The following is a 57,671-nucleotide window of genomic DNA, read 5'->3' on the forward strand; positions in this document are numbered from 1 at the left end:
CACGTGGAATTCCACTCTTCTCTTCTGCACTCAAGTTCCCCAGTTTCCAATGACCCTCCCCGGTTGAGCCGGGGGCTTTCACATCAGACTTAAGGAACCGCCTGCGCGCGCTTTACGCCCAATAATTCCGGACAACGCTTGCCACCTACGTATTACCGCGGCTGCTGGCACGTAGTTAGCCGTGGCTTTCTGGTTAGGTACCGTCAAGGTACCGGCAGTTACTCCGGTACTTGTTCTTCCCTAACAACAGAGTTTTACGATCCGAAAACCTTCATCACTCACGCGGCGTTGCTCCGTCAGACTTTCGTCCATTGCGGAAGATTCCCTACTGCTGCCTCCCGTAGGAGTCTGGGCCGTGTCTCAGTCCCAGTGTGGCCGATCACCCTCTCAGGTCGGCTACGCATCGTTGCCTTGGTGAGCCGTTACCTCACCAACTAGCTAATGCGCCGCGGGTCCATCTGTAAGTGATAGCCGAAACCATCTTTCAGCTTTCCCTCATGTGAGGGAAAGAATTATCCGGTATTAGCCCCGGTTTCCCGGAGTTATCCCAGTCTTACAGGCAGGTTGCCCACGTGTTACTCACCCGTCCGCCGCTGACTTCAGGGAGCAAGCTCCCATCTGTCCGCTCGACTTGCATGTATTAGGCACGCCGCCAGCGTTCGTCCTGAGCCAGGATCAAACTCTCCATATAAGAGTTGATTAAGCTCATAAGTTGTCTTTTCAAAAAAGACTAAAGAATTAACGTTGACGTTTTTGTTCGTTCAGTTTTCAAAGATCAATCCGCCGCTCAAAGGCGACTTTATTATCTTATCAGATTCGATCACCTGAGTCAATAACTTTTTTTAAAAATCTTTTTTGTAAGTCGCTGTCTCGCAGCAACGAATATAAATATATCACCTTGCAGGACAACATGCAATATGTTTTTTCTTTTTTATCCGCAAAAAAGAAAGAAAAAATATTCCCATTATTCTGCTCGGGAAAAAGTATCATTTATGCAGATTTTACGTCCCCAAATCCTTTATATAAAACAAAAAAAGACAGAGTACGTACTGTACTCTGCCTGATTTTATTAATTTTAACGATGGCGCATTAACGGGAATAACAGAACATCCCTAATAGAAGGAGAGTTTGTCAGCAGCATAACAAGGCGGTCGATTCCGATGCCAAGTCCTCCAGTTGGCGGCATGCCGTATTCAAGAGCTTCAATGAAGTCGTCATCCATCATATGAGCTTCATCATTGCCCTCTTCACGTTCTTTAAGCTGTGCTTCAAAACGCTCGCGCTGGTCAATCGGATCATTCAGCTCAGTGAAAGCATTCGCATGCTCTCGGGCTACAATGAATAATTCAAATCGATCAGTAAAGCGTGGATCTTCTTCATTTTTCTTCGCAAGCGGTGAAATCTCGACAGGATGGCCATAGATGAATGTAGGCTGAATTAATTTCTCTTCAACCTTCTGCTCGAAGAATTCGTTAACAATATGTCCATACTCCATATTGTCTTTGATTTCAACACCGTGTTCTTTGGCTAGCTGCTGTGCTTCTTCCTTGCTTGTTTCTTTCCAAAAGTCTACCCCTGTATATTCCTTAATTGCATCTACCATATGGAGCCTTTTCCATTCAGGCTTAAGATCCACTTCATACTCACCGTATTGCACAGAAGTTGTTCCGAGAACTTCTTGGGCAATGTGGGCAATAAGGTTTTCTGTCAGGCTCATGATATCTCTATAGTCAGCATAAGCCTCGTACAATTCAATCATAGTGAATTCAGGATTGTGCCGTGTAGATACACCTTCATTACGGAATACCCGGCCAATTTCATACACTTTTTCAAGGCCGCCCACAATCAGGCGCTTCAGGTGAAGCTCAATCGCGATACGCATATAAAGTTCCATATCCAGCGCATTATGATGAGTGATAAATGGTCGTGCAGATGCCCCCTGCAATGGAATGCATCATAGGTGTTTCAACTTCAAGGTAGCCATGACTGTCAAGGTAGCGGCGCATGGATTGGATAATGCGGCTTCTCGTGATGAAAGTCTGTTTGCTTTCCTCACTCATAATTAGATCCAGGTAACGCTGGCGGTAACGCTGCTCAACGTCTTTAAGACCGTGGAACTTATCCGGAAGAGGACGCAGGGATTTTGTCAGAAGGTCAAATTCCTGCGCTTTAACAGACAATTCGCCTACCTTTGTTTTAAAGAGCGTACCGCTGACCCCAATGATATCTCCCAGGTCGGCAGATTCGAAGATTGCATAGTTCTCTTCCCCAACTGCATCTTTGCGGATGTAGATTTGAATTTGTCCTGATAGATCTTGTATATGAGCGAATCCAGCTTTCCCTTTTCCGCGCTTTGTCATAATACGGCCTGCCAGAGTGACAGAAACATTCTTTTCTTCAATTTCTTCTTTTTCAAGCTCACCGTACTGCTCTATTAATTCTTTGCTTTGGTGTGAACGGTCGAAACGTTTCCCGAAAGGATCCATTCCCTGTTCGCGCAAGCTGTTCATTTTCTCGCGTCTTACTTTTAACTGGTCATTTAATTCTTCATGACTCTGGCTCACTGAAATCATCTCCATTTTGTAAATCTTTTTATGTACGCACAATTCTGCGATCCTTCAAAAATGTATATCTCTATTATTTTACACAAAGTGAGTAAATCAGACATCCTAAATATTTAAATAGAATAAAAACTGCCAGTTCATGCACTGGCAGTTTCCTTTTATCAAAAGTATTATAGGCAAAGAAAGACTGCCTGTCAAACTTTACGCAGCTTATCCTGCCTGTATCTGGCTTCTTTCCTTTTCTTCTGCATCGATCACTAAAGCGTTCAGCAATGTAACAAGATCTTCTCTCGTATCACATTCGTTGACCGCATTGCGGACTTTCGCATTGCCGCGGATACCTTTAAGGTACCACGCTGTATGCTTTCTCATTTCACGGACAGCGATAAATTCACCTTTTAATGAAATCAGGCGGTCGAGGTGAAGAATGCACACATCAATCTTCTCGCGTATAGAAGGCTCACCCATTAATTCACCTGTCTCAAGGTATTTGACTGTGCGGTAAATCATCCATGGGTTTCCTAGTGCAGCACGCCCGATCATGACACCGTCACAGCCTGTTTCGTCCAGCATGCGCTTGGCATCCTCCGGTGTCTGCACATCACCATTTCCGATAAGCGGAATGTTAATGCTCTGCTTCACTTCGCGGATGATATCCCAGTTTGCTTTCCCTTCATACATTTGGACACGCGTACGTCCATGAAGGGCTACAGCTTTACCGCCTGCGCGTTCAACAGCTTGAGCGTTTCTTACAGCATAAATGTGATCTTCATCCCAGCCCATGCGCATTTTCACAGTAACAGGCTTTTCAACAGCGTCCGTTACAACCGAAACCATTTCATAAATTTTATCCGGGTCAAGGAGCCACTTGGCACCTGCATCACATTTGGTGATTTTAGGGACAGGGCATCCCATGTTAATGTCGATGATATCTGCATTTGTATTTTTATCTACAAATTTCGCCGCTTCTACAAGCGTTTCTTTTTCGCCTCCGAAAATTTGCAGGCTTAGCGGCTTTTCTCTTTCATCAATATAGAGCATGTTCATGGTTTTTTCGTTTTTAGTGACAATCCCTTTGTCGCTGACCATCTCAGCACATACGAGACCGGCACCGAATTCTTTTACAGTCAGACGGAAAGCCGAGTTGCACACTCCGGCCATCGGAGCCAGTACAACACGGTTTTTCAGATCGATATCTCCAATTTTGAACATGATTGCACCTCCTTTTAAATCATTCAAACGTATATATTATTCGTGCTCCTGCCTGGGAGCCAATTCTTCCTGTGTTATGTTAAGCGCCAGTGCAATCTGCTCAATTAAAGCCGGTGCAGGCATGCGGTTTCCTCTTTCAATTTCACCTAATATCGAAACCGATACACCGAGCTCTCTCGCAAATCCTTCTTGCGTAAATCCTTTTAACTTTCGAAAAGCGCGAATACGTCTTCCCCATTTTTCTGCTTCCATATCCGTACTCCCTCTCTGTCAGGTATATCTTCCAGTATTGAAATTAAGGGCCTCTCCATCTTCGGAAGCCTGATGCTGGAATCAACCTCTAAAAGAGGAACAAGGACAAATGCTCTTTCATGCATCCGAGGATGAGGAACAATAAGCTTCTCTGTTTCAATATTTTCGTGATTATACAGCAAAATGTCAAGGTCTATTGTCCGGGGGCCCCAATGGATTTCCCTTTTTCTCCCAAGTTTTAATTCTATATCAAGGCATGCATCCAGCAATTTAAAGGGATTTAATCCTGTAGAAATTTGGATCGCCATATTTAAGAATTGTTCTTGATCTTCATACCCAACCGGGTCGGTTTCGTAAATAGATGAAGTATTTACCACTTGGGTATCCGGAAGCTGATCAATCAGCTCAATGGCTTCCTTCAAGTGTTCAAACCGGCTGCCGATGTTTGAGCCGAGTGCAATAAAAGCGGTATTCTTCATGATCTGCCTCTCGTAATTTCAACAGCAACTGATTGATAGTGGCCAGGAATGGGCGGATCAGGCTTGATTACTTTGACAGTCAGCTGCAGAATCAGCGGAAAACGCGAAAGAAGTTCTGCCGCCAGCTTTTCTGCTACAGCTTCAACCAGCTTATAAGGCTTTCCTTCCACAACCTCTTTGCAGACTGCATACAGCTCGCCATAGTTAATGGAGTCATCAAGATTATCTGTCTCCCCGGCTTTTTCAGATCTGCTTCCACGGTAAGGTCCACAGCAAAGCGCTGGCCAAGCCTCGTTTCTTCCTGAAAAACACCGTGGTAGCCATAAAACTCCATTCGGTTTACATAGATTTTATCCATTGTATTCACCTTTTCCCATTAAAGCGTCCATCATTTTAGCCATTCGGCTCATTTCCTTTACATCATGGATGCGGATCATCTGACATCCTTTTTGGATGCCGTAGCAAACTGTGGCCCCTGTTCCTTCCGTTCTTTCTTCTACCGGAAGGTCCAGGATGGTTCCGATCATCCGCTTTTTCGATGTTCCAAGCAGCACGGGATACCCAACGGCAACAAGCTTGTCCAAATCTCTCATCATTTGCAGGTTATAATTTAAGTCTTTGGCAAAACCGATGCCCGGGTCAAGGATAATCTTCTCGTCCTTAACACCGGCTGACTTTACAAGCGTGATGCTTTCATACAGATCATTCAGGACATCACGGAAAAATGAAGTGTATTCCATATCTTTGCGGTTATGCATTAAGATAATCGGCGCTTCCGTTTCCGCCGCGACGGAAGCCATCTGAGGATCCGCTTTGGCACCCCAGACATCATTGATAATATGAGCCCCGGCTCCAATGGCCTGCCTGGCGACTTCAGCTTTATAGGTATCAATTGATATTGGAACATCTACTTCCTTTGATATCGCCTCAATGACAGGAAGAACACGCTTCAGCTCTTCGTCTTCAGGCACCGGATCAAATCCCGGACGGGTTGATTCTCCCCCGACATCAATAATATCCGCTCCATTTTCAACCATTGCCAGAGCATGCTTGACTGCCAGATCCTGATGACTGTATTTGCCTCCATCCGAGAAGGAGTCTGGCGTTGCATTCAAAATCCCCATTACAATGGTTTTCTTTCCGTAATCCAACGTATACGGTCCACACTGAATTGTTGTTTTAGACATTATGAATCCTCCTACAGTTCATTCCTGCTCCATAAGTATTCACAGTGGTATTCATAGTGAATCTGGAGCTCTCTTGTTTTCTTGCCGGAAAGCCCTGGCATGGGATGGCCATCAAACATGCAAATCGGTACAATTTCCTGAATGGAGTTCGTTATAAAAACTTCATCTGCCCCAACTATAGCTTCCGGCCTATACATGCCTTCCTGGACATTCATCCCCAGTTTCTCTGCAAGCCTCATCACAAATCTTCGGGTAATGCCGTTAAGTATGCCAGTATCAAGCGAGGGCGTAAATAAATGGCCTCCATTAATCCAGAATAGATTCGAAGTGACCCCTTCGGCCAAAAAGCCTTCCTTTGTCAAAAATAACCCTTCTATGCCAGGGTCGTTTCCCGCTTCTTTTTTAGCCAGAATGTTATTTAAATAATGATGGGACTTCAGGCGTTCTGCCCCTTCGGGTGTATTGCGGGGAATCTTCAGCAGCACTGCCTGCTTTTCTGCGCCCGTATTCCTTGAAGAAAGCGGTTTGCAGAAAAGAATCGTATTCGGGTTTGTGTACGGAGCTGCCTGAAGGCCAATCTCCCCGTTTCCCGCTGACACATTCATCCGGATATAGGCATTCTTATAACCGTTTCTTTCAAGCAGCATCTCCAGCGCTCCAAGCACTTGTTCTCTTTTATAACTCGCATTGATATTCAGAACTTCCAGACTCCAATTCAGCCGTTCCAGATGATCATCCAGCAAAAAGGGATGACCATTATAGACACGGAATGTTTCGAACAGCCCCATACCATATAAAAAACCATGATCAAAAGGAGAAACCCTGGCCTCCTCTTTTCTGATAACTTCACCATTCATGTATATAAACAAGGTTAAATCCCCTCTGTCTGCAGTAAAGCTTTGTAATGCTGAATAAAATTCTGAAGGAGTTCCTTTCCGGCCGTCGTCATAATCGATTCCGGATGGAATTGGACACCTTCCAAAGGGAGCTCCTTATGGCGAATGGCCATAATTTCCCCTTCAGCTGTCCAGGCCGAGACCTCAAGGCAAGCTGGCAGAGTCTCCTTTTTTACAATCAGCGAATGGTAGCGGGTGGCAGGAAACGGATTGGGCAAGCCCTTAAAAATTGTTTTCCCATCATGAAAAATTTCGGAGGTTTTTCCATGCATGAGCCGCTCGGCCTGCACAACATCACCACCGAATACTTGAGCAATCGATTGATGTCCCAGACAAACGCCAAAAACAGGGATTTTGCCTGCAAAAGCTTCAATAGCTTTCAGACTGATGCCGGCTTCATTCGGGCTGCACGGCCCCGGAGAGATCATTAGGAACTTCGGCTGCAAACTGCCTATTTCAGAAATAGAGGTTTCATCGTTTCTTTTTACAACCAGCTCTTCGCCTAATTCACCGAGATACTGTACGAGATTATACGTAAAAGAGTCGTAATTATCGATCATATAAATCATAGCTGATCCCCTTTTGCCTGTTCTGCAAGTTCTTTTGCTTTCCAAAGAGCAATTGCTTTTTTCAGCGACTCTTTGTATTCATTTTTAGGATTGGAATCAATAACAATGCCGGCACCAGCCTGCACATGGGCCTGTCCTTCTTTAACAAGCATGGTCCGGATGATAATATTCAGTTCCAGGTCGCCGCTGAAATTGATCCAGCCAAGAGAGCCGGTGTATGGGCCCCTTGTGACCGGTTCAAGTTCTTCAATGATTTCCATGGTCCTTACCTTTGGCGCTCCTGTAATGGTCCCTCCCGGAAATACAGCGTCGATGATATCAACAGCATTCTTCCCGTCTGCCAGCTCTCCTTTTACATTGGAGACAATATGCATCACATGTGAGTATTTTTCAATGACCATGAACTCATCCACTGTAACGGTACCATATTTGCAGACTCTTCCAAGGTCATTTCGCTCCAGATCGACCAGCATCACGTGCTCTGCGCGCTCTTTCTCATTTTCAATCAGTTCACTGGCGAGTTTGAGGTCCTCCTCATGGTCCTTCCCGCGGGATCTTGTCCCGGCAATCGGCCGCGTGCTGACGGTGTTTCCTTTTTCTTAATCAGCAGTTCCGGGGATCCGCTTACAAGCTGGTATCCCGGAGTGTGAAAATACCCCATGTACGGAGAAGGGTTTAACACTCTCAGCTGCTCGTATACCTCCATTGCCTGAATATGAATTGGGCGGCTTTGGCGTACCGAGAGATTTACCTGAAAGACATCTCCCTGTGAAATATACTCCTGAATACTCCTGACGGCAGCCATGAATTCTTCTTCATTCATGGATACACCCAGTGTATTTTCAGCCTGATTGTATTCCGCTTTCGCAGAAGGCTCCTCACTTTCATTCTTCCATCTCTGCTCCCAATTCTCTGCCCATTCCCCAATCGAGTGCTCTTCCCCTTTTTCGTATAAGAAAATCAGCCAGAGCTCTTTGGTTTCATGGTCAAAGACAAAGCATTCTTTATAAATAAAAAAATGAATATCAGGTATCTGCAGATCATCTTGAGCCTCATTTGGAAGCTTTTCGATATAACGCGCGTAATCATAGCTGATAAACCCTATTGCTCCTCCCTGAAAGTCAGGAAGTTCATCGAGCTTATCTGCTTTATATTGATTAAGCCATTCCTGCATCAAATGAAGGGGGTTGCCTTCCAGCACCTGTTTTTCGCCGTCTCTCAAAATTTCAAGTTCTGAATTTTTGCCTGTTAAAATAGCTTCCGGCTCAAAGGCTGCGATACTGTACCTGCCGCCACGTCCGCTTTCGAGCAGAACATGATGCGCCAATCCCTCCGACAGCGAGCGGTATTGGCGGAAAAACCGATTATATGTATAAGGTATTTTTTTGGCATGGATGTGAAGCTGCTTCAATGATTGTCACCCCTATATATTTCTCTTTTTTCATCATACATGATGTAGGGCATGCTTTCATAATTTTTATTATACGAAACAAAAGCGGAAGCGCCTTGCCCGCGAAAGATGGCAGACTAAGAACGCCCACGTCCTGTGGCAACGTCTGCATAACCCGCATCCTCCAAAAAGCTGTCGATGTTTATGCTGACGAAGCCTTCCTTGTCCTGCGGGCCTCAGGCATAAGACGATTCCTGTAAGAAGGTTCTTTTTTCTGAAAGGAAATGGTTTAGACCTGAGAGTCCCCAGGAGCCGAAACTAGACAAGCTTGTGACCTCGAGGGGGTAGGCGCTGGAGCTAGATGCAGACACTCTTCCACAGAGTTATTTACATCGTTCAATTTTGCAGTCGCCCCATACAAAAAAACAGCGGTCATTGGAGACCGCTGTCATATCATTATTCAGCTTCAAATTGGTATAAAGGAGTACTTAAATAACGCTCGCCGTTACTTGGGATAATCGCCAGAACTTTTTTCCCTTTTCCAAGCTCTTTGGCAACTTTTAGGGCCGCACTGATCGCCGCACCAGAGGAAATGCCTCCTAGGATTCCTTCTTCCTTGGCCGCGCGGCGGGCATATTCAAATGCCTCATCGTTTGTAATTTGAATCACTTCATCATAAATCTTTGTATCCAGGGTATCCGGTACAAATCCTGCTCCAATGCCCTGGATTTTATGAGGACCCGGCTTTCCGCCTGATAGTACAGGAGAATCGGTTGGTTCAACTGCGTAAATTTTGATGTTTTTATATTTTTCTTTAAGCACTTGGCCGGCACCTGTAATCGTTCCGCCTGTACCGATTCCGGATATGAATGCATCAAGCTGGTCGCCCATCTGCTCTGTAATTTCAGGTCCTGTTGTTAAACGGTGAATTTCAGGGTTCGCAGGGTTTTCAAACTGCTGAGGCACGAAATAGCCATTTTCCTTTGCCAGTTCCTGCGCCTTGCGGATCGCACCGCCCATTCCTTCCGGTCCAGGTGTGAGTACAAGGTCGGCCCCGTAAGCACGAAGTAAATTTCGGCGCTCCATACTCATCGTCTCCGGCATGACAAGAACCGCTTTATAGCCTTTTGCTGCTGCAATCATCGCTAATCCGATTCCTGTATTTCCACTTGTCGGTTCAATAATGGTATCACCTGGTTTAAGGCTTCCATCTTTCTCTGCGGCAGTGATCATTGCCAGGGCAATACGGTCTTTTACGCTGCTTCCAGGATTCATGTACTCCAATTTCAGATAAACATCTGCACTATTATCATCAACTAAACGGTTTAGTTTCACAATTGGCGTCTGGCCAACAAGGTCTGCAATCGAATTTGCTACACGTACCATTTCCCCACTCCTCATTTCCGACTATTTTTATTGGTTTAATACAAATTTACCAATTCCCAATGGGAATGTCAATGAATTTGATTGCTATTTAAAAGAAAATTCATACTTTTGTCATTATATTTAAACTACCCACTTTTATACATGATACTCAATGTATACAGAAAAAAACACGGAAATCACTCCGTGCTTTTTATTTACTGCTCACCGTAAAACCACTCGACCTCTGCTTCTTTCCAAAAGGGCTTTGCAGAGACAGGAACATCCATCTGCTCAAGAGCGATCTGGCGGCGAATCATGCTCTTCACTTCTTTAAAGGAATAATTTTCTCCCTTTAAATGCTCATGGAGCATTACAACGGCATATCCATTTTCCGTTTTAATCGGCTTGGTCCACTTGCCGGGCTTAAGGGTTTTAACCTGTTCAAAGACTTCTGCCGGTATATGTTCATCATCTTCACTGACATACCCTGCATTCCCCCCAGGCTGGCGGTAAATTCATCGATCGACCGTTCCATCGCAAGCACAGAGAAGCTCGAGCCTTCATCCAGCTCCTTCAATGTCTGTTCCGCTTCTTCTTTTGTTTTAACGATAATCTGAGAGATGTGATAAGTGTCCGGAACTTGGAACTGACTGCTGTTTTGCTCATAGTAGCTTTTCATTTCTTCTTCAGAGACGGAGACATCGGCAGTCAGCAGTTCTTCAAGAATAAGGTTATTTTTGATTTGCCTGCGCCACTTGTCTTCGCTCATCTCATCGGTGAAATTGCCGCCGTACATGGTCTTGACCATTTTCAGTTCAAGATCTACAGCCTTTTCAGAGACCTTCACCCCGTATTTTTCCCCTGCTTCTTCAATGACCTTCTGATCAATTAATTCACTTAATGTGCTTTTTCCGTATTTTGTTTCCATCTCACTCATCCATTCCTGGCGAGTGATTTTATCTCCCCGACTTTTGCTACTGCTTCCCCGCTGCCATCGCCTTTAAATAGCAAAAAGGCCAATGTGATTAGGTTCAGCAGCACCAAACCGGCAATAATCATAAAAAGCTGTCTCTTTTCCAAGTGCTCCTCCCCTAAGAAAAGCGCAAGCGCCTTGCACATCACCCGACACCTCGAGGGGGCAGGCGCTGGAGCTAGACAATTCTCGAAGTTCAAAGATATGAATTTTAATAATACAATTAGCCCAAGAGCCGCGCTATCCGAACCTCAGCGGCCTTACTTTCAGGAGCCTAAAAGATGCAGGCAGACAGACGCTTTAGCAATTTCAATTATTACTTTACTTCGTTCTTTAATTCTTCGAGTTCTTCTTTAGTGTAGTGGTATTTCTCGTTGCAGAAATGGCAGGATGCTTCTGCCTGGCCATCTTCATCGATCATCTGCTGAATTTCCTCTTCACCCAGACTTATAATCGCATTGGCAAAACGCTCTTTTGAACATGTACAAGTAAAGGAGACAGGAAGCTTTTCAAGGAACTTCACATTGTCTTTGCCAAGGATTGTTTCCAGTAGCTCTTCAGGCGTTAATCCCTGCTGAATTAATTTGGATACAGGCGGAATTTCTTTCAGTCTGTTCTCAATTAATGTAATCGTCTCTTCATCAGTTCCCGGCATAAGCTGCAGAATGAATCCCCCAGCAGCAAGAATGGAATTGTCAGGATTAACAAGAACACCCACTCCGACGGAAGAAGGCACTTGTTCAGAAGTAACAAAGTAATATGTGAAATCATCTCCAAGTTCTCCAGAAATCAGCGGAACCTGTCCTGTGAAGTGCTCTCTCATTCCAATATCCTTCACGACAGTCAGCGTCCCTTCAGTGCCGACCGCGCGGCGCACGTCAAGCTTGCCCTGCTCATTAAGATCGAAGTGCGTCTGCGGGTTTGTTACATAGCCGCGCACCTCTCCCTTAGCATTGCTGTCTACAAGGATGGCGCCAATTGGGCCGCCGCCTTCGATTTTGATAGTCAGCTTGTTATCGCCCTTCAGCATGGCGCCCATCATGACGCCCGCCGTCATGGATCTTCCTAATGCGGCTGAAGCGGTTGGCCATGTATAATGCCTGCGCTGGCCCTCTCCAACTGTTTCGGTAGTGCGAGATGCATAGGCACGGACTTGTCCATCATATGCAAGTGCTTTTACTAAATAATCGCTCATTTTTTTCTCCTTTCTACGAAAAGCGGAAGCGCCTTGCCCACCCCCGACAAGCACAAGCCGAGCCTCGCCGAAAGACGTTCTTAGCCTTTGGGGAGGATTGGCTAGTGACCTAGAGGGGGTAGGCGCTGGAGCTAGACAATTTTCGAGTTCAAAAAGTTTACATTTACTTATCTTCCAGAAAACCGCTTATAATGTCAGCGGCTTTTTAAGCTACGTCCTATTTTTTTATGGTTTCCATATTTCGTTTATAAATAATCTGCAAACCCTTTAAAGTTAAAAATGGATCCACGACATCAATGATATCCGATTCCTGCGCAATTAAACCTGCGAGACCCCCAGTGGCAATGACAGTAGGTTTTTGCGATGCCTGATCTTTCATTCTTTTTACTATACCTTCAACCTGGCCAACATAACCGTATAAAATCCCAGCCTGCATGGCAGATACAGTATTCTTCCCGACAATATGATCAGGACGGGCAATTTCTATTCTTGGAAGCTTGGCGGCACGTGAGTAAAGAGCCTCGGTCGAGATTCCAATTCCCGGGGCAATTGCGCCACCCATATATTGCTTATTTTCATTGATATAGCAATAGGTAGTGGCTGTTCCAAAATCGACAATGACTAACGGGCTTCCATATTCATGAATGGCTGCTATTGCATTGACGATGCGGTCTGCACCTACTTCTCTCGGATTTTCATATTTGATGTTTAAGCCTGTTTTGATTCCAGGACCCACGACAAGGGGCTTAACATGGAAGTATTTCTGGCACATTCTTTCAAGCGAAAACATGATTGGAGGCACTACAGAGGAAATGATAATGCCATCTATATCTGAAAAGGAAAGATTCACATGCTCAAACAGAGACTTCACAATCATTCCGTATTCATCTTCTGTTTTATTCCGGTTGGTTTCAATTCGCCAATGATGCTTTAATTCATCTTGATCATAGACACCCAGAACGATATTCGTATTTCCTACGTCGAAAACAAAGATCAACATTCTCACCACTTTATGATTATTGACTTTTTATCATAAATTGTTGTTACTTATATTTTGCCCGTTGAATTCAGCACGGGGCACTTGCTTTTCGCGGGGAAAAATGAAGCCTTCGGGGTCTTCCACTTCTCTCCCGCAGGACATTGAGTAAGACTCCTTGAATTAGCACCGCACAAAGAAAATACGGAAGCATTTTCGAGGATCAAGCACCCTCCGCTGCAATCAACTCAGCAAATTAAAATAAGTTTGCAGTTGAGAGCAACAACCTTTACGAAAATAGCCTTATCTGATATTTTTTTTACACTGAAAACATCATATCACAACTGTTATTGTTTCGTGTAATCGGAAATTCCAACCGGTCTGGCAATTGATATTTTTCCCGCAAAAAAAGCGCCCCTAGAGGCGCTTTTGGTTATTTGTCTTTGCGTTCTTCGTCGATAGCAGGAGGCACGTCAGCTTCTGCAGGGCTTGAGCCTTCCCTTGTTTCAGGAATTTCGCCTGTTTCAGCAGGATCTTCTTTCTTGATGCTGATGTTCACTTTCACATCTTCATCAGTTGAAATAGAAGTCACTGAACGGTCAGGCAGTCTGCCATGATCTGATAAATGCTTGATTTGTTCCGCATCAAGCGTTTCGACTTCAAGCAATGTATTTGCAATCAGATTTAGCTTATCTCGGTTTTCTGTGAGGAGCTTTCTTGCTCTTTCATAAGATTCCTTGATAATGCGCTGGATTTCAAGATCAATTTCATAGGCGATTGCATCTGAATAGTTTTGTTCATTATGGAAGTCACGTCCAAGGAAGACCTGGCCGCCCTGAGACTGTCCAAATTGCAATGGTCCAAGCTTATCGCTCATTCCAAATTCGGTTACCATGCGGCGGGCAATGCCTGTCGCACGCTGGAAGTCATTATGGGCACCTGTACTCACTTCGCCGAACACGATTTCCTCTGCAACACGTCCGCCAAGCAAGCCGACAATTTTGTCGAGAAGCTCTGGTTTCGTCTGGAAGTAGCGGTCTTCTTTCGGAAGCATCACTGCGTATCCGCCAGCCTGGCCGCGCGGCACGATTGTCACTTTATGAACCATTTCAGCTTCATCAAGCACTAAACCGATGACTGTATGACCGGCTTCATGGAAAGCAACGATGTTTCTTTCCTTTTGGGAAATAACACGGCTTTTCTTAGCTGGTCCTGCAATAACGCGGTCTGTTGCTTCATCGATATCTTCCATATCGACTTTTTCTTATTGCGGCGGGCCGCTACAAGCGCTGCTTCATTCAATAGATTTTCAAGGTCTGCACCTGAAAATCCAGGTGTACGCATCGCGATGCTCTTTAAGTTAACCGACTCATCTAAAGGCTTGTTGCGGGCATGTACCTTAAGCACTGCTTCACGGCCTTTGACATCTGGGCGGTCAACTGTAATCTGTCGGTCAAAACGTCCCGGACGCAATAATGCCGGGTCAAGGATATCCGGACGGTTTGTGGCAGCAATGATGATAATTCCTTCATTTGCTCCAAATCCATCCATTTCAACTAGAAGCTGGTTAAGGGTCTGCTCGCGTTCATCGTGTCCGCCGCCTAGGCCGGCACCACGCTGGCGCCCTACAGCATCAATTTCATCGATAAATATAATACATGGCGCGTTCTTTTTCGCATTTTCGAATAAGTCACGGACACGGGAAGCACCCACACCTACGAACATTTCAACGAAATCAGAACCGCTTATGGAGAAGAACGGAACGCCCGCTTCACCGGCTGCCGCCCGTGCAAGCAAGGTTTTACCTGTTCCTGGAGGTCCTACAAGAAGAACCCCTTTGGGAATTCTTGCTCCCAATTCAGCAAATTTGCGCGGGTCTTTAAGGAACTCAACGACCTCAACTAGCTCCTGCTTTTCTTCATCGGCGCCTGCAACATCTTTAAAGCGCACTTTCTTTTTGCTTTCATCATAAAGCTTGGCTTTGCTTTTGCCGAAGTTCATCACACGGCTTCCTCCGCCCTGCGCCTGGTTCAGCAGGAAGAAGAATAGTATGAAGATGATGATGAAAGGAATGATTGACGTAAAGAATGTCACCCATCCGCTTGTTTCCTTAGCCGGCATGACTTCTACATCTGAAGACTGGGCTAATTGATCCACACGGTCAAGGATATTATCATTGTTCATGATATAAGTCAGGAAGTATTTGCCCTCCTCATATCCTTCAAGCTGACCCCGTACTTCAAATACACCTCTCTCAGGCTGAAGGGAAATGGACGTAATGTCGCCGCTTTCCAAGTGATCAACAAATTTATTATAAGAGATGTGCTCCGTTGGTTCATTGTTGCCGTTAAAGAAGCTGACAACTCCAATAATGACTAAAAATATTAATAAATAAAAGATGGTATTCCGGAAGATCCGATTCATCCCTTACCTCCTCCCACGGTAAACAAACTATAGTGTATAGTATCATAGAAAATCGTGCCAATACAAGGAATTAGACTTCTTAAAACCGGGTGATTCTTGTTTCAGTAAAGGGCTTTAATGCAAGATCAATGCTTAGGATTTCCTTAATCGTTGTTGCTGTATACTTCCGGCTTCAGGACTCCAATATATGGAAGATTGCGGTATTTTTCCGCGTAATCCAGGCCGTAGCCGACTACGAATTCATCAGGAACAATAAATCCTACATAATCAGCTTTGATATCAGCCTTTCTTCCTGTTGGCTTGTCAAGCAGTGTTACAATCTTAATGCTTTTCGCTTTTCTGTAGCGGAACAGCTCAACAAGATAGCTGAGTGTCAAGCCGCTGTCGATGATATCCTCAATGATCAGAATATCTCTGCCTTCCACAGAAGTATCAAGATCTTTCAGAATTTTCACTTCTCCTGAAGAAACCATTGAATTCCCATAGCTTGAAACATCCATGAAGTCCATCTCAAGATATGTATCCACACGCTTTAAAAGGTCGCTCATAAAAGGCATTGCTCCTTTTAACACCCCAATGGCAAGCGGGAATCGGTCCTGGTATTCTTCAGTGAGTTCAGCAGCAAGGGATTTAATCTTATCCTGCAGCTCCTCTTCCGAAATCAGTACTTTTTCAATATCATTTTTCATCATTTATTGTGCCCCCTAGAAGATCATTGCTTTATGTATTTTAAAATAATATAGCTGGTACAAGATTGCTGCTGCCTATCATCATGTGATTTCTTCAAACCAGGCACCCACAGGATCCTGCCTTGTGCATCTGTCACAATTGGCCATGTTTTCCGATCATGCAGCGGTACTTTATGATCGATGAAAATGTCCTTTATCTTTCGGGACCCTTGCATTCCTTTAAGCGTCATGCGGTCTCCCTTTTCCCTAGTCCTGATAATGATTGGAAAAGAAACACTCTCCCTGTCTAATACCAGGGTATCATTGTTTAGAATTCCATCAGAACAGTCAGCATATTCAAGGATAATCGATCCGCTGTTTGGGAGTTTAATGCATGCAGGTTCGAAGATTTCATATCGATAGGATTGTACAGGTTCCTTCGGGAATAAGAAGTGGCATTGCCGGTAGGAGCGTACAATATGTAAACCGCCTGGAAAATCTAGATTTCCCGATGGATGAGGACTTTTCATTAAGGAAAAAATGCTCTCAATATGAGATGCCGATAACGATGCCGGCCTTTCCTTATAAAGATAGTTTAATATTAGTTGAATCCCTCTCCTTTGTAAAGGCATTGGCATTGCCTCGAAAGCATCGATATCCATACTAATTTCCTCATTGGCCTTCTTTTTCATTACTGTATTCATTTTGTGGACCGTTAATTCCTGCAGATATGCTTCATCACTTTGCAAATCTTCACTGAATCTTTGAAAATGCTCATGCACCTGAGGGTTTTCTTTTCTCAGGAATGGGAGCACTTCCTGTCTGAATCGGTTGCGGCTGTATATGCCTTTTTCATTGCTTGGATCCCGCCGGGGGTTCAGGCGTTCCTTCAGGCAGTAGTCTTCGATTTCGGCTCTATTCAAGCACAGGAAAGGGCGGATGATAAAATAATCGCCAAATGGACGCTTGAAAGGAATTCCTGCTCTTGCGCTGCCGGTGCTTCCCCTTGTGAGCCGCATTAATATGGTTTCAACCTGGTCATCGCCATGATGTCCCAGCGCTATGTACTCTGCCCCATATTTCTTGGCGGTTCTTTGAAAGAAGCTGTAGCGGCAATCCCTTGCAGCTGTCTGGGAACTCTTCCCGGACTTCTCCATATACTCCGGTACATCCGCTCTTTCCATTTCAAATGGAATGGCTTTCTTTCTGCAGTAATCCTTCACAAACATGGCGTCCTGAAAAGATTCCTCGCCTCTGAACATATGATCGACATGAGCGGCGATTAGTTCTATTTGAAGCTGCTGTCTCTGGTTCCAAAAATAATGAAGCAGGGCGATTGAATCCGGTCCTCCCGATACACCGACTACTATTTTCTTATTATTTAAATCCAATCCCTTTTTCTTAAGGAAAGCACTCACTTTCTCTTGGAGCATAGGCTTCTTCCTTATCCGATAGAAATATATTTATCGCTGACAATCAGAGAAAAAATCATCCTCTATTATTGAAGTTTCACTTTATACTACCCCTGCAAAGGGCAGCGTAATCCTTCATATAGAAAAGCATATCATTTTTAAAGGGTAAATATCAAAAGGGATTAAGCTTACTATACGAATCAGGGAGAAGAAAGTTTCATTTTTCTCAAATTTAAAGCAGCTGCCCATAAATATATAAGAAATAAAGAAGCGTCACGATAAGGGTAATCAGCAGAGTTTCAAAGATGCTCCCTTTCTGTTTTTTCTGCCTGTACACTTGCCTGCTGGCAGGCTGAGGACGGGCTTTTTGTCCGGCGTTCCTGTTTCCCGTGCTCCTTTGCACAGGATTTGAACGAGTGAGCTGGAGCATATCATTTCTCATTTCACCAGCCGAGCTATAGTGGCCTTGCAGGGCATTTAGAATAACATCTTCGTATTTCAGCAGCTCTTTCTTTTGGCGGACCATCATTTTGAGCTGTTTGAAGTCACCGGTTGTCTTGGCAAACCTTTTTGGGTATGCCGTATTGATTATAATCATGGCTGCAGCAAAGAGATCGTAGGCCGGGTCAGCCTTTCTGGTCCCCAATCCCCAATAGCCGCGATCATAAAACTCGGTAAATTCTTTTATCGCCCTGCCTTGAATGGTGGTTCCACCCACATCTATGGTGCGTATTTTTGAAGGAGGGCCTGTTACGATCAAATTATCCGGCTTTAAATCACCGAAAACCCAGCCCGCTTTATGCAAGGAATCAAGATCGTTCAGCAGCTGTACGATTAAAACACCGGTCCAGGATGATCCTTTTTGCTGGATAAATGTCAGTAAATCAGGGCCCTGTATATATTCCATTACATAGAACGAAACCTTTCCGCTTCTCCTATCCCAATCATCCACATCAAGCAAAGAAGGCCCGAGGGCAGAGCCTTGGACCTTTGCAAAGGATTTAAGGACGTTCACTTCAGACGTGATGGACATCCCGTTATCACTCATTTTCAAAGCAACCTGCTGATTTTGGTTTTTAGCGAGATAAACAATCCCATTCGCACCATACCCTAATTCCTTTATAATGGTATATCGGTTTCGGTGCCACTTTCCTTCAATTACAGTACCAGGGTTTACTTTACACTGACTCTTCAAAGAATGATTCATCATCACGGGAAAGCAAACTCCTTAATGAACGTTTTTTCTTGAAATGGTTTAAGGCCTCTTGAATAGCCGGACCTGTAGGCGTAATCCCTCCTGTTGTCAATTTCGAGAAAATGCTGGTCAGCGATTCAAGATTCGGCGTCCAATCCAGCAGTTTTTCGACATCTTTCTTTTTCCCGGGAAATACGAATACGGAAAATCGGTTATCACCAGATCGTGCATTAAGGCTTAGAGAAAGATCCAGCAAGGCTTCCTTAACGGTTGGAAGCTTATGTTTCATACTTGCACTGGTATCCACGAGAACCAGCACTTCAAGTTCGACTGTCTCACCCAGTTCATCCACAACCTCCATCACCTCGCCGCGCTGATCAGGCGGAAGGTCCTCCATTGTTTTGGAACCGCCGAGGATCTGCTGAAGCTCCTTGTTCACAACTCCCTGAAGGGTCTGGGTCATGGCTTTTCTCGTCACCATCTGTACCGTCTGGGACAGCTGCTGAGAGTAGACAACCTGACTGACACCGCCTCCTGACATCGCGATTCCTTCAATTTCATTCATTCCCTGCTCATCAATGACATCCTGCTCCATGACTCCGATGACATTCACAGTTATTCCCTGCTCCTTGGCCAAGGCCGCCATGGCAACGGGATCTTCACCCTGATTTGAACAGCCATCCGTTATCAGTAAAATTTGCTTCAATGTTCCTGTTTTCATTTGAATCTCCCCTCCACATTTGAGTTGTTAGCATTTTCGACTGAAAGGAGGGATTTATACCTAAGAAATGCGGAAGCACCTTGTTCACCCCCGCTAAGCATAAGACGAACCCTGCAAGAAGGTGTTCTTCCCTTCTGGAAGGGATTGGCAAGCCTTTCGTCCCTGGGAGCCGCAGCTTGATAAGCTTATGACCTCGAGGGGGCAGGTGCTGAGCTGGACAATTATCTAATTTAGAGACTTTATTGAGTTATTTAGCAATGAGCAAATTAATCAGTTGGCCTTTTGGCGCATGGCATGTACGGGAATGCTGGTCCATTTCGGAGTATTGTGTTTGACCTTTGACACAACCACCGTCATATCATCTTCAATATTCCCGGATCTTGACCTGATGACCTCTTCCATAATTAAATCGGCCACTTCTTGAGGGTCGTCCGTCTTCAACTCGGATACCTTGCGCTTCATCCACAAATCAAAGTTCTCGACATGCTTCGGCCCTTCAAAAACGCCATCACTCATCATGATCAGCAAATCTCCGGCTTTAAGCTGCTCACTGACCACATCTACATCAAATTCCTGAATGATTCCCATCGGGAGATTGCTGGCCTGAATTTTTATTACCTTATGGCCTCTCTTTACAAAGCTTGGAGTTGATCCAATTTTCAAAAATTTCGCGTCGGCATTCTGCAGATCAATCATTGCCAAATCCAAGGTGGAGAAAATTTCGTCTGTTGTCCTTAAAGAAAGAACGGAATTGACTGATTTAATGGCGACCTGCTCTTCAATGCCCGATTGAAGAATTTTCTGCAGGAGCTGAAGTGTTTCCTGGCTTTCCGCATGAGCCCGTTCCCCATTGCCCATTCCATCACTGATGGCAATCGCAAACTTTCCGCAGCCCAGTTCGATAGTGGAATAGCTGTCCCCTGATACTAAACCGCCGTCCTTCGCAGCATGTGCAACGCCAGTTTCAACCACGAATGCCTTGGCTGACCGGAATGTGACATGGCAGTATCCATTTGGGAACGCGGCGCATTCCTCTGAATTTACTAATATCGTTTCTCCCAAAATATCAGATAGCATTGGTGCAATTAGCTTTTCGCATTCCCCATGCCCCTGGCAATATGGGATGGTCATATCAATGTCGACATTTCCCTGCTCCAGGCTGTAAATTTCCACCTGCTCGATATGAATGCCAAACTCCTGAAGTGCTTCAAGAATCTGTTCTTCCTGCTTATGATGATTTTCCCGCTCTCGCTGGATTTCTTTCGCAAAATCCCCCATTACCTCCGAAACACCCATCAGTTGATCAGCTACCAGCCTTCTGCTTTCCTGAACCTGCTTCTTCAGCTTTTGGTTCGCCTTAAAATAAGTCAGCTCCTGCTGTACAGCTTCAGTCACTTTTTTCGATCTTGTGCAGTACTTTTCCCAATCCCTCGCAAGCTTTGGAGAAAGAGCACCTTCATTGTTGTCCACATCGTGCATAATATCCATCATATAGTCATAGGTTGTATTAAAGTTCTTTGACCAGCAATGATCTTTCTTAAAGCAGGTCTGGCATGTTTTTTCCGTTACATTGCTTAAGAAATAATCCACTTCCCTATCACCGTCTTCCTCCCATTCAGATGGCTCATTATGAGAGGAGAAGCTTTTGGAAAGGGCTTGGAAGACGCTTGAGAACTGGGCAACACGCTGTGCTGTCACATCGCGCATTTTTCTCATATAATGCTGCTGCTCAGCGGCATATTCAGGCGTCCCCGGGATGTGCTTGGCCAATTTCATCGTTAAAGCCTGCGGAGTTAATAAAAATAAGAGAATCGCTGCGCCTGTTTCATACAGAGTTTTCATGAGATTTCCGCTTCCTTCTCCATACATGCCCATCAGGAGTGTTGCAATCAGAAGGCCGAATGCCACACCGAACTTCCTGCCTTCTTTTAAAAGACCGCCTAATAGACCCGCGAAGGCCAGCAGACTCATATGATAAAAGCTCGATATATTCGCAAGGGAGAAGATCAGACCGGTTACCACCCCTACTGTAGAACCGACGGTGGCTCCTGCTACAAAAGCAAAGAGCAGGACAAGATAGCGAGACATAATATGCTCGACCGAAAGATCATAGACCGTCCAGCCGATCGTTCCCGTCATGACAGATGCCAGCATAATGATCAGGCAGACAATTTCTTCGGTTTTCAGTGATTGTCTGCGTTTATTTATCGAAAGCAGCGGCAGACCCTGCAGGAAAATCAGCGTTAGAATGAAACCAAGGCCTGATTCAATACCGGCCATCATTCCATCATATAAAGTCAGCTGGCCCTTCGTAATGAAAGCCTCCAGGAGCTTGCCTCCTAAAAGAGTGAAGAACACGAAAAAAGGCAGTGCCCTGATTTCATTATGCAGCCATTTTTTCGAGACCCGGAAGGCAAATAAAAAGATGAAGGTTATTCCAAAAGCAGATACAGCATTGGAGATGGACAATGTGGCAGCGCCTGCCATTAATCCCACTAGGGCCAGGGGCGCCTTATCCCTTCGTATGAAATAAACCGCTGCAAAAAACGGAAGGCTAAATGGGGTAAGCTTCGCCAATATCAAGGCTCTTCCAAGCAAAAAGCCAATGATCAGCAGAACATAGCCTTTTTTCAGAAAGAAATTCTCCAACCCCGAGTGGAGTTTTTTAAGCCTTTGGCAAAATCCAGTTTCGGTTTGTTGAAGGGCACTTCCCCGATCGGCTCCATTACATTCCTTTCTACCTTTTCCATTAAACTACACTCCCCATATTTTTATCGTTGCTGACAATTATAAAATCCAGCGCTCCAGAAGTTTGTCAAAATAGCGGACAAGCCCCGGCTTTTCGTTCGACGGTTTTCCACTATATATGGGGATAGATAACAAGATTTAAAATTGGTCTTTCTGAAGTTCCGCTTGGTTCTGACAAAAAAAGTAAACAAACCCTTGGAACGACAGCTTTCCGCGGAAAGAGAAGCTTGGAAGAAATTGACGAAGAGGCAAGGGAAATTTACGACATATTTCTTTAAATATCTTATTGACTTCCTTTTTAAAAATTTGTATTATAAATCTTGTGCTTCAGAGCACATCTATAAATCTATAAAAATATGGCGGTGTAGCTCAGCTGGCTAGAGCGTACGGTTCATACCCGTGAGGTCGGGGGTTCGATCCCCTCCGCCGCTATCTGAAATATTCGAGGTTTGAGCTTAAACCACTCAAGCTCCTCAAAATTCAATATTATCCTGGCCCGTTGGTCAAGCGGTTAAGACACCGCCCTTTCACGGCGGTAACACGGGTTCGAATCCCGTACGGGTCATTTCAAAAGAGCGTCAGCCTTAGGCTGGCGTTTTTTTGATGGTTTTGGATGAATTTTTCTTCTTTCAGAACAGCAGTTACCTAGTAATTGATGAACCTTTTTTAATTGCTTTCCAGTTATCGGTCACTTTGTCATGTTTAGCGGTCAGATTTTCAATAAATCGGTTACTTTTCCGGATTATCGGTCACTTCGCGCTGCATTAAGATTTCACTATTAATAAGTTTCCATCAGAAATTACTTCATTAAACAGCACAAAAAAACAAGCCCAATCGGACTTGTTTTCCATCCTGCTATATAGATCAATCAGCAGCAAGTTATCCTCGTTTAGCGCCTCTTCCTCCGCGTTTGGATTCAGTATGGCGTTTTAGCGATGACAGACGATCTTCGCTGTCCTTTAGGAAACGAGCCATTTTGGCTTCAAAGTTTTCTTTAGGGCGATGGTCGTTTGATCGGTTTTGGCGAGGTCGGCCAGAGTTTGAATTAGGTCTGAATTCTTTTCTGTCGCCTCTTTCAGGTCTTTCAGAACGCTCAGGCCGGTCTTTTGCCTTTTTGATGGATAATCCAATCTTGCCGTCCTTTTCGACATTAATGACTTTCACTTCAACCATATCACCCACTTTGAGGTGCTCATTAATATCTTTTACATACTTGTCAGCGACTTCACTTATGTGCACCAGACCCGTTGAGCCTTCCGGCAGCTCCACAAATGCTCCGAATTTTGTAATGCCTGTGACCTTTCCTTTTAACTTGCTGCCTACTTCGATTGACATTAAAAAAATTGCCTCCTTGAAAGATATAAAGTGAAACTTCCATCAGGTGCTGCAAAATACATCCTCAGCTCAGTCCAGCTGTACAGAATTATATTTTCATACATATTCACTGATGGGGAGTTGAACTTACCGGACCTTTACAGACAGTTCCCTTTTTACTAACTTCATTAGGTTTAACTTACTTTAAACGAAGGGGTACTGCCTGTTAATCTGCGATAAATCAAACTTACTATATATTATACAGAAACCAAAAAAAGAGTGTCAATATAGCGTCAATCGGCCTTTTTTCCTTTTTCTTTTCTTTTTCCGTCTCTTCTTCAGGGAGGTTAAAAATGATTTCGTTATTGTCGGATAGGAAGTAATCTTTGCGGGCAAGCTTCGCGATATACTCATCATCATTCAGCTTAACAATTTCTTCTTCGAGCATGACTTCCTTTTTCTTAAGGTCAGAAAGCTCCTGGTCAAGCCGGGTTTTCTCTTCCACTTTTTCTTCCAGAGCAGCAGACTGCGAAACGAGTGTGGAAATCATAAAAAATGAAACGACGGCTGCCAGTGTGAAAAATGCCGCTAATCTGCGAAATAATAGCTTTTTCTTACGGCCCGCACTGATCTCTGCTGCTTCCTGCTGTTTAACATAGCTGGTTTCCATTTTGGCTACATTTTTCTTCTTGGTGGCACTCACTTCCGCACTCCCTCCTTACTCTTTAGGTTTCTTCCACTTTGCAATCCATTTTAAAACATAATTCTTTATCAGCTGTAAATATCCTGCCAATTTATTATATAACTTCTCGACTGTTTTTTTAATCTTTTTCGGCAATAACTTCCACAAAAGTGACAAAATCCATTTGACAGGCAGAAAAACCACTTTCAAGATGAACCAAAAGACTCGAAGTATGACTTTTAAAAGGGAATAAAGTCCTTTTCCAAGCATAACGGCTATCGCAATTAACGCCATAATAAGACCCTGGATGGGCTTATAGATGAGCAAAGTAATGGTCTTCACGAAAAAGCGGTATATGGAGATCGCCATCCGGATGGATATCTCCAATACCCGCAGATACATTTTCTTAAATAAACTTTGATAAGCGGCAAAACCGCACAGCAAAGCAATGAAAATATAAAACCTTAACTCGCCTTGATTCACCAGAAATAAAATATAGAAGATTGCCAGGCCCTGGACGAGCCAAAAAAGAATATCATTAATAAATACAAGCCAGCTTTTCCGCCTGGTTCTTTGCAGGAAACGATTATACGTATCAAGGGCAGCCCCAAATACACTTCCCATGCCGATCATTGCCAGCATGGTCACAAATTGAGTGGTCAGTGTCATCGGAACAACTTGCTAAAGAAGCCTTTAGCTTTATCTCCATTCTGATCGTCAATATAAACAAGGTCAAATACCTTCCCCTTGATGGAAACAATTCCCTTGTCCACATCCAGATTCTTCATCTGCAGGTTCTGCCCTCTAATCGCCAGGAAACCCATCACCGTCTCCAGCAAAAATTCTTCATTATCAAAGCTTTCGACCTGTTTAACGCCAGTAATATCGAGCAGTCTTCTGCCTCTCATAATGACATCGTGTTCCTGAGTATTGGTTTTGTTTGAACTTGACTCATAATATTGACTCATTATTCATCCCCCGCAATCAGCATAGTACAACCTTTTTGTACATGTTTATGAAAAGGGGAATTAAAATAGAACAAGCCAATAGGAAAAGCGGAGGCGCTGCTGAATTTGAAAAATGATACGGATGAAATTACGCTAAATTAAGATTTAACGGCCAATATGAAGATTTTATCGGCCTAAAACGGGAATTTAACGGCCAGCAACGCTCTTTTATCGGCCGAAACCGATAGTTTAACGGCCAATCTCCATAGGAGCAGGCCTTATGCTTCCGATTCAACCTTCTCTTCTTTAACAATCGAGTACATTTCCGCCGCTTCTTCCTTGCGGGTCGTTTCCTGCAGGCGCTCCACTTTGACCGTTACCAGCTTCTGCCCGAAGCGGATTTGAAGTTCATCGCCCACTTTAACGGTTGAGCTCGCTTTGGCCTGCTGTCCATTTATGGAGATCCTTCCCTGATCGGAGACTTCTTTTGCCAGTGTTCTTCTTTTTATAAGCCTTGATACTTTTAAGAATTTATCTAATCTCATCTATTGCCACTCCTCTATTAGTAACCTTTGGATTTTGCCTCATTCCAGAATTCATCGAGCTGCTCGAGTGTAAAGTCTTCAAATTTACTGCCGCTCATCATTACCCGTTCTTCCACAAAAGTAAAACGGCGGATGAATTTTTCATTGGTTTTTCTCGCAGCTTCTTCGGCATCAATTTTATAGAAACGCGCAATATTTACAAGCGCAAACAGGATATCGCCAAATTCCGCCTCCATCTCGGGGCTTAAGTTCACGGCTTCCTTCTCGAATTCAGCAATCTCTTCTTTTACCTTCTCCCAGGCAGGCTCAACTTCCTTCCAGTCAAAACCGACTTTTGCTGCTTTTTTCTGAATTTCAGCCGCTCTCATTAAGTTCGGGAATGATTTCGGGACAGAATCCATCATGGATTCCTGCTTTTCACCCTTTTCTTCCTGCTTAATGCTCTGCCAATTTTTAAGCACCTCTTCTTCATTTTCTGCCTGTATATCACCAAAGACATGAGGATGACGGCGGACCATTTTTTCAGAAAGTCCTTCGATCACATCATCGATGGTAAAATAACCTTCGTCTTCGCCAATCTGTGCATGCAGCATCACCTGGAGAAGGACATCTCCCAGTTCTTCTGTCATATGCTCGCTATCTTCATTATCGATTGCTTCAATCAGCTCATAGGCTTCTTCAATTAAATATTTCTTCAATGATTCATGAGTTTGCTTTTTATCCCATGGGCATCCGTTTGGCCCCCGCAGTTCCGCAATAATGCTCCGCAGTTTTGAAAAATCTTTATAGAGGACTGCATCATTTTTTACAGGAGGCACATATACAGAAGTTAAGTTATTCAGTTCCATATTATGATCCAGTTCATGCAGCTGTACTTGTTTAATAACCTCATCCTTGCTGCCGGCAGCTGTTACAATATAAACCGCGTAATCGTAAGGCAGCTTTTCCATCAGTGTCAGCTTGACGTCGCTCGCAACAAACTGGTCATAAACCTGTCCAATGATGACGTGCTGGGCCACCTGGATCTCATCTCTGTTTAAATCGGTTCCATCCAGAAGCTGAAATCCTTCGATCGGATCAATTTTCAAAGCCTGAAATAAAGGATCAAGGAAGCTTTGTCCTCCTTCGATCATAATCTCAATGCCTCTCTGCGGAGCACGCTCTATGAGAAGCTGCACCGTACGTTCCGCAACAAGCGGATGTCCTGGAACTCCATATGTAATCTCTTTGGCAAGGGCTTCTTCCAGGAGGAATTCACAAATTTCCTCATACACTTCTTCGAATTTCTCATGTTTTTCGTAGATATGATCAAAAGACTGATATGTCAGCCCTTCTTGTTCGAGATCCCGCAGAACCGGATGCTCCTTTGTCCGCAGGTACAAGACCTTTGCCTGTTTAAGTTTTCGATATACGCCAAAAGGAAGCTGATCCAAGTCTCCTGCTCCAAGCCCGAGAATGGTTATTTTTTTCATAAAGCGATTCATCTCCTAGTCTTTTTGGGAAGCAAGAACATGAGTTTGCTTCCAAGCGGAAGCAGAGCAAGCTCTTCCTCTTTAAAAGTATTGCCTTTAAATATGATATACAAATACGTTAAGGCCCCCAGCGCTACGCCGCTTAATGCCTGGAATCCGGCAAACATTCTGCCCGGATCCGGTATTGGCAGCATGGCTGTGGCCTGAAGATACAGCTGCAAAACAACCGACATCATCAAAGCAGCAAATCCGGCCACCAATAAAAAGCGCAGAGAAATCAATGATATCTTCAAATATAAACGAAGCTTTGCAATAAGAAAAATTAAGACGGCAGCAAGCGCCAGGCACGATGCGGCCGCTGCACCTGCTGTGCCGTAAGAAGGAACCAATAGGATGTTCAGGCCAAGTTTCACGGCAAATCCCATCAAAATAGCCGCTGCCGGGAAAAAGATAAATCCCAGTCCCTGCAGGATGCCTGTGATTGTGATGATCAGGCTGCTCAGCAAGATCAGCAGACTAAGAATCGCCAGGACATCCGATCCTGACGAGTTTTCAAACAGCATAATATTTGCAGGCGTTATGATATTCCATAGGCCAGCCGTTGCTGCAGCACCAACAAGAATGCCGATTTGAAGGGCAAGTCTGATTTTATTATGAAGAAATGCAGGCTGATTTCTCATTTTTTCTTTGGAAATGAGCGGCACCAGCGACAGGGACATGGATGTTGCCACAACAATGCCCAGCTGGATAATCGGCTGTCCGCGGTCATACACACCTTTCAGCGCCTTCGCTTCCTCTCCTTCAATTCCGGATGTTAATAAAAGCGAGTATAAATTGAACGAATCTGCCAGCTGAATGAAAATAAGCACGAGACTGCTGATGCAGATGGCAAATCCCTGTATGATAATCGTTTTGGCCAGCTTGCCGCTTTGTCTAAAATCGATGGCAATGGCGGACGGCAGGTTTTTTCTTTCTTTTATATAAAAGAAGGTGATTAAAATCAGGATGGCAATAAGTCCGCCGGTTATGGCACCAAAAAGGGCCCCGCTTCCCACCATGTATAGAGAATTTCCTCCCTTAACAAGCAAATAAGCAGCGAGCAGGATGGTAATGACTCTGACAAGCTGTTCTCCTACCTGGGAGACTGCGGTTGGAACCATATCTCCTGTGCCTTGAAAATATCCCCGGAAAAGGGACAGAATCGGGAAAAGGAGAAACATGGCTGCCACCACTCTGAGTAAGATCGCCAGCTTCGGATCGCCCATCCTGACAGCCAGCCAGTCCGAACCCCAATACAGAATGGAGAACCCGATAAAACCTATTATGGACAGAACAAAGGCAGAAACGGCAAATAAGTTCTGAATATCCTTCTCTTTCTTTAGAGCGGCCTGCTCGGCATAAAGCTTTGAAATAATGACAGGAAATCCATATGTAGATAACACGATAATGATTCCATAGAACGGATAAACCTGCTGATATATATAAAACCCTACATCCCCAACGATATTTTGAAAAGGGACCCGGTAAACAGCACTCAAAATTTTTGTAATCAGGGCAGCGATCGTAAGGATAAACGCTCCTTTAAACAAATCGCCAGATGTCTGAACGGGCTTCAATTGCCCATCTCCTTCCAATTGAATTCGAAAGTATTATAGCACATTGGGGCTTTATGCGCGGATTTACCAGGATTGCACGCGTTGTTTTTCGGTTCTGCGCGGGTTTCGTATTTTTTCGGGCGGATATCCTTGGGTTGCGCGCGCTCACTATCCTTGTGCGCGGGAAATCTTTGTTTTCGCGCGTCAATTTTTCGGTTACGCGCGGGTTCGGGGTTCTTGTGCGCGAATTCCTCTGAATTGCGCGCGCGATCTGCTTTATGCGCGGAAGTACCTGTTTTATGCGCGCTCCTCGATTACGCGCCGGTCCAGGGCTTTTGTGTGTTGGCGCAACTCACTTACTTTCTGTGCTGAATACCCGGTTTACGTGCCCGCCATCCCCGAGCCCAAAGAAAAAGGCAGCATTCCGCTACCCCTTTCATTAAGTATCCATTTTTATGATTCCATTTGTCTGGCCAGGAAGCCTGCTGCTGTTTCAACTGCTTTTTGTTCCACGTCGCCCAGTGAATCTTCTTTTGCAAAAATGATAACTGCTCCAATTGGGTCGCCGTTTGCAATGATTGGGCCGATTGTATAAGCGGAGGAAGATTCTGTGTTCCCGTCTACAAGCGAGATGTCGCCTGACTGGTTAACCAGGACTGAACTGCGCTCTTCCATTGTTTTTTCAACAAGATCGCTTATGTTTTTGTTTAAGTAATCCTTTTTAGAACCTCCTGCAACAGCAATGTAAGTATCTCTGTCACAGATTAACACTGGATTTCCCAGGCTGTCATATAATGCTTCTGCATATTCTTTTGCAAAATCGCTCAGTTCACTGATTGGTGAATATTTCTTTAAGATGACTTCTCCATCACGATCTACGAAAATCTCCAGCGGGTCCCCCTCACGAATACGCAGTGTTCTGCGGATTTCTTTAGGAATGACTACACGACCCAAATCATCGATTCGACGAACTATACCTGTTGCTTTCATCCAACGTTGCCTCACTTTCATCTGATGATTTAATAGAAAAGCGGAAGTGCCTTGCTCACTCCTGACAAGCATAAGAAGAATCACACAGGAAATCCCGATTTCTAAAGTGATTTGACTTATGACTCAAGGGGCTAGGCGCTGGAGCTAGACAACTCTAACACCAGCTCAGCACTTACTCTTTCCTCTTTTGGCTATGATCCATAATTGGGAGAAAATGAATGCATCGCCATGTTTGAACTTAGTATCTTTCATATGGAAAGTTATATACGTGCACAAAAACTTTTTCTCATAGATGTTATTCATTCCAAAACCGGATAAACATTCCAAATGATCCTTCAACTTAAAATTACCCTCGTCAGAAAGAGATAAACATTTCTATTGTTTCATTTTATTGACAGTGATATTTCCATAAATTTACGCAGTTGGATGTTCCTGCTCTTTTTTCGCTTCCTGCATTCCTTTGATCACTTCGTATGCAATGTTAAGCCATTCATTTGTTTTTATGCCTTTAATATGGAGGACAGCTTTCAGTTTCTTTCCTTCCATGCCCAGGCCGATCATTCTGCCGTATTTGCTTGTGATCTGGAAAATCTTCTGGCCATCTATATGCTCGCTGGCCTTTTCCGATAATAGAATCAGTACTTCCTGTTTGGATTGTTTAACTGTCTCGACTCCGGCAAGTTCACCGTATGCCTTCATTTCGGCAATCTGGAATAAATATCCCACTTCATCCGGATACTCGCCAAAACGGTCAATCATCTCATCCTGGAGCTCTTCCACATCCTCAAGCGAAGAAATGCCGCGGAAGCGCTTATACATTTCTATTTTCTGATGGCCATCAGACAAGTAAAAATCAGGAATATAGGCATCAACATCCAAGTCGATCTCGATCTTAGCCGGTTTTGCCTCGACGCCATCCAGCTTATCTTTCCGTTCTTCAATCGCTTCTTTAAGCATTTGCGAATACAGATCAAAACCGACAGAGTCGATGAATCCATGCTGTTCTGCTCCAAGCAGATTGCCGGCGCCCCGGATTGATAAATCCCGCATGGCAATTTTGAAACCAGAACCGAGCTCTGTAAATTCCTTTATGGCCTGTAGCCGCTTTTCAGCTACCTCTGTTAATACTTTATCTTTTCGATACGTGAAGTATGCGTAGGCAACCCGGTTGGAACGGCCAACCCGTCCCCTAAGCTGATAAAGCTGGGACAGACCCATTTTGTCTGCATCATGGACAATCAGCGTGTTGACATTTGGAATATCTACGCCAGTTTCAATGATCGTTGTGCTGACGAGAACATCGGACTCGCCTTCCAGGAAGCTTAACATAACAGATTCTAACTCATTTTCCGTCATTTTCCCATGGGCATATGTTACCCTTGCATCTGGAACTAGCATGGATATTTCCTCGGCTTTTCGTTCTATATCCTCCACCCGGTTATATAGAAAATAGACCTGTCCATCCCTCGCCAGTTCCCTTTCAATTGCTTCACGAACCAATGCACCATTATACTCCATCACATAAGTCTGGACCGGGAACCGGTTCTCAGGCGGTGTTTCTATAACCGATAGATCCCTCACGCCCAGCATTGACATATGAAGGGTTCTCGGGATTGGCGTTGCAGTCAGGGTAAGGACATCTACATTTGTCTTAAGCTGCTTGATCTTTTCTTTGTGTGTTACTCCAAAGCGCTGTTCTTCATCAATAATGAGCAGGCCTAATTCTCTATACTGGATATCTTTTGATAAAATCCGGTGTGTGCCGACAACTACATCAATAGTCCCTGCCTTTAAGCCTTTAAGAGTTTCGGTCTGCTGCTTTTTCGATCTGAATCGGCTTAATAACCCAATTTCAATCGGGTAATCCTGGAATCGTTCTCTCATCGTTTCATAGTGCTGCTGAGCCAGTATGGTCGTCGGAACGAGGATGGCAACCTGTTTTCCATCCGCAATCGCCTTAAAAGCAGCACGGATCGCCACTTCTGTTTTCCCATAGCCCACATCTCCGCATAATAAGCGGTCCATCGGGCGCTCCCTCTCCATATCTTTCTTAATTTCATGGATGGAACGGATCTGGTCCTCTGTTTCCTGGTATGGGAAGGCCGCTTCAAATTCCCTTTGCATATCCCCATCCGGACTGAAGGCATAGCCTTTTGATGCCTCTCGTTCTGCATATAGCTTGATCAGATCATCCGCAATATCCTGAACAGATGATTGAACCTTTTTCTTAACCCGCTTCCAGTCGTTTCCGCCCAGCTTATAAATTTTTGGCTCTTTTGCTTCGGAGCCGACATATTTCTGGACAAGCTCAATCTGTTCTACTGGCACATACAGCTTGTCGCTGCCCTGGTAGCGGATATGGAGATAATCTTTGTGGACCCCGTTAATCTCAAGAGTCTCAATCCCTAAGTATTTTCCGATCCCGTGATTAACATGAACGACATAGTCTCCAACCTTCAGTTCGGAATAACTTTTAATTCTTTCTGCATTTGAAAGCTTTTGCCTGCGGGCTTTCTTTTTGTGCGCTTGTTAAAAAGCTCTTCTTCCGTAATAACAGCCAGCTTTTGGCTTGGAAGTTCGAATCCGGTCTGAAGACTGCCTTCTGTAATTTGAATTTTCCCTGTTAAAATCGGGTCATCCTCACTCACAAATGCCGCTTCAATCTCATAGTCTTCAAGCACTCTTTGCAGCTTTTTAATCCGCTCTTCGTCCGGACCCAGGAATACGACTGAATATCTGCCTTTTTTCCACCTGTCCAGCTCGCTTTTCAGCACATGCATTTGTCCATGGAAATTCTGCATCTGTTTGCAGGTGACATTAATGATGTTTTGCGGATTTGTATTCGGTACATGTCTCAGGAACAGCGACATATACGTAATCGGATGCTTTGAACGGTGCAGAAACTCTTTTAAGGTGTGTGAAATCTTCACATCATGAATGATCTGGCCCTCGCCTAAAAGACTTGTATACCACTCGGCCTCTTCCTTATCAAGAGAGTCATTCATTTCCTGCACACGGCTGATTTCGTCAATGAAAATTAAGCCATTGGCAGGGAGATAGTCTACTAAACTACTTCCTTCCTCAAAGGCAAACGATAGGTATTTGAAAAGGTGTTCAGGCTTGTTCCCCATTCGAAGCTGTTCTAATTCATAGCCAACATTCTGGGCCAGCTGTGTTTTCGCTTTATCATCTTTCAGTTTTTTCAGGCTTGATCCCAAACCTTTTTCCAGTTTTTCAATTAATGTCTGGAAGTGTTCTGAATCCAGAGGTATTTCGGTTGCTGGTCCAATCGAAATCTCGTTTAATTTTTCTTTTGACCTTTGGTCCTCCAAAGAAAAAGTCCGGATTGAATCAACTTCTGTATCAAATAGCTCAATCCTAACTGGATCAGCCTCAGTCAGTGGATAGATATCAATGATTCCGCCCCTGACGCTGAATTCTCCCGGCGAAGAAACCATTTCCGAACGAACATAGCCCATATGGACAAAGTTTTTTAATTGTTCGTCTGTCAGTTCATCACCAATTTTTAAAGACAGCTGGTATTTCTGCCAGTGGCCTGGAGGCGGGAGAATCTTTCTTAACCCGGCCATCGGGACGATCATGATTCCTGTTTTATATTTGCTCCAATAATTTAAAGCCTCAATCCGCTGGGCCTTTAATTCCGGGCTGGCAATCCCCATTTCCGCTGCAATCAACTCATTTGCAGGATACAAAAACACTTCCGATTCCCCAGCCAGATTGACAATATCATCATATAGCTTCTGTGCCTGCAGAAGGTTGTGTGTTACTACTAGCATCGGCCTTCCCGATTGCTCATATATGGAAGACAAAAACAAGGTGCGTGCTGATCCAGATAATCCGGCAAGCATTTGCTCCCTAAGTCCTTCCTCTATGCCAGACATGATGGAACTTACATCATCCTGCCGGCTAATAATCTCTTTAAGACCTAACATGAAAGCCCCTCCTATAAGAAAAGCGTAAGCGCCTTGCCCACCCCCGACAAGCTCCTCGAGGGGGCAGGTGCTGAAGCTAGACAGTTCTCGAAGTTAAAAGTTATACTTTCTATCTTTTTAGAAAAGCGCAAGCGCACCTATCATCTATCATCCCCGGCAAGCATAAGACGAGCCTCACGGAAAGGAGTTCTTTGCCTTTTGGGAGGATTTACTTATACCTCGAGGTGGCAGGCGCTGCAGCTAGACAGTTCTCAACATTTAAAGAGTATCTTTTCCCAGGCAGTTCAACCGCCAAAAAGCAGGTGCCAATTCAGGCCCATCGAGCCAGATAACTGACAGTCTGCAAAATCCATTTTAACTTTCATTAATCTTACTAATAAAATATGGATGCAACAAGAATCTATAGAACGGTTTCTATTAAATAAAATGATTGCCTCAAATAGAAATAGAAAAATGCTTTGGATTGTCTCCAAAGCTTTTTAATGAATAATAAAGTCCTGCTGATGATAATCCGGATTGCGTTCCAGTGATTCCTGGCAATCCTCACAGATCGCTTTTACATGCATATCTCCTGATTGTTCATAGGAGATCATCTCCTGGCGTTCCTGATCGTTTAGCTTATGGAAGCCAAGCTGCTCTGAATAAACTGAGCTTTTCTCTATTGAACCAATCTTTGTTCCGCAATGACGGCAATGATAATGAATAGCCATGCCTGTCCCTCCCGTTAAACTGTCCATGATTCTAGTATGGACCTCAGGAAGGGAACTTATTCATGCAAAAGACGATGCCGGCAATGAAAAGATACATTATTCTATGATAAGATTGATAAAATATGAAGATTATTGATTAAAATCGTTCATTACCTGTAAAAATGGTTTTTTGAACCATTCCTCACAGGCATCTGCGCACTTTTTAGCCGTTTCGTCCATAATAGCCTGTTCTTCTTTCGTGAAACGTCCCAGCACATAGTCAGGCACCTTCATGCCGCTCGGCGGACGGTCGATGCCAACTCGGATTCTGTTAAATTCCTGTGTTCCCAGATGTGCGATTGTAGATTTGATCCCATTATGGCCTCCTGCGCTCCCTTTTTGACGGAGACGTATCCTGCCTACAGGAAGATCCAGATCATCATAAATGACCACAAGTTCATCATCATTTATCTCGAAATAATCCATAACAGCCCGGATGGATTCTCCTGATAAATTCATATATGTAAGAGGTTTTAGCAGAAATACTTTCTCTCCATTCACGTAACCTGTGCCAAATACGCCTTTCAGCTTGGCCTGATTCAAAGGAATATTCAGCCGGTCCGATAAGACATCAATCACATCAAAGCCAATATTGTGCCTTGTTTTATCATATTGCTTGCCGGGATTCCCCAACCCTACAATTAATTTCATTTTCTCACCCCATATTCGAAAAGCGCAGAAGCCCAGCATTTATCCAGGCGTGCGCTCTGAGCTTTTTCATTTCTCTTTTTCATTATAGTAGAAAGTGTGTTGTTCGATAAGAAGAATTCTGTCGAAGTTGTGCCAGGGACTCGATTGCCCCTGCTGCTTCTGATCTTATCCGAATGCGCGTCTCATTCGGATTCATTTTAATGCCATGCAAACAGGGGCTGGCCATTATTGCCAAGCCCCTGCAAGAATAGTTTCCCTGAGCTTATTCTCCACCTGCTTTATCTTCATTTGCTGTTGTTTCTCTGCCTTCTTCATTTTCAGGAGTACCAGCTTCCTGTTCTTCACCGCTGTTGATTTCTTCTTCCTGTCTCGGAGGAAGGATGGAAGCGATAACCTCTTCATCTTCATTATTGATTTCATAGCCGCGATTTGCCTTGATATCAGCGACTGTTAAGGTCTCATTCACCTGCAGATTTGTTACATCCACTTCAACAGAAGGTGGAATATTATTCGGTGTCGCTGTAACAGAGACTTCATGCATGGATTGCTGCATTACGCCTCCATCTTTTACTCCTGCTGCATCTCCAGTCAAGACGACGCGTACATCGGCTGTCATTTCCTTATTCATATCCACCGCTAGAAAATCGGCATGGACAATTTCATTTTTAATCGGATTGGACTGGTAGTCACCAAGCACCACTTCATGTTTGCTGCCATCTACATCTAATGAAAATACGCCGTTTCTGCCTACTTCCTTGATCGTCTTTAGAAAATCGGCTTCGCTTAAGTAGATGGATTGGCTTTGAAGTTTTGAACCATACACAACTGCCGGAATATTACCTTCTTTTCGCAGTGAAGTTAAGTTGGAGTTGCGTGAACCTTTTCTTTCCTTTGCTTGCAATACAGCTGTCATAAATACGTCCCCTTCCTCATTTTGAAAAATTCTCGTCTATATAAAAAAATGCCCTAAAATGAGGAAGTCTAAACGTTTTTGTTTTTTTCATATGCTATTTTTAAAAAGAACGCAGACCAGGCTTGCTTTACAGCAAGCCTGGAAAAGTTATTTAATTACCTATTAATCAAACAGAGTGCTGACAGATTGCTCTTCATGAACTCGGATGATTGCTTCACCTATTAGCGGTGCTACGGAAAGTTCGACAATCTTGTCTGTTTTCTTCTCTTCTGGAAGAGTAATTGAGTTTGTTACAACCAATTCTTTGATTGTTGAGTTTTCAATTCTTTCGATGGCAGGTCCAGATAGAACCGGGTGTGTACAGCATGCATAGACTTCTGATGCACCGTTCTCGATCAGGGCATTTGCTGCTAATGTAATGGTTCCGGCAGTATCAATAATATCGTCGATTAAGATGGCAGTTTTGCCATCGATGTTACCAACAATGTTCATGACTTCAGCCACATTTGGCTTTGGACGGCGCTTGTCAATGATGGCAATCGGCGCTTTTAAGCGATCAGCCATTTTACGTGCACGTGTTACGCCTCCGTGGTCTGGGGATACGATTACGATGTCGCCATCCATCATTTTGTTCTTAAAGTAATCAGAAAGGATTGGCACACCCATTAAATGATCGATCGGAATATCGAAGAAACCTTGAATTTGCGGCGCATGCAAGTCAAGTGTAATCACACGGGTTGCACCAGCAGTTTCCAAAAGGTTTGCTGCAAGCTTAGCTGTAATCGGCTCACGCGCTCTTGCTTTGCGGTCCTGGCGGGCATAGCCATAGTAAGGCATTACAATGTTGATGGTCTTGGCAGATGCACGCTTAAGAGCATCGATCATAATTAAAAGCTCCATTAAATGCTCATTAACAGGAGAGCTTGTAGATTGGATTACATATACATCGCATCCGCGGATGCTTTCTTCAATGTTAATTTGGATTTCGCCGTCGCTGAAGCGAGTTACGGAACATTTACCAAGCTCCACACCAATTACATTGGCGATTTCTGCAGCTAGCTTGCGGTTTGAATTTAAACTGAACACCTTTAAGTTTGGATCTAAATACTGGTTTGACATTTTGGGCCTCCATCGATTTATTTCTTACATATAGAAAGTTCGGTTTATTTCTTAATATTTAATTTTTGCGTGTAGTTTTCCTTGTTCACCTGGCGTGCACGGGCAATGGAAAGAGCTTCTCCCGGCACATCTTCTGTAATCGTCGATCCTGCTGCCACATATGCCCCCTCCCCAATCGTTACCGGTGCGACGAGATTGGAGTTGCATCCAATGAAAACACCATCTTCGATTTTGGTCAGGTATTTATTTTTGCCATCATAATTGACAGTGATTGAGCCGCAGCCCAGGTTAACATCTCTTCCAACTTCTGCATCGCCAATATAGCTCAGGTGAGAGGCTTTGCTTCCTTTTCCAAAAACAGACTTCTTCACTTCAACAAAGTTGCCGATTTTCACTTCATCATGAATATCTGATTGCGGGCGAATGTGAGCAAACGGCCCAATATTCACTTGTGAACCAATATGGCTGTCATGTGCAGCAGACTGGCGGATCACTGTGCCTTCCCCAATATGGCAATCAGAAATCTCTGTATGAGGACCGATCACACAATCAGAACCGATGACTGTATTGCCGGAAATGACCGTTCCAGGATAAAGAACTGTATCAGAGCCAATTTTCACATCCGCACCAATATACGTGTTTGACGGATCGATAATGGTAACGCCGTTACGCATGTGTTCTTCATTAATCCGTTGTTTCATGAAGGATTCGGCCTGTGATAAGGCTACCCGGTCATTGACACCCAGGGTTTCGCCAAAATCAGCCGTCTGGTAAGCCGTAACGACTTCGCCTTCATTTTTCAGGATCTCAATCACATCCGGCAGGTAGTATTCACCCTGCACATTATCATTTGTAACTTTGTTTAATGCTTCAAACAAGGCCTTATTATCAAAGCAATAGGTCCCAGTATTGATTTCTTTTATCTTTCGTTCTTCCTCGGAAGCATCTTTCTGTTCAACGATTTTTTCAACCATCCCCATATCATTTCGGATCACGCGTCCATATCCGAATGGATTTTCCGCATGGGCTGTTAAAATAGTCGCTTTGGCAGATAGCTCTTCATGATGCTTGAAAAGCGCTTCCATTGTTTCATGTTTGATGAGCGGTGTATCTCCGCAGACTACGAGCGTCACGCCCTCTTTGCCTTCAAGCATATCGCGAGCCTGCATAACGGCATGAGCGGTGCCAAGCTGCTCCTCCTGAAGAGCATATTTGCTGCTAGAGCCAAGCTGCTGCTCCACCATTTCCGCTCCATGTCCAGTAATGGTGACAATTTCTTTTATGTTAAGCTTTGTAACTTGATCAACAACATGTTGAACCATCGGTTTGCCGCAAACAGGGTGAAGGACTTTGTAAAGCTTTGACTTCATTCTTGTCCCCTGGCCTGCGGCTAAAATGACCGCGTATCGATTAGACATTGACAGGCCTCCAATTTAACCTTTTTATCCATAACGAATATATCTTAAATGGGCTCTTATTTCAAGAAATGATGACAAAGTACATATATTTGTCATTACCATTAACGGTATTTTCTGAAGAAATGGTTTAATATTTTCACAGACAGGGTAATGAAGAAGATAGAAAAAAGCCCTAAGCACCGCCTGTAACAGGGGGTCTCAGAGCTTTAATTCTTCACAGCTAAATAAAAAAGAGCCTTACTTATGTAGCAGGCCCTTGTTGATATATTTTCTTAGGAAGCACCGGCTTCTTCAAATTCCACTTCTAATTCACCTAAACGGTGGTACTCGGCTAATACAGCCTCCTGGATTTTACCGCGCGTTCCTGAATTGATCGGGTGCGCGATATCTCTAAACTCCCCATCCGGAGTACGTTTGCTCGGCATAGCTACAAATAAGCCATTATTCCCATCAATTACACGAATATCATGAACAACAAATTCATGATCCAGCGTAATAGATGCGATTGCCCTCATTCGTCCATCCGTGTTAACGCGGCGTAATCTTACGTCTGTCACTTCCATTCTGTTCACCACCTTTTCGAGAAGATATAATCCTAATTGTATAAATTCAACATATTTACTGAATCTCCTTCTTAGATAAAAAATATTTTTTGAATATTTTGTTCAAAGTAAAGCATTGTCTGTTAAAGCACTTTTCTGTAATAAAAAACGCCCGTTCACTTGAACGAGCGAAATAAATGCGGTTATTTATTTGACGAGGGCCACTACTTCAATTTCAACCAATGCATCCTTTGGCAAGCGTGCCACTTCAACACAGGAGCGCGCAGGCTTGTGTGTGCTGAAATACTCCCCATATACTTCATTGATGGCTGCAAACTCGTTCATGTCCTTGATAAACACCGTTGCCTTTACCACGGTATTTAATGACGCACCCGCTTCTTCAAGCACTGCCTGAAGGTTTTTAAAAACCTGATGCGTCTGTTCCTTTACATCCCCATCTACCATAACACCTTCTGCCGTAAGCGGAATTTGCCCTGAGCTATAGAATAGGTTATTTACAGTAATTCCCTGAGAATATGGCCCAATTGCTGCCGGAGCCTGATTCGTTTGAATGACTTTCATGAATTCTCCCCCTAAAAAATATGATTATTTTTTAAAATAGTTGCCTTCACTTACATTGATTTTCTTTTCCCTCACATCAACATCGGATAGACGCACTAGAGAAAGGTACTCATCAACAAGCCGTTCTTCTGCTTTTTCCGCCTCGACCAGGACAGCAATCCCAGCGAGGTTTGCCTTGAATTCTTCCAGCATGCTGACCATGCCATTAACCGTTCCGCCAGCTTTCATAAAATCGTCAATGATTAAGACGTTGGATCCTTCTGCCAGGCTTCTTTTTGAAAGAACCATGGTCTGAATCCTTTTCGCAGAACCTGATACATAGTTAATGCTTACCGTGGATCCTTCTGTCACCTTGCTGTCCCGTCTGACGATGACTACCGGCACATTGAGATAGTTAGCGGCAGCATAAGCAAGCGGAATCCCTTTTGTAGCTACCGTCATGACCACATCAACGGGCTTATCCGCGAAGGCTGATGCAAAAGCCTTCCTGCTCGCTGTACAATTAAAGGATCTCCAAGAATGTCAGTCATATAAAGATAGCCGCCGGGAAGAAGCCTTTCCGGACTGGCAATTAAGCTGCAGAGCTCATCTACAAATGGCCGGGCTTCATCATCTGTTACTTTAACATGAAACTTTACGCCGCCTGCTGCTCCGGAAACAGTTTGCAGAGTGCCTATTCCTCTTTGTTCAAATGTTTCTTTAATGATTGTGAGATCTTCACTTATCGAAGACTTGGCAGAACCATACCTTTCTGAAAAGAAAGTTAAGGATACCAGCTGACGCGGATGGTTCAATAAATAATTGGTCATATCTATCAACCGTTCGCTTCTGCGAAATTTCATTGTGGAACCCCCATTTAAATCCGAATATTTTAACGATAATATACCATTAATATACGGATTTAATCAAGCTTATGTCTTTCTCCGAGCATTCTGACCGCAAAAACCTGATCGCAAAACCCTCTAAGGCCATTATAAATCCGATGCATTCTCGAATCATGATGCACAAGTCCAAAAACGGTCGGTCCGCTGCCGCTCATCAAAACGGCATCCGCACCAAATCGTTTCATCTGGTCTTTTATCTGCAGCACCTCGGGATGCATATTTAATGTTACATCCTCCAGAACATTTCCCATGTTCCGGCAGACATCATCATAGCTGCCCGCATTTATCGCTTCGATCATTCCTGCAGTATTCGGATGCTGTACCTGCTCTACGTCCAGTCTTCTATAAACATCAGCAGTCGATACGCCGATGAACGGCTTAGCCAGTATGACCCAGCATGTAGGAGGAGCAGGAAGCTGCTGAATCTTTTCCCCTCTTCCAGTAGCTAAAGCAGTTCCTCCGTATACACAAAAAGAAACATCAGAACCAATTTCCGTCCCGATTTCAGCAAGCTCATCCAATGAAAGCCCCAAATCCCACAGCTTGTTAAGGCCTCTTAGAGCTGCCGCTGCATCACTGCTGCCCCCAGCAAGTCCTGCAGCAACCGGAATTGCTTTTTCTATTGTAATGGACACACCTTTTTTCACTTGAAACCGTTCCTTAAGAAGGTGTGCAGCCTGATAAGCCAAATTCCGCTGATCATCCGGAACAAAACGGTTATGAGAGACAATTTTTATCTCATCTTTATCTAAAAGTGTTAATTCCAGGCGATCTGCCAAATCAATCGTTGTCATTATCATTTCCACTTCATGATAGCCATCTTCCCGTTTATGTAAAACATCTAATGACAAATTGATCTTAGCAGGCGCCTTAACCATGACCTTCAACATTTCCACCTACTTCTTTCCTATAAATCGGACTCCTGTCCAGCTCCACAAGCGAAGCACTTTGGCCTGCAGGGAAAGCCATACCACATTCAGTATTGACTTTATTTTAAACGGCAATAAGCGGCAGTATTGTGCTTTTCTTCTAGAGCGTCTCCATTTTTTGTCCTATTTTACCACAAATTAAACATAAAAGCTCAGGTGGCTTGGAATATAAGGGTTAACCCTATTCGATAAAGGAAAAGCCGAAGCATAGGCTTCGGCTGACGCAGTGCATATTAATGCTTAAACATAATCTGTGCGAATGCTATTTGTTAAGAAGGTTCTGCTGTGCGATTTCGATAGCCCGCTTAACCATATTGCCGGCATCTTTGGCACGGATGCCGCCCCAGCCTTCCTTTTGGACTACATCATAAAAGCCAAGCTCTTTCGCAATTTCTTCTTTTAAACCATCTGACATAACGCCCCGTCTTCTGCCCAACATTAACATCCCCTTTCACACTGCGGTATGTATAGTATGTGAAAAAGACCTTTTATTCATTAAGAAAAGCGCAAGTGCCTCAGGAACAAGCCAATAACCGCTTGTTCCTGAGGAGAGGATCCAAAGAAGCCCTTTGAAGCCCTTCCATGGCGCTCACCCCCGGCGACACCTCAAGGGGGCAGGCTGCTGACAGCTTTAAAAATAGGCAAACAAAAAGCAGTAAACAATTTGTTCACCGCCCGCTGTCATATATATTAGCTTAAAGCAACCTGTCCTGATGTGTCTTCATAGAATGTAATTTGAACCGTTTCTGTTAAAACATCTGCATAGCTGTAAGATACCCGTTCAAATGCATTTTCATCCTGATCTAACTCAATCACAAATACTGAAGGATACGTTTCTGCCAGAACCCCTGAGCGTTCAATGGTCTTTCTGCGCCCGCCATTTGCTTTTAGCAGGAGCCTTTTCCCAAGATTTGAATCAAGAGCTTTTTTAATATCTGATAATGTTTTTGCCATTCGGTCCACCTCACTATGTTAAGTATATCACACTGACACATTACTGTCAAACAAAAATATAAATTATAACAGTGTTTAAAAATAAATGTCAATATGTTTTGTTCTACTTTTTCTTCTAATTTTCAACAATTTTAGGATTACCTTAAATGGCAAAGATTATGTATAGTTTTGGAAAGCCTTATGAGACTGCATTTCATTACCTGGGAAATAGTCAAATTTCACATGCGCGAAATTCCTCGAAAAATGCTTAACAAATTCTAATTTTTTGCGGGAAAACATAAAAAAACAAGCCGCTATAATACACAAACGGCCTGCTGATTAGGATTCGTTTAGATCATCGTCATTGTAAGGCATTCCTGTTCTCAGGACTCCCCGGGTTTCAATTCCTCCAAGTCCCTTTTCACCTGTTAATGTATTTCTTAAGATATCCCATAAATTGATTCTTTCCATAAATGGAGTAAGGCTGACTTTCGCAACAATGTATACGGGGTCAAGGGCATGGATATTCACCCTGGAAGGAGAACTGGCAAAGTTTGCGCCAGCATGGATCAGCGATTCGAAATGGGACTGGCATGCTCCGGCAAAAATGACAAGCTGATCAAGGTGGGGTATTTTTTTCCGCGCTTCCCTCACCGCCTGTACAAATTCCCTGGAGTGCCTATAAGCATTGATATCGGATTTCTTTCCCTTTGACTTTGAATAGGCATCATGACCTGTTACAACCAGGATATCAGGCCTGTAATGGTCGATGAGCTGTCCGATTTTCATCGGCATTTCCTTTTCACTGCAATGAATTCCAGTTACGGGTATTCCTATTTTTTCATAGACACTTAAGCATTTCTTTAAATAAGATGGATCACCATCCAGATGAAGCACCCTGCCTGGTATCTGAAAATAATTAAGTGTCTTGCTGTAGCCGTCAGTCACCTCATACTCCTGCTTCTCTCTTAAAAGAGCCAGGTCCTGCCGGATCAGCTGGAAAGACTGTTCCTCAAGCGACCTATACTCCTGCTCAAGCTTCATCCGCTGCGCCTGGTTAATGACGATTAAATCCTCACAGGGAGCATCCGCAACGAGACGGATATCTTCTCCGAATAATATGGCCATTTTTTGGCCGCCCTGTTCTTTAATATCAATCACGCGGAATAAAATATCACAGTGATACGAAATTCTTCCGACGATATCCATCGTATTTATAGTCAATGTCGTCACTCCAATTGCCCGAGGATAAACGCGGGCTTCTTCTGGTCTCTTGTTTGTGATTTATTATTTATGTCATAAATTATGCATTCGTCTATAAACATGTGCGTAGAATTAGAAAAGCGAAAAAGCCTTGCCCGCCCCCGACTCCTCGAGGGGGCAGGTGCTCGTCCTAAAAGCTATGCTTTTATTCGTATGATGATGAAGCTGACGAGGCATTCCTTGTAGTGCTATCCAGTTATTGGCGTTCAAAATTTGAGGCAAAAAAAGCCCGCTGTTTTCAGCAGGGCTTCATTTTTATGAAAAATGCGGCAGCAGGGCATCACTCAAGCGGGCAAATTCTTCAATGGATAGAGTTTCCCCTCTTCTGCCCGGCTCGACATTGGCTTGTTCGAGAGCGGAGAGAATATGTTCCTTCTTTTGTTTTCCTCCAGGAAGCTGGCTTGTTAAATTATTCAGCAGAGTCTTGCGCCTTTGTGCAAAGCTTGCTTTTGTCACCTTAAAAAAGAAGGATTCACTTTTAACCGCCACTGCAGGCTCTTTGCGCTTTGTCAGTTTGATGACGGCTGAATCCACATTCGGCTGCGGAACAAAGACCGTCTTCGGCACGATCATGGCCGTTTCAGCCTCTGTATAGTACTGAACAGCAATGGAGAGTGAGCCGTACTCTTTCGTTCCCGGACGGGCTGAAATTCTGTCTGCTACCTCTTTCTGAAGCATACAGACGATTCCTCTGATCGGAAGCTTGTCCTCGAGCAATTTCATGATAATCGGCGTTGTAACATAATACGGAAGGTTGGCGACAACCATAATATCGTTAATGCCTTCAAACTCCTGTTCAATTGCTGTCTTAACATCTGCCTTCAATACATCTTCATTGATGATGGATACATGGGGATATGGCGATAGAGTTTCCTCTAAAATTGGAAGCAGCCGCTGGTCAATTTCAAAAGCAAGTACCTTTTTGCTTCTCCGGGCCAGCTGTTCAGTCAATGCCCCAATTCCAGGGCCTATTTCAATGGCGCCCGATTCTTCCGATAAATCCGCATGATCGACAATTCTCCGGAGAATATTCGTATCGATCAAAAAGTTCTGTCCCAGGCTTTTCTTAAAAGAAAATCCGTACTTATCCAAAATCGCCCGTGTTCTGGCTGGTGTTGCAATATCTTTATGCATTTTGTTCCTCCTCGCGAATAGCTTCGATTGCCTCAGCAAAGTCTCTCTGGCTGATTTGAAACATCATTAAGCGCTTATGAAGCTGCTTGCCGTTTGTGTAGCCGATTTTGAGAAGTCTGCCAAGCTTTTCTCTTCTTTCCTTGGCGCCCTCTCCGCCAATCAGGCCTGCGGTTACCAGATCTTCTTGGGTAATGGTTTCTTCATAGGTTTCCTGCATAACCTGTGCGTCCTGTAATGCCTGACGGATCATTTCAGGCGATGCATGCTCAACGCCTACTCCTCTGCCGTGCTTATGAAGAGCATCCGCTTTTTCTATAAAGGCATGCTTGCATCCGGGTACATCATTGGTGATCGTATTCCGGATTTTTTGACCGGGAAAGTCCGGATCTGTGAATACGATTACCCCTCTGGTCTTCTGGGCAAGCTTTATTTTTTCAATGGTTTCCTGATTAATGGCAGATCCATTGGTTTCAATTGTATCGGCATCCAGGGCTCTTTTGATCGCCGCTGTATCATCCTTGCCTTCTACAACAATAATTTCTTTGATTTTCATACTTCCTCCAGGAAAAATTAAATATAAAAAAATTGAAAAAAACTTGAAACATTTCTGTAATGTAATTCGTCTAAATAGATGTAAGAAGAATATAGTAATAAAGAATAGTTCTTATTATATATGATGCAGCTGAGAAATGAAAAATGTTAATTATTAACCTTCTCTGCATTGAAATAAAAAATGCAGGGGAAGCCCCTGCATCACAAAAATTAGTTCAGTATTTTAATCTTTACGGTTTTTCTTCCCCACTTGTAAGCTTCTGATTTAGAGGAGAAGAATACATCGATTTTGTTTCCACGGATGGCGCCGCCTGTATCTGCTGCAACAGCATAGCCATAACCTTCAACATAGACCTTTGTTCCAAGGGGAATGACACTTGGATCAACCGCTATGACCTTTGCACCCGGATTGGCACGCAGATCCAAGCCAGTAGCAGTTTTGCCTGAGCATCCGCTGCAATTGGCCGTATAGGCTGTTGACGATACATATATTTCTTTTCCGCTTGCCTTGCTGCTTGTTCCGCGGGAAACGACCTGTGTTGCTGCAGCCACCTTTGTTCCGACAGCAACGACTTTATCCTGCTTTTCTTTCACTTGCTTTTCACTGATCAGCTTTCTGGAAACTTCCTTGCCATTCTCCAAGACGACTTCAAATTCTTTCGCCTTAAGGCCTTCTTTTCCAGCATTCATCACCTTTTCAGTGCCTTTAGCCAAGCTATTATCTTTCTTTGTCACAACTGCGAAATTAATTGGTTCTTCCACTACATCGGTGACTTTTTCAACTCGAATGACTTTTATGATGTCATTGGCTTTGACTGTCTCTTCCAACTTTGGTTCAACACGGTCTAAATCATTGATCTTGATTCCCTGCTGTGATAAAAAGTCAGCGACCGTAGTCGAAGTTGACCAAACCTGCTTCTCTTTGCCGCCATGATTAAGCGTTAAAGCGAATGCTTTCTCTACTTGAATTTCAAGGTTGCTTTTAATTTTATCCTCTGGCTTTGGCTGAACCTTATCATGTTCAGTCAGAGTAATATTCTGTTCTTTTAAAACGTCCCCGACCGTCTTTGCAGCCGTCCAAATCGTTTTCTTCTCGTTATCTGTTACAACGTTCACCTGTTTAGCCGGTTCATAGACAATTTCTGTATTGTCCTTAACCTCTGTGTTTACCGAGGGAAACACATAATCTTCTGAGCGAAGTGAAATATCTAGATCATCGAATATATCTTGAATCGTTGATGCATGCGTTTTGATGACTTTCTCTTGGCCATCTATCGTCAGTGCTACTGTTTTCTTTGTCGTTTCATATGCAATGAAACCGCAGGCAGCAGCAAAGACTACTAAACTAGCAGAAAAAATGGCCAATTTCTTTTTACTCAAAGACTTGGATAACAGGTTTTTCATGTTTTGAATCACGATGAAAAACGCCTCCTTTTCTCTCGGAGTGATTATATAGAGTATCTTGCCGACTGTCAACTCTTTCAATTTTCCAGCTTCCGAAAGGCTGGTGAATGCAGGCATCGGGCTATGATTGCCTGAATTCATAGAACTGCACTCTATCTCTATGTATGAAAGACAGCTCCTCTCTATGCATGCCTTCTTGCAAATGCCCCGTTTTCGATGATGCTTGCCTTGGATTTATACTTTTCCACACTCATCGGAAAAATCCTTCTTTTTTTGATTTAGGGATTTTTACGTCTCTTTTGGTAATCCCTCGTTTTCTGCCGATCAGGCGCTCAGCAACCGGGAGCGATTCCGGAAGTTTCCTCAAACCTTCAGACTGCCGGTTCTCTATCTGTCACGCTCCTCAACTGGCAGCAAACGCCCTCCGCTCGATCGGCAGGGGTGCTAGAACAGCACTTTTTCTAGTAAATGGCAAGCCCTCTCGTAAACGTATTTCCTATTATGCAAAAAAACCAGGAGAAAGGAAAGAGAGACTTATCGACATGGTTATCCTATGAGAAGACAGAGACATGTAGAACTTTTTAGAATCAGAAAAAATTTGGACAAGCTCCCACAGGTTTCGACAAAAAGAGATATCAGTTTATGCCGAATAATTTTTTTGCATTTTCTGTGGTTGCTTGTGCAACTTCCTCTACCGATAGTCCTTTTATTTCAGCTATCTGCTCTGCAACTAGTTTGACATAGCTAGGTTCATTCCGTTTTCCTCTAAATGGATGAGGGGTAAGGTAAGGGCAGTCTGTTTCAATCAATAGCTTTTCAAGCGGAATCACATCGGCTACTTCTTTTGGCTTTTTTGCATTCTTGAATGTCACCGGGCCTCCAAGTGAAATAAAAAAGTTCATATCTACACACTCCTTGGCAATTTCAGGGCTGCCGCTAAAGCAATGCATGATGCCGCCTACTTCTCCCGCTCCTTCTTCCTTAAGGATTTCGACTATATCTGCTGTGGCATCACGGTTATGGATAACGATGGGGAGCTTAACTTTTTTGCCAGACGGATCTGCTTGCGGAAGACTTCCTGCTGAATATCCTTTGGTGACTTGTCCCAATAATAATCCAGGCCCATTTCTCCCAGGGCAACGACTTTTGGATGGCTGGAAAGCTCTTCGATCCACCGAAGATCATCCTCTGTCATATCGATGGCATCAACCGGATGCCATCCTACACTTGCGTAGATGAAATCGTATTTCTCAGTCAGCTCCATCGCCTTCTCAATCGTTGGACGGTCAAACCCAACGACCACGATGTTGGAAATTCCTTCATCAAGGGCCCTGTCAATCACCTCTTGTAAATCTTCGTTATATTGTTCGGCATTAAGGTGTGCATGTGTGTCGAAAAACATCAAAAAACTCCTTTTTCTTCATATTATTTTTCTATTACTATTATGTCAGGAATGTAACAAAAATAATGTGTTAGCAGAATGGTTCGAATTTAATAAACTCACTAGAAATTACTTTCTAAGTATAATTTTTCCCAAAAATAAAAAACATAGAAATGCCCACGGTATACGCTTAACACTTCTATGTTTTTATGTTTAACAGAAGAAATCAATAATATTATTTTACCCTTGCACCCAATGGAAGAGATTCAGCGATTGTGGCAAGTGAAAGTTCTCCGTCTTTTCCTCCTGCTAAAATCATTCCTTCTGAAAGCTCACCGCGAAGTTTAACAGGCTTCAAATTTGTGACGCAGATGACTTTTCTGCCGACTAGGTCTTCCGGCTTATAGAATTTGGCAATCCCGGAAACGACTTGGCGCTTTTCATAGCCAAGATCAAGCTGTAATTTTAAGAGCTTATCAGCTTTTTTCACCGGTTCAGCCTGAATGACCTGAGCCACTCTTAAATCGACTTTCATAAAGTCATCGATTGTGATTTCCTCACTATCCGGCTTTTCCTCTGCTTTTGCTTCCGGCTTTGCTTCCTCTTTAGGAGCAGATCCCTGCATTTTGGTTTTAATGAACTCGACTTCTTCATTAATATCCAGGCGAGGGAAAATCGGTTCTCCCTTTAATACCTTTGTGCCTTCAGGGATAAGACCAAATTTTTCAAGGCTTTCCCAAGATGTTAATGCTTCTTCGTTTACATTCAGCTGTGAGAATACTTCTTTTGGCGTACGTGTCAGGAATGGCTGCAGAAGCACCGCGATTCTGCGCAGGGATTCCGCCAGATGGGCCATCACACTCGCAAGATCTTCCCTTTTCTCTTCCTCTTTGGCAAGAGCCCAGGGCTGCGTTTCATCTATATATTTATTCGTTCTGCTGACAAGCTGCCAGACTGCCGAAAGAGCAACAGAGAACTCCATTTTTTCCATTGCTTCCTCATACTTGGAAACCGTCTCACGGTTCATTTGCAGCAGCTGCTGGTCAAACTCTCCGTTTGAATCTTTATATGACGGAATGACACCGTCAAAATATTTATTAACCATCGCAATCGTCCGATTCAAAAGGTTTCCTAAATCATTGGCAAGATCAAAGTTGATTCTTTCCACAAAACCTTCTGGGGTAAACACTCCGTCTGCGCCGAATGGCACTTCGCGAAGCAGGTAATAGCGAAGTGCATCCAGACCATACCGGTCGATAAGGGTAACAGGATCCACTACATTTCCTTTTGATTTGGACATTTTGCCGTCCTTCATCAATAGCCAGCCATGAGCAAACACCTTTTTCGGAAGAGGCAGATCCAATGCCATCAGCATGATTGGCCAGTAAATCGTATGGAAGCGCACAATTTCCTTCCCTACCAGGTGCACATCAGCAGGCCAATAGTTCAGATACTTGGAATCATCATCGGTTCCATAGCCAAGCGCTGTGATGTAATTTGATAGTGCGTCGATCCATACATAAACAACATGCTTAGGATTGTTCGGCACTTTCACTCCCCAGTCAAAAGTGGTCCTGGATACCGCCAAATCCTCGAGGCCAGGTTTAATGAAGTTATTGATCATCTCATTCTTGCGGGATTCAGGCTGTATAAAAGATGGATTTTCTTCATAATACTGCAGAAGCCTGTCAGCGTACTTGCTTACCTTAAAGAAATAGGATTCTTCTTTTACTTTATGAACTGGACGTCCGCAGTCAGGGCAGTTTCCATCCACAAGCTGCCGTTCTGTGTAATAAGACTCACATGGCGTACAATACCATCCCTCATATTCACCAAGATAAATATCGCCCTGTTCCACAAGCTGAGCGAAAATTTTTTCTACAATCTGCTTATGTCTGTCTTGAGTAGTACGGATAAAGTCATCATAGGAAATATCAAGCTTCTTCCATAGTTCCTGGATACCGGCGACAATTTCATCTACGTACTGCTGCGGTGTTATTCCTTTTTCTTCTGCCTTCTCCTGAATCTTCTGTCCATGTTCATCCGTTCCCGTCAGGTACATAACGTCAAAGCCGCGCATGCGCTTGTAACGCGCCATCGCATCACCGGCAACAGTTGTATAGGCATGTCCTATATGTAAATTTCCGCTAGGATAATAAATTGGAGTGGTTAAATAAAACGTCTTTAATTTGTCCTCCACAAGATTCCCTCCCTCATTTTAAAAGCGCAAGCGCCTTGCCCACCCCCGACAAGCACAAGACGATCCTCACGGAAAGGCGTTCTTTGCCTTTCTGGGAGGATTGGCTTGTACCTAGAGGGGTAGGCGCCGGAGCTAGATAGTTATCGAAGTCTAACGTTATACTTTCTTAAATTTTAAAAAATCCCGCCCAATTTGGACGAGAGTATTAATCAGAAAATCGTGCCGTTATTGGGCCTTCTATATCGATATTTTACAAGAAGTTATATTCGTCAGCATAACCTCTTATACCATCAAAATATACCTAAAAACTTGAAATTGTGCAACCAATAGGCAGAAGGGATGGCAGGATTCTTCTTAAAATAAATTTTTTTATTTTCTATCCCTAAAAAAGGAAATTAACTTTCGAATATTATTATAGCAAAAGTATAATAATTGTAGAATTTTGTCGAAATGTCGAAATGAGTCATATTACTGCTTTTTGAGTAGTTCTTTCCCCTTTCTATATTAAACCTTCTTTATTTCTATAAAAACGTTGTTATATCAACGCTTCAATTGGCATCCCAAAATTTTCTATTTTAATTGAAAATAAAGTAATTGACGTATATGGGAATGGCTGGTATTATAAATGTAATAAAGATTTTGTCGAATAATGACGAAACAACATAGATAGAGAAAAATATTATTGGAGATTTGAGAGGAGACTTTTATTATGAAATCCACAGGTATTGTTCGTAAAGTTGATGAGCTTGGCCGTGTAGTTATCCCTATCGAATTAAGACGTACACTTGGAATTGCCGAAAAGGACGCTTTGGAAATCTACGTAGATGACGAAAGAATCATCCTTAAAAAGTACAAGCCAAACATGACTTGCCAAGTTACTGGGGAAGTATCTGATGAAAATATCTCTTTAGCTAACGGCAAATTAATTCTAAGCCGTGACGGTGCTGAACAGCTGTTAAAAGAAATTCAAAACACTTTTGAATTAGCAAAATAAGAATGAAGAAAAGCTTCTCACGCGTGTGAGAAGCTTTTTTTATTCCTCAATATGATAAGCATGGTAAACATCCCGCTTATTTAATCCCCGGTCTTTTGCCGTTTGCTTAATGGCTTCTTTGCTCGAGAGTCCAGTTTCTTCTATATAATGTCTAACATGATCTTCAACCGGGAGATTCTCCCACCAGGCTGTTTCTTCATCCTGAACAGCCTCGGAAGTTCCTTCAATAATAATCACAAATTCTCCTCTTACCTCGCCGTTCGAAGCCCATTCCATTGCTTCCCCTACAGTTCCCCGGATAAATTCTTCATATCTCTTCGTCAGTTCGCGGCATAACGCGATATTCCTGTTGCCCATAATATCCGACATCAGCGAGAGAGTTTCCTTCAGGCGGTGGGGAGCTTCATATAAGATGATGGTTGCCGAAAGCTTTGAGAGATTCTCCAGCTCCTGCTTCTTAAGTTTCTTCTGCCTGTTCAGGAATCCGTAGAAATAAAAAGGCTGAGTATCAATGCCGGAAGCAATCAGTCCGGTAAGGGCAGCATTCGCACCAGGCAGGGGGACCACTGTCAGCTTTTCTTCAGCCGCCGCCACTACAAGATCGAAGCCCGGATCTGAAATCGCAGGCATTCCTGCATCACTGACAAGGGCAATCTTTGCGCCATTAGCCACTTTCTCAAGCAGCTTCTGTCCGCTTGCCTCCTTATTATGTTCATGATAGCTGATAATGGGTGTGGCGATTTCAAAATGATTGCAGAGCTTCTTCGTATTGCGTGTGTCCTCCGCTGCAATATAGTCAGCTTCCTTCAGGATTCTTACTGCTCGGAAGCTCATATCTTCCAGATTGCCGATCGGAGTCGGGACTAAGTATAAAATTCCCTTTGTTTCTTCATGTTCAAAGCTTTTTTGCTGCCACATATGTACCACCCGTCTCTTTCATTAAAAACTCATCCTTCTTTTTCCTGGACCATTGCTTAAATTCATATTCTGCTCTCATCGCTTCGCCTTTTTCCAAAAAAGGGCGGGAGAAGACCAGCTCCACCGGCCCCCTGCCCCTTGTATACTTGGCCCCTTTTCCTTCATTATGGGCCTTCACCCGTTTTTCAAGATCATTAGTGTATCCTGCATATAAGCTGCCATCACGGCAATGGAGAACATAAAAATAATGGCTATTCTCCATATAAAATCTCTCTCATTTCAGGTGTATATTCATTTTCTTCATTATATACAAATAAAGGAGGCAGGATTTTCAGATCCGGATTACCGTTTTTTACTGCCTCAATTAGCAGGGTGTTCGCTTCTTTTCCGGCCTTCGGGTAGACGAATTGCACCCTTTTTGGCTCGAGCTTATACTTGCGCATGAGCGTGACAATGTCCAGGAACCTTCCCGGCCTGTGTACAAATGCTACCTTGCCGCCCTGTTTCGCAAGACCGCTTGATGCTTTAATCGCATCCTCCAGTGTACAGAGGATTTCATGGCGGGCTATCGCCAAATGTTCATTCTCATTGATTTCTTCCCGGGAAGGAGTAGGGAAATAGGGCGGGTTGCAGGTCACAACATCAAATTTCCCATATCCTAAAACCTGATGTATTTCTTTAATATCCCCGCGAATCATCTCAATCCGGCCTTGAAGCTTATTGTATTCAATGCTTCTGACTGCCATATCATGCAAACGCTCCTGAATCTCGACGCCTGTAATGGCCCCCTTTGTTCGTGTGCTTAAAAAAAGCGGAATCACACCATTTCCGCTGCACAAATCAATGAGATTGCCTTTTTGAATCGGTACATATACAAACCTGGCCAGCAGGACAGCATCCAGTGAAAAAGAAAAAACGGCCGGGCTTTGAATAATTCTCAAATCTTCAGCCAGCAAATAGTCCAGCCGCTCCCCTTCTTTTAAAAAATCCATTCTTGATCCTCCATGCTACTCTGATTCTTTGCCTCTATGGAAAAATAGCCTTCCTATCATCAGGAAGGCTAAAATTTACTTCTTATTCAGGAAAGACAAGCAAAACAGACAGTCTCCCTCTTTTCGAGGGCTGCCGAAATGGAGATTGCAAATGTGAAAGCCTTCCTGATAAAGGCGGGCAAGGTTATCATAGCCTTCTCCAATATCAATCACCTTATCATCATCAGCAGCATCGGCAGACTGCTCTGATTTGCCTTTTTTCGCCGATGTACTTTCCTTTTTCGCTGATATGTCTAAATGACGTCTTAAATGTTCATTTTCCAGCTTTAAAGAGTTATTCTCTTCAAGTATTTCTGCCAAATGCTGCTTTAACTCACCAAGCTGCTGATATAACTCTCCAATTTGGGTTTCCATATTACTCACTGAGTCAAAGATTTCTTTTTTATCCACGACTTCCACCTCTTAATCTGTGGACTGAACTGATACAGCACCTTGTTTTAAAATTTCATCCAATGTATATTCGAGGACGCGCTCCGCTTCTTTTACATCAACCTGCAGAACACGCTCCAATATATTCAAGCCTACCACTTTTCCAGCTCCATCAGGGGTCTGAATCCATTCCCCAAGGTCCGGAAGCTGTTCTTTTGCTGCTTCGTACTCATCATTTTCATACTTCAGGCAGCACATTAAGCGTCCGCACAAACCTGATATTTTCGTTGGGTTCAACGAAAGATTCTGGTCCTTTGCCATTTTGATGGATACTGGATCAAAATCACCAAGGAAGGTGGAACAGCAGAGCATTCTTCCACATGGACCAATTCCGCCCAGCATTTTTGCTTCATCCCTCACACCAATCTGGCGAAGTTCTATCCTTGTCCTGAAGATGGCTGCGAGGTCTTTGACAAGCTCGCGAAAGTCAACCCGGCCATCAGCTGTAAAGTAGAAAATGACCTTATTTCGGTCAAATGTATATTCAACATCGACCAGCTTCATATCAAGCTGATGTGTATGGACCTTTTCACAGCAGACCTCATATGCTTCTTTGGCGGCCTGCTTGTTCTCCTCGACAATCATGCGATCCTTTTGATCTGCAATACGAAGAACCTTTTTTAATGGAAGGACAACATCATGCTCATCGACCTGCTTCGGGGCAATTACCACTTTTCCGTATTCTACGCCTCGGACAGTTTCGACAATGACAAAGTCATCCTTTTGTATTGAGAGATCTCCGGGATCAAAATAATAAATCTTGCCCGCTTTTTTAAAGCGCACTCCTACTACATCATACAAAGGAAGATCCCTCCTGCAATTTTAGCACAAGCTGTTCCATCAACAGCTGCGGATTCATATTTGCCTGTAATTTTCTTTTGGCTTCCAAAACAGCCGTCATCTGTTCCGTCAGACGTTTTGTAGAAGATTGCAGTGCAAACTGCTCTAAACGATTTCGTTCGTTCAGATGGACAACCTGGTCTTGTTTCCCAAGCTGAATATATAGTAAATCTTTAAAAATAAGAAGTAATAGATCCAAGCCGCGATCAATCTGCTCTTTTTCTTTAAAGTGCAAGAACCAATCCTCCTGCAGGGCAACCATCGCCTCTAGCGGATTCTTCTTTACCACTTCATATAATTTTAACACTATTTTTTGCGCTTGTACAAACCAATCATCAGAACTATATTGCAAAGCCTCATCCAAATTATTGGTAATTTGTGCAAGTAATGGTGCCTGGGCAGGATCCACTCCATTATTTTTTAATTGCTGAATCATTTCTGCAGGAGATAATGGTTTAAAAGAAATGGTCTGGCAGCGGGATAGAATAGTAGGAAGCATCTGCTGCGACTGCTCGGTAATAAGCACAGCGGTCGTCTCTGCATGGGGTTCCTCCAGGAATTTAAGCAAACTGTTGGCAGCGTTAACTGTCATTCTATCAGCATGTACAATCACATAAAGCTTGCGCTTAGATTCCACCCCGGTCTTTGAAAACTCTTCCTGCAGGCTTTGAATCTGACTTTTTTTGATAGAAAGCCCGTCCGGCTCAAGGATATGAACATCAGGGTGATTGCCGCTGTTGATCCTCTTACAGTTTGAACATGTTTCACATGGAACATACCCATCAAGCGGTTCAAGACAGAATCGGCTTTTCGCTAAAAGCATGCTTGCTTCCCGCTTTCCCGTTCCTTTCATCCCTTCAAATAAGTAGGCGTGGGCCAGCCGATCCTTCTCTATGCTATTTTTAAACATTTTCAATACAACTGGCTGTATGACCTCCAGCTGTTCCCACGTTTTTCCCACAATGATCACTCACTTACATATATATATTTATTAAAAGCCCCTTAATCTCGCCGACTTTCCCCAGTATATCGATAGATGATTCTTCTTTTTTCATTAGTTCATCCGTCAGCTCTGACAGCTTTTCATCAACCGTTTCTACCACTTTCAGAGAACGGCCCTGTCCATGCTGATTCCAGCTGTGCGATTGCTTCAGCTCCATCCCAAAGTCAACGGCTTCCTTTACAAACCGCTTTACAAGCGTTTTAAATTTGGCTAAATCCTTAAAGGTTCTGGAGCGGGCAAGCCTTTCTCCAGCGGCATCTATATCCTTTAACAGACCCTGAAGCTGAGAAGCCTGCATTTTCTGGTCCTGCTTTTGCACCATTTCGGAAAATTTCACGCCGTTTCCCGCCGCCTGCTTCTGCTCATTGCGGACATTTTCCATCTTGAGCCGAAGTTCCTGATTAATTTTCATACCTAATCCTCCGCAAAGGGCATTAAGCTCCCTTTGAATGTATTAAAAATGGTGGAATTGTTCAACTGGCAGGACAAATACCGTCGCACCGCCAACTTCGACTTCCACAGGGTAAGGCACATAAGAATCAGCATTTCCGCCCATTGGCGATACAGGTGCTACCAGCTGGTCTCTTGCTCTGCAATTTTCCTTAATAATCTGCAGGGCTCTCTCCACACGGATATCCTCTGTCCCAATCATGAACGTTGTATTGCCTGATTTCAAAAATCCGCCCGTGCTGGCCAATTTTGTCGCACGAAAATTATTGTCAACCAACGCATTCATTAGCTTATTGCTGTCCTGATCCTGAATGACTGCCAGAATTAATTTCATAAGCCCATCCCCTTTACAAGTTTTTAATCCGTTTTATCTTACTTTTATTATATCAATTATTTTATCTTCAAGCAGAAATTAAGGGAATACCGGAAAAATTATTTTAAAAACTGACTGGCAAGCTTATAAAAAAGCCTTAAAGAATATGATCTTTAAGGCAAATGTTTATATTATTTCTTTCAGCTTGCTCTCCGCCTGCTGATACACTTCCTCCAATGTTCCCGAAGCATTGATTTTAAAGATGCGCTCCGGGTAAAGCTCCATTAGCTTCAAATAGCCTTCCCGCACTTTGTGATGGAAATCAAGCTTTTCCAGGTCCAGGCGGTTCACTTCCCGTCCTTTATGCTGGTTGATTCGATCCAGCCCGGCCTCCGGTTCAATATCAAAATACAGCGTCAGTTCAGGCATCATGCCTTCGATGGCAAAGCTGTTTATAGAGTATACTTCATCAATGCCAAGGCCCCTTGCATAGCCTTGATAAGCAAGAGAACTATCAATAAACCGATCACATAATATGATATATCCCTTATCCATTGCTGGCTTTACTTTTTCAGCCAGGTGCTGCCTTCTGGCTGCCGCATACAGCAGAGCCTCTGTTCGCGGATCCATCTTTGTATTATTTTTATCGAGTATGACACTTCTGATCTGCTCGGCAATCTCAATTCCGCCAGGCTCTCTTGTCTGAAGAACCTGATAGCCTTCCTTTGCCAGATTGCTTGCCAGCATATCTATAATCGTTGTTTTTCCGGCACCCTCAGGTCCTTCGACCGTAATAAACTTACCTTTTTTCATTTTACTTCCTCCAGCTGCTGATATAGATCCTGATAAACGTTAATGCTGCCTTTTTTTATATTTTCCCCATTTTGAAACCGTGCTCCGGCCTTAATTTGAAATCTTATGCTTGCTATGTCTTCCCCTTCGATGAGTTCACCTGGGAATAAAAGCGGGATGCCTGGCGGATATGGAGTCACCTGCTGTGCACATATTTTACCAACCGCCTCTTCCAGTGCCACCGTTTTAATGGTGCATCGGTCTTGTTCCTTTTGCTCCAGGGCAAGGCCGGAGACAGGCCTTTTACTGAAAGGAATTTTTTCATGTCGGCCTGCCGGGCCAAATGATTTCAGCTCCTCTTCCAAGCATTGAATAACCCGTTCAAATGGATAATCCATATCTTTTTTTAAAAGAGGCAATACAAATAGGACATTATAAGGATCTGCCATTTCCGTAAAGATCCCATGCTTCTCCAGGAGAGCCTGCAGTTCATACCCGCTGA

General features: G+C 43.7%; 50 protein-coding genes, 2 tRNA genes, 1 rRNA gene and 8 pseudogenes (2 of these 61 only partly in view). 3 read left to right on the forward strand and 58 right to left on the reverse strand.

Annotation, left to right across the window (positions count from 1 at the left end):
• The 22 genes and pseudogenes from M5V91_RS21960 to spoIIE form a co-directional block, all read right to left on the reverse strand.
• Nucleotides 1-691 (reverse strand): 16S ribosomal RNA (locus tag M5V91_RS21960) (it extends 859 nt beyond the left edge of the window).
• Nucleotides 692-1,075: 384 nt separating this feature from the next.
• A pseudogene (lysS, locus tag M5V91_RS21965) lies at nt 1,076-2,573 on the reverse strand (lysine--tRNA ligase).
• Nucleotides 2,574-2,774: 201 nt separating this feature from the next.
• Nucleotides 2,775-3,776: a tRNA dihydrouridine synthase DusB gene (gene dusB / locus M5V91_RS21970; protein WP_009336626.1), complete on the reverse strand. Its 1,002-nt coding sequence runs from the start codon at nt 3,774-3,776 to the stop codon at nt 2,775-2,777.
• Between the two features lie 36 nt (nt 3,777-3,812).
• Nucleotides 3,813-4,028 carry a helix-turn-helix domain-containing protein gene (locus tag M5V91_RS21975; protein WP_009336627.1) on the reverse strand — a complete coding sequence of 72 codons (216 nt, stop codon included), beginning with the start codon at nt 4,026-4,028 and terminating at the stop codon, nt 3,813-3,815.
• Nucleotides 3,980-4,507 (reverse strand): 2-amino-4-hydroxy-6-hydroxymethyldihydropteridine diphosphokinase, encoded by a 528-nt coding sequence (gene folK / locus M5V91_RS21980; protein ID WP_009336628.1) that lies wholly within the window; start codon nt 4,505-4,507, stop codon nt 3,980-3,982. The genes M5V91_RS21975 and folK overlap by 49 nt, the downstream gene beginning before the upstream one ends.
• Nucleotides 4,504-4,865 (reverse strand): annotated as a pseudogene (gene folB / locus M5V91_RS21985) (dihydroneopterin aldolase). The gene folK and the pseudogene folB overlap by 4 nt, the downstream one beginning before the upstream one ends.
• A complete protein-coding gene (gene folP / locus M5V91_RS21990) occupies nt 4,858-5,694 on the reverse strand; it encodes a dihydropteroate synthase (protein ID WP_009336630.1) in 837 nt (278 codons plus the stop codon). Before folP ends, folB begins: the two are co-directional and overlap by 8 nt.
• An 11-nt stretch (nt 5,695-5,705) precedes the next feature.
• Complete coding sequence (gene pabC, locus M5V91_RS21995) at nt 5,706-6,563, reverse strand: aminodeoxychorismate lyase (RefSeq protein WP_251175674.1); 858 nt, start codon at nt 6,561-6,563, stop codon at nt 5,706-5,708.
• 2 nt (nt 6,564-6,565) lie between these two features.
• On the reverse strand, nt 6,566-7,159 hold the full coding sequence (gene pabA / locus M5V91_RS22000) for an aminodeoxychorismate/anthranilate synthase component II (RefSeq protein WP_009336632.1): 594 nt from the start codon (nt 7,157-7,159) through the stop codon (nt 6,566-6,568).
• Nucleotides 7,156-8,570, reverse strand: a pseudogene (gene pabB, locus M5V91_RS22005) (aminodeoxychorismate synthase, component I). Before pabB ends, pabA begins: the two are co-directional and overlap by 4 nt.
• Before the next feature lie 435 nt (nt 8,571-9,005).
• Complete coding sequence (gene cysK / locus M5V91_RS22010; RefSeq protein WP_009336634.1) at nt 9,006-9,935, reverse strand: cysteine synthase A; 930 nt, start codon at nt 9,933-9,935, stop codon at nt 9,006-9,008.
• 194 nt (nt 9,936-10,129) lie between these two features.
• Nucleotides 10,130-10,375, reverse strand: coding sequence for a peptidylprolyl isomerase (locus tag M5V91_RS30645; protein WP_369425997.1), 246 nt, complete (start codon nt 10,373-10,375; stop codon nt 10,130-10,132).
• Entirely contained in the window at nt 10,285-10,842 is a 558-nt protein-coding gene (locus M5V91_RS30650) for a peptidyl-prolyl cis-trans isomerase (protein WP_369425907.1), read from the reverse strand. The genes M5V91_RS30645 and M5V91_RS30650 overlap by 91 nt, the downstream gene beginning before the upstream one ends.
• A gap of 5 nt (nt 10,843-10,847) precedes the next feature.
• The gene (locus tag M5V91_RS30655) at nt 10,848-10,994 is read right to left on the reverse strand and encodes a hypothetical protein (RefSeq protein WP_369425908.1); all 147 of its coding nucleotides are present in this window, start codon (nt 10,992-10,994) and stop codon (nt 10,848-10,850) included.
• 209 nt (nt 10,995-11,203) lie between these two features.
• Nucleotides 11,204-12,082, reverse strand: coding sequence for an Hsp33 family molecular chaperone HslO (hslO, locus tag M5V91_RS22020; RefSeq protein ID WP_009336636.1), 879 nt, complete (start codon nt 12,080-12,082; stop codon nt 11,204-11,206).
• A 217-nt stretch (nt 12,083-12,299) separates the two neighbouring features.
• Nucleotides 12,300-13,079 carry a type III pantothenate kinase gene (locus tag M5V91_RS22025; RefSeq protein ID WP_026041723.1) on the reverse strand — a complete coding sequence of 260 codons (780 nt, stop codon included), beginning with the start codon at nt 13,077-13,079 and terminating at the stop codon, nt 12,300-12,302.
• Between the two features lie 412 nt (nt 13,080-13,491).
• Nucleotides 13,492-15,482 (reverse strand): annotated as a pseudogene (ftsH, locus tag M5V91_RS22030) (ATP-dependent zinc metalloprotease FtsH).
• A gap of 143 nt (nt 15,483-15,625) precedes the next feature.
• Nucleotides 15,626-16,171, reverse strand: a complete 546-nt coding sequence (gene hpt / locus M5V91_RS22035) for a hypoxanthine phosphoribosyltransferase (RefSeq protein ID WP_175609168.1) — start codon at nt 16,169-16,171, stop codon at nt 15,626-15,628.
• A gap of 23 nt (nt 16,172-16,194) precedes the next feature.
• The gene (tilS, locus tag M5V91_RS22040; protein WP_251175676.1) at nt 16,195-17,583 is read right to left on the reverse strand and encodes a tRNA lysidine(34) synthetase TilS; all 1,389 of its coding nucleotides are present in this window, start codon (nt 17,581-17,583) and stop codon (nt 16,195-16,197) included.
• Nucleotides 17,584-17,794: 211 nt separating this feature from the next.
• Nucleotides 17,795-18,772 (reverse strand): serine/threonine protein kinase PrkT, encoded by a 978-nt coding sequence (prkT, locus tag M5V91_RS22045; protein WP_251175680.1) that lies wholly within the window; start codon nt 18,770-18,772, stop codon nt 17,795-17,797.
• Nucleotides 18,741-19,478, reverse strand: coding sequence for a VWA domain-containing protein (locus M5V91_RS22050; RefSeq protein WP_009336644.1), 738 nt, complete (start codon nt 19,476-19,478; stop codon nt 18,741-18,743). The genes prkT and M5V91_RS22050 overlap by 32 nt, the downstream gene beginning before the upstream one ends.
• Before the next feature lie 270 nt (nt 19,479-19,748).
• Nucleotides 19,749-22,228: pseudogene (gene spoIIE / locus M5V91_RS22055) on the reverse strand (stage II sporulation protein E).
• A gap of 356 nt (nt 22,229-22,584) precedes the next feature.
• On the opposite strand from spoIIE, the gene M5V91_RS22060 reads away from it, so the two are divergent.
• Nucleotides 22,585-22,658: transfer RNA gene (locus M5V91_RS22060), tRNA-Met, on the forward strand.
• A 61-nt stretch (nt 22,659-22,719) separates the two neighbouring features.
• Nucleotides 22,720-22,791: transfer RNA gene (locus M5V91_RS22065), tRNA-Glu, on the forward strand.
• A 314-nt stretch (nt 22,792-23,105) separates the two neighbouring features.
• On the opposite strand, the gene M5V91_RS22070 is transcribed toward M5V91_RS22065, so the two are convergent.
• From M5V91_RS22070 to metG, 26 genes and pseudogenes are all read right to left on the reverse strand, one after another.
• Nucleotides 23,106-23,561 carry a S1 domain-containing RNA-binding protein gene (locus tag M5V91_RS22070; protein ID WP_019382054.1) on the reverse strand — a complete coding sequence of 152 codons (456 nt, stop codon included), beginning with the start codon at nt 23,559-23,561 and terminating at the stop codon, nt 23,106-23,108.
• 229 nt (nt 23,562-23,790) lie between these two features.
• Nucleotides 23,791-24,243, reverse strand: a complete 453-nt coding sequence (locus tag M5V91_RS22075; protein WP_284521497.1) for an FtsB family cell division protein — start codon at nt 24,241-24,243, stop codon at nt 23,791-23,793.
• A 15-nt stretch (nt 24,244-24,258) separates the two neighbouring features.
• On the reverse strand, nt 24,259-24,891 hold the full coding sequence (gene yabQ, locus M5V91_RS22080; protein ID WP_071157151.1) for a spore cortex biosynthesis protein YabQ: 633 nt from the start codon (nt 24,889-24,891) through the stop codon (nt 24,259-24,261).
• Nucleotides 24,888-25,190, reverse strand: coding sequence for a sporulation protein YabP (yabP, locus tag M5V91_RS22085; RefSeq protein WP_009336651.1), 303 nt, complete (start codon nt 25,188-25,190; stop codon nt 24,888-24,890). The genes yabQ and yabP overlap by 4 nt, the downstream gene beginning before the upstream one ends.
• Nucleotides 25,191-25,447: 257 nt before the next feature.
• Nucleotides 25,448-25,714: an RNA-binding S4 domain-containing protein gene (locus tag M5V91_RS22090; protein ID WP_009336652.1), complete on the reverse strand. Its 267-nt coding sequence runs from the start codon at nt 25,712-25,714 to the stop codon at nt 25,448-25,450.
• Between the two features lie 17 nt (nt 25,715-25,731).
• A complete protein-coding gene (gene yabN / locus M5V91_RS22095; protein WP_284521498.1) occupies nt 25,732-27,186 on the reverse strand; it encodes a bifunctional methyltransferase/pyrophosphohydrolase YabN in 1,455 nt (484 codons plus the stop codon).
• A gap of 8 nt (nt 27,187-27,194) precedes the next feature.
• A complete protein-coding gene (locus M5V91_RS22100; protein WP_284521499.1) occupies nt 27,195-28,802 on the reverse strand; it encodes a putative polysaccharide biosynthesis protein in 1,608 nt (535 codons plus the stop codon).
• A 432-nt stretch (nt 28,803-29,234) separates the two neighbouring features.
• Nucleotides 29,235-29,771, reverse strand: coding sequence for a stage V sporulation protein T (gene spoVT / locus M5V91_RS22105; protein ID WP_009336655.1), 537 nt, complete (start codon nt 29,769-29,771; stop codon nt 29,235-29,237).
• A 414-nt stretch (nt 29,772-30,185) separates the two neighbouring features.
• Nucleotides 30,186-33,724: pseudogene (mfd, locus tag M5V91_RS22110) on the reverse strand (transcription-repair coupling factor).
• Nucleotides 33,725-34,203: 479 nt separating this feature from the next.
• On the reverse strand, nt 34,204-34,434 hold the full coding sequence (gene fin, locus M5V91_RS22115) for an anti-sigma-F factor Fin (RefSeq protein WP_009336657.1): 231 nt from the start codon (nt 34,432-34,434) through the stop codon (nt 34,204-34,206).
• Between the two features lie 129 nt (nt 34,435-34,563).
• On the reverse strand, nt 34,564-35,124 hold the full coding sequence (gene pth / locus M5V91_RS22120) for an aminoacyl-tRNA hydrolase (RefSeq protein WP_019382047.1): 561 nt from the start codon (nt 35,122-35,124) through the stop codon (nt 34,564-34,566).
• A 262-nt stretch (nt 35,125-35,386) separates the two neighbouring features.
• On the reverse strand, nt 35,387-36,037 hold the full coding sequence (locus M5V91_RS22125) for a 50S ribosomal protein L25/general stress protein Ctc (protein WP_019382046.1): 651 nt from the start codon (nt 36,035-36,037) through the stop codon (nt 35,387-35,389).
• Nucleotides 36,038-36,199: 162 nt separating this feature from the next.
• On the reverse strand, nt 36,200-37,156 hold the full coding sequence (locus M5V91_RS22130) for a ribose-phosphate diphosphokinase (RefSeq protein ID WP_009336660.1): 957 nt from the start codon (nt 37,154-37,156) through the stop codon (nt 36,200-36,202).
• A 44-nt stretch (nt 37,157-37,200) separates the two neighbouring features.
• Nucleotides 37,201-38,574, reverse strand: coding sequence for a bifunctional UDP-N-acetylglucosamine diphosphorylase/glucosamine-1-phosphate N-acetyltransferase GlmU (gene glmU, locus M5V91_RS22135; RefSeq protein ID WP_019382045.1), 1,374 nt, complete (start codon nt 38,572-38,574; stop codon nt 37,201-37,203).
• Between the two features lie 272 nt (nt 38,575-38,846).
• The gene (spoVG, locus tag M5V91_RS22140) at nt 38,847-39,137 is read right to left on the reverse strand and encodes a septation regulator SpoVG (RefSeq protein ID WP_009336662.1); all 291 of its coding nucleotides are present in this window, start codon (nt 39,135-39,137) and stop codon (nt 38,847-38,849) included.
• 186 nt (nt 39,138-39,323) lie between these two features.
• Complete coding sequence (ridA, locus tag M5V91_RS22145; RefSeq protein WP_009336663.1) at nt 39,324-39,698, reverse strand: 2-iminobutanoate/2-iminopropanoate deaminase; 375 nt, start codon at nt 39,696-39,698, stop codon at nt 39,324-39,326.
• 24 nt (nt 39,699-39,722) lie between these two features.
• A pseudogene (gene purR, locus M5V91_RS22150) lies at nt 39,723-40,540 on the reverse strand (pur operon repressor).
• Between the two features lie 59 nt (nt 40,541-40,599).
• Nucleotides 40,600-41,469, reverse strand: coding sequence for a 4-(cytidine 5'-diphospho)-2-C-methyl-D-erythritol kinase (gene ispE, locus M5V91_RS22155; RefSeq protein WP_019382044.1), 870 nt, complete (start codon nt 41,467-41,469; stop codon nt 40,600-40,602).
• A 304-nt stretch (nt 41,470-41,773) separates the two neighbouring features.
• Nucleotides 41,774-41,947, reverse strand: a complete 174-nt coding sequence (locus tag M5V91_RS22160) for a small, acid-soluble spore protein, alpha/beta type (protein WP_026041722.1) — start codon at nt 41,945-41,947, stop codon at nt 41,774-41,776.
• Nucleotides 41,948-42,201: 254 nt separating this feature from the next.
• Nucleotides 42,202-42,465 (reverse strand): biofilm formation stimulator Veg, encoded by a 264-nt coding sequence (gene veg / locus M5V91_RS22165; protein WP_009336667.1) that lies wholly within the window; start codon nt 42,463-42,465, stop codon nt 42,202-42,204.
• Nucleotides 42,466-42,783: 318 nt separating this feature from the next.
• Nucleotides 42,784-43,668 (reverse strand): sporulation peptidase YabG, encoded by an 885-nt coding sequence (gene yabG, locus M5V91_RS22170; RefSeq protein WP_019382042.1) that lies wholly within the window; start codon nt 43,666-43,668, stop codon nt 42,784-42,786.
• A gap of 294 nt (nt 43,669-43,962) precedes the next feature.
• The gene (rsmA, locus tag M5V91_RS22175) at nt 43,963-44,841 is read right to left on the reverse strand and encodes a 16S rRNA (adenine(1518)-N(6)/adenine(1519)-N(6))-dimethyltransferase RsmA (RefSeq protein ID WP_009336669.1); all 879 of its coding nucleotides are present in this window, start codon (nt 44,839-44,841) and stop codon (nt 43,963-43,965) included.
• Entirely contained in the window at nt 44,834-45,394 is a 561-nt protein-coding gene (gene rnmV / locus M5V91_RS22180; protein WP_019382040.1) for a ribonuclease M5, read from the reverse strand. Before rnmV ends, rsmA begins: the two co-directional genes overlap by 8 nt.
• A 209-nt stretch (nt 45,395-45,603) precedes the next feature.
• On the reverse strand, nt 45,604-46,797 hold the full coding sequence (locus M5V91_RS22185) for a G5 and 3D domain-containing protein (protein ID WP_026041721.1): 1,194 nt from the start codon (nt 46,795-46,797) through the stop codon (nt 45,604-45,606).
• A 635-nt stretch (nt 46,798-47,432) separates the two neighbouring features.
• Nucleotides 47,433-48,199, reverse strand: a pseudogene (locus M5V91_RS22190) (TatD family hydrolase).
• A 214-nt stretch (nt 48,200-48,413) separates the two neighbouring features.
• Nucleotides 48,414-50,378: a methionine--tRNA ligase gene (gene metG, locus M5V91_RS22195; protein ID WP_019382037.1), complete on the reverse strand. Its 1,965-nt coding sequence runs from the start codon at nt 50,376-50,378 to the stop codon at nt 48,414-48,416.
• A gap of 709 nt (nt 50,379-51,087) precedes the next feature.
• Here metG and abrB point away from each other — a divergent pair.
• Nucleotides 51,088-51,372, forward strand: coding sequence for a transition state genes transcriptional regulator AbrB (abrB, locus tag M5V91_RS22200; protein WP_009336674.1), 285 nt, complete (start codon nt 51,088-51,090; stop codon nt 51,370-51,372).
• A 39-nt stretch (nt 51,373-51,411) separates the two neighbouring features.
• On the opposite strand, the gene rsmI is transcribed toward abrB, so the two are convergent.
• From rsmI to M5V91_RS22250, 10 genes are all read right to left on the reverse strand, one after another.
• Nucleotides 51,412-52,290: a 16S rRNA (cytidine(1402)-2'-O)-methyltransferase gene (gene rsmI / locus M5V91_RS22205; protein WP_009336675.1), complete on the reverse strand. Its 879-nt coding sequence runs from the start codon at nt 52,288-52,290 to the stop codon at nt 51,412-51,414.
• Nucleotides 52,268-52,552, reverse strand: a complete 285-nt coding sequence (locus M5V91_RS22210; protein ID WP_009336676.1) for a GIY-YIG nuclease family protein — start codon at nt 52,550-52,552, stop codon at nt 52,268-52,270. The genes rsmI and M5V91_RS22210 overlap by 23 nt, the downstream gene beginning before the upstream one ends.
• On the reverse strand, nt 52,542-53,282 hold the full coding sequence (locus M5V91_RS22215) for a tRNA1(Val) (adenine(37)-N6)-methyltransferase (RefSeq protein ID WP_009336677.1): 741 nt from the start codon (nt 53,280-53,282) through the stop codon (nt 52,542-52,544). The genes M5V91_RS22210 and M5V91_RS22215 overlap by 11 nt, the downstream gene beginning before the upstream one ends.
• 75 nt (nt 53,283-53,357) lie before the next feature.
• Entirely contained in the window at nt 53,358-53,732 is a 375-nt protein-coding gene (gene yabA, locus M5V91_RS22220; RefSeq protein WP_009336678.1) for a DNA replication initiation control protein YabA, read from the reverse strand.
• 12 nt (nt 53,733-53,744) lie between these two features.
• Nucleotides 53,745-54,572, reverse strand: a complete 828-nt coding sequence (locus M5V91_RS22225; RefSeq protein WP_009336679.1) for a PSP1 domain-containing protein — start codon at nt 54,570-54,572, stop codon at nt 53,745-53,747.
• Nucleotides 54,565-55,572 carry a DNA polymerase III subunit delta' gene (gene holB / locus M5V91_RS22230; RefSeq protein ID WP_009336680.1) on the reverse strand — a complete coding sequence of 336 codons (1,008 nt, stop codon included), beginning with the start codon at nt 55,570-55,572 and terminating at the stop codon, nt 54,565-54,567. Before holB ends, M5V91_RS22225 begins: the two co-directional genes overlap by 8 nt.
• Before the next feature lie 13 nt (nt 55,573-55,585).
• Nucleotides 55,586-56,026 (reverse strand): YaaR family protein, encoded by a 441-nt coding sequence (locus M5V91_RS22235; protein ID WP_009336681.1) that lies wholly within the window; start codon nt 56,024-56,026, stop codon nt 55,586-55,588.
• A gap of 42 nt (nt 56,027-56,068) precedes the next feature.
• Complete coding sequence (gene darA, locus M5V91_RS22240) at nt 56,069-56,398, reverse strand: cyclic di-AMP receptor DarA (RefSeq protein ID WP_009336682.1); 330 nt, start codon at nt 56,396-56,398, stop codon at nt 56,069-56,071.
• A gap of 165 nt (nt 56,399-56,563) precedes the next feature.
• Nucleotides 56,564-57,190 carry a dTMP kinase gene (gene tmk / locus M5V91_RS22245; RefSeq protein ID WP_019382035.1) on the reverse strand — a complete coding sequence of 209 codons (627 nt, stop codon included), beginning with the start codon at nt 57,188-57,190 and terminating at the stop codon, nt 56,564-56,566.
• Nucleotides 57,187-57,671 carry the end of an aminotransferase class I/II-fold pyridoxal phosphate-dependent enzyme gene (locus tag M5V91_RS22250; protein ID WP_019382034.1) on the reverse strand. 976 nt of this gene lie beyond the right edge of the window, so the window shows 485 of its 1,461 coding nt (coding positions 977-1,461); the start codon falls outside the window, past its right edge; its stop codon occupies nt 57,187-57,189. Before M5V91_RS22250 ends, tmk begins: the two co-directional genes overlap by 4 nt.

Source organism: Cytobacillus pseudoceanisediminis, from assembly GCF_023516215.1.
In the GTDB taxonomy this organism is placed as follows: Bacteria; Bacillota; Bacilli; order Bacillales; family Cytobacillaceae; genus Cytobacillus; species Cytobacillus pseudoceanisediminis.

Coding starts and splice junctions, on each gene's coding strand:
- dusB (WP_009336626.1), bottom strand. CDS start 3,776: ATGTTCAAAATTGGAGATATCGATCTGAAAAACCGTGTTGTACTGGCT.
- M5V91_RS21975 (WP_009336627.1), bottom strand. CDS start 4,028: ATGGAAGCAGAAAAATGGGGAAGACGTATTCGCGCTTTTCGAAAGTTA.
- folK (WP_009336628.1), bottom strand. CDS start 4,507: ATGAAGAATACCGCTTTTATTGCACTCGGCTCAAACATCGGCAGCCGG.
- folP (WP_009336630.1), bottom strand. CDS start 5,694: ATGTCTAAAACAACAATTCAGTGTGGACCGTATACGTTGGATTACGGA.
- pabA (WP_009336632.1), bottom strand. CDS start 7,159: ATGATTTATATGATCGATAATTACGACTCTTTTACGTATAATCTCGTA.
- cysK (WP_009336634.1), bottom strand. CDS start 9,935: ATGGTACGTGTAGCAAATTCGATTGCAGACCTTGTTGGCCAGACGCCA.
- M5V91_RS30650 (WP_369425907.1), bottom strand. CDS start 10,842: ATGGAAACAAAATACGGAAAAAGCACATTAAGTGAATTAATTGATCAG.
- hslO (WP_009336636.1), bottom strand. CDS start 12,082: ATGAGCGATTATTTAGTAAAAGCACTTGCATATGATGGACAAGTCCGT.
- hpt (WP_175609168.1), bottom strand. CDS start 16,171: ATGAAAAATGATATTGAAAAAGTACTGATTTCGGAAGAGGAGCTGCAG.
- tilS (WP_251175676.1), bottom strand. CDS start 17,583: ATGCTCCAAGAGAAAGTGAGTGCTTTCCTTAAGAAAAAGGGATTGGAT.
- prkT (WP_251175680.1), bottom strand. CDS start 18,772: ATGATGAATCATTCTTTGAAGAGTCAGTGTAAAGTAAACCCTGGTACT.
- M5V91_RS22050 (WP_009336644.1), bottom strand. CDS start 19,478: ATGAAAACAGGAACATTGAAGCAAATTTTACTGATAACGGATGGCTGT.
- M5V91_RS22070 (WP_019382054.1), bottom strand. CDS start 23,561: ATGTCAATCGAAGTAGGCAGCAAGTTAAAAGGAAAGGTCACAGGCATT.
- yabQ (WP_071157151.1), bottom strand. CDS start 24,891: ATGACACTGACCACTCAATTTGTGACCATGCTGGCAATGATCGGCATG.
- yabP (WP_009336651.1), bottom strand. CDS start 25,190: ATGAGTCAATATTATGAGTCAAGTTCAAACAAAACCAATACTCAGGAA.
- M5V91_RS22090 (WP_009336652.1), bottom strand. CDS start 25,714: ATGAGATTAGATAAATTCTTAAAAGTATCAAGGCTTATAAAAAGAAGA.
- yabN (WP_284521498.1), bottom strand. CDS start 27,186: ATGAAAAAAATAACCATTCTCGGGCTTGGAGCAGGAGACTTGGATCAG.
- spoVT (WP_009336655.1), bottom strand. CDS start 29,771: ATGAAAGCAACAGGTATAGTTCGTCGAATCGATGATTTGGGTCGTGTA.
- fin (WP_009336657.1), bottom strand. CDS start 34,434: ATGGCTATTCATTATCATTGCCGTCATTGCGGAACAAAGATTGGTTCA.
- pth (WP_019382047.1), bottom strand. CDS start 35,124: ATGAAATTAATTGTAGGGTTGGGGAATCCCGGCAAGCAATATGATAAA.
- M5V91_RS22125 (WP_019382046.1), bottom strand. CDS start 36,037: ATGACAGCTGTATTGCAAGCAAAGGAAAGAAAAGGTTCACGCAACTCC.
- M5V91_RS22130 (WP_009336660.1), bottom strand. CDS start 37,156: ATGTCAAACCAGTATTTAGATCCAAACTTAAAGGTGTTCAGTTTAAAT.
- glmU (WP_019382045.1), bottom strand. CDS start 38,574: ATGTCTAATCGATACGCGGTCATTTTAGCCGCAGGCCAGGGGACAAGA.
- spoVG (WP_009336662.1), bottom strand. CDS start 39,137: ATGGAAGTGACAGACGTAAGATTACGCCGCGTTAACACGGATGGACGA.
- ridA (WP_009336663.1), bottom strand. CDS start 39,698: ATGAAAGTCATTCAAACGAATCAGGCTCCGGCAGCAATTGGGCCATAT.
- veg (WP_009336667.1), bottom strand. CDS start 42,465: ATGGCAAAAACATTATCAGATATTAAAAAAGCTCTTGATTCAAATCTT.
- rsmA (WP_009336669.1), bottom strand. CDS start 44,841: ATGCATAAAGATATTGCAACACCAGCCAGAACACGGGCGATTTTGGAT.
- rnmV (WP_019382040.1), bottom strand. CDS start 45,394: ATGAAAATCAAAGAAATTATTGTTGTAGAAGGCAAGGATGATACAGCG.
- M5V91_RS22185 (WP_026041721.1), bottom strand. CDS start 46,797: ATGAAAAACCTGTTATCCAAGTCTTTGAGTAAAAAGAAATTGGCCATT.
- abrB (WP_009336674.1), top strand. CDS start 51,088: ATGAAATCCACAGGTATTGTTCGTAAAGTTGATGAGCTTGGCCGTGTA.
- rsmI (WP_009336675.1), bottom strand. CDS start 52,290: ATGTGGCAGCAAAAAAGCTTTGAACATGAAGAAACAAAGGGAATTTTA.
- M5V91_RS22210 (WP_009336676.1), bottom strand. CDS start 52,552: ATGGAGAATAGCCATTATTTTTATGTTCTCCATTGCCGTGATGGCAGC.
- M5V91_RS22215 (WP_009336677.1), bottom strand. CDS start 53,282: ATGGATTTTTTAAAAGAAGGGGAGCGGCTGGACTATTTGCTGGCTGAA.
- M5V91_RS22235 (WP_009336681.1), bottom strand. CDS start 56,026: ATGAAAATTAATCAGGAACTTCGGCTCAAGATGGAAAATGTCCGCAAT.
- darA (WP_009336682.1), bottom strand. CDS start 56,398: ATGAAATTAATTCTGGCAGTCATTCAGGATCAGGACAGCAATAAGCTA.
- tmk (WP_019382035.1), bottom strand. CDS start 57,190: ATGAAAAAAGGTAAGTTTATTACGGTCGAAGGACCTGAGGGTGCCGGA.